This window comes from Bradyrhizobium sp. UFLA01-814, assembly GCF_046718885.1.
GTDB lineage: Bacteria > Pseudomonadota > Alphaproteobacteria > Rhizobiales > Xanthobacteraceae > Bradyrhizobium > Bradyrhizobium elkanii.
In genome coordinates, this window is the sequence record NZ_JAQOSR010000056.1 from 1 (window position 1) to 46,286 (window position 46,286).

Here is a 46,286-nt window from a genome sequence, read left to right on the forward strand (position 1 = left end):
GCCTTTCCTTCAATATGTGCTTGGCGTAGATCCGTCCCTCGCTCTGATAGCTGGGCTGCCAGCCCATGGTCCACGGGAAGTTCTGCGGATCGTTCCACTTGGTGGCACCGGTCTGAATGAACAGCTGCGGTACCTTCTTCACGTTCATGTATTTCTGAATCGCACCGTTGGATGCCGTGCCGAGAGAGGCGAAGATCAGCAGGACCTCGTCGCCTTCGACCAGCTTGCGCGCCTGCTCGACCGTCTTCGGCGGACTGTAACTGTCGTCGTAGGAGATGAAGTTAATCTTGCGGCCGTTGATGCCGCCCTCGGCGTTGATCTTGCGGAAATAGGCCGCTTGGGCCCGGCCGCTGGTGCCGTAGGCGGATGCCGGCCCGCTATAGGGCATGATGTTGCCGATCTTGATTTCAGTATCGGTTGCGCCGGTGTCGTATTTCTTCTGGGCAAATGCGCTGCCAGCACAGACAGCGAGAATGGTGATGGCGGTCGAAAGCGCCGCCATTCGTCGAGCGACGAAAGACATCTCGTTTCTCCCCATGCGGAAAAATGAATGCGTGTTTTATCGGAGGCCGCTTTTCGGGTCCTTGCCGGCAGTGAACACCCGAGCCCAGGCGTTGTCGATCCCGGAAACACAACCTTGTATGCGGTTTGCATCACGTCATCAGGTTCGTCAGCGTTGCTGACCGTAGTCTTCCGGGCTTCCTGCGGTCAGGCCGCGCGCATCGATCGCTGCGCGCGATAGGCCTGCGGCGATGTCAGCGTGAGCTTGCGGAAGGCTTTTCGAAAGCTGCTCTCGTCCTCATAGCCGGTGGCGCGAGCGATCGCCTTGATCGGCTGCGCCGTGGTCTCCAGCAGCGTGCGGGCGTGCTCGACGCGGCGGCGCATGATGAAGGCCTGCGGCGGCTCGTGGGTCAGTTCGCGGAAGCGGCGGTTCAGCGTGCGCTCGCTGAGGCCGAGCGCGTGTGCGAGGCCGCGCACCGTGATCGGGGTCTTGCCGGTGCGGCGCACCAGCATGTCCGCCTTGATCAGCAGCGGATCCTGGCCGAGCATGTAGCCGAGCGGCATGAAGATCGCCTGGGTGCGCTGCGCGGTGTCGATCACCGCATAGTCGGCGCAAATTTTTGCGACCTCCGCGCCTTCGACAAGCTCGATCAGCCGCAGCAGGAGATCGACCCACGACATCGGGCCGGCTGCGCAGACCAGGCGATCGGCCTGCGTGATCACGGCATCGCCGGCGAGATCGACCTTGGGATGGCGGCGGCGAAGCTCGCTCTGCAGCCACCAGGTGATGGTGGCGCGGCGGCCGTCGAGCAGGCCGGCATTGGCGAGCAGCAGCACGCCGCTGCAGAACGCGCCGATCAAGCGGCCGCTGGCATGCTGCCGGCGCAGCCAGGCGCCGGCACGGTCATATTGCGATTGCAGGCGCTCGGCGGTGAGATGATCGACCAGGCTGCCCGGCACGATGATCGCGTCGCACGCCGTCCGCCCGCCCACCGCACCATCGACGGCGAGCAACTTGCCGCCGCCGGCGCGCACCGCCTTGCCGTCGAGCGAAAGCGTCTGCCAGCTGAAGCGCGCCTTGCCGCCGCGCAGCTGCATCACGTGGTTGGCGAGGGTGAGGATGTCGGCGATGCCGGCGACCGCCGATTGCATGCAGCCTTCCAGCGCGAGGATCGCAAGCTTCATGGGACCTCCGGAATTTGCCGTCATGCTAGCCGATCAGCGCAATCGGGTGGTGGCAGATATTGCCCGATCTCTGTCCGATCGGCCACTGCCTGATTGTGCCGTGCCGGTCCATCTTCGCTGCGTTGTCACACCCTCAGCAATGGAGAGAGACCATGCCTTACGTCACCATTTCCACCGTCCGCGGCATCTTCGATGTCGCGCAGAAGCAGGCGCTGCTGGAGCGCGTCACCGATCTCATGGTCGAGATCGAGGGGCAGGGCAACCCGGACTTCCGCCGCAACGTCTGGGTTAAGATCGAGGAGGGCGATCCGGCGAGCTGGTCGCTCGGCGGGATGATCCCGACGCCCGACATGATCGCGGGCAAATTCGGCGCGCTCGACGCCGGCGGACGGCGGCTCGCCAAGGCGAAGGTGTAACCGCCCTTCGTAGGATGGGTAGAGCGAAGCGAAACCCATAGCGCCGGCGCAAGCCTCGAGATGTTGGGTTTCGCTTCGCTCTAGCCATCCTACGGATCGCGCGCGACGGCGACACCACGCAAAACAAAAGGCGCTTCCGGTGGAAGCGCCTTTCGCATTTCGTCGGTGCCGTAAAACTTACAGCGAGTAGTACATCTCGAATTCGACCGGGTGCGGGGTCATTTCGAAACGCGCGACCTCGGTCATCTTCAGCTCGATATAGGCGTCGATGAAGTCGTCGTCGAACACGCCGCCGTTCTTGAGGAATGCGCGATCCTTGTCGAGGCTCTCGAGCGCCTCGCGGAGCGAGCCGCAGACGGTCGGGATCTGCTTCAGCTCTTCCTTCGGCAGATCGTAGAGGTCCTTGTCCATCGCCGGACCCGGATCGATCTTGTTCTTGATGCCGTCGAGGCCGGCCATCAGCATCGCGGCGAAGCCGAGATAGGGGTTGGCCATCGGGTCGGGGAAACGCACCTCGACGCGCTTGGCCTTCGGGTTCGCCGTGTAGGGGATGCGGCAGGCCGCCGAGCGGTTCCGCGCGGAATAGGCGAGCAGCACGGGGGCTTCATAGCCCGGGACCAGACGTTTGTAGGAGTTGGTCGACGGGTTGGTGAAGGCGTTGATCGCCTTGGCGTGCTTGATGACGCCGCCGATGTAGTGCAGGCAGGTCTCCGACAGGTCGGCGTATTTGTTGCCGGCGAAGGTCGGCTTGCCGTCCTTCCAGATCGACTGATGCACATGCATGCCAGAGCCGTTGTCGCCGTAGACCGGCTTCGGCATGAAGGTGGCGGTCTTGCCGTAGATGTGGGCGACCTGGTGGATGCAGTACTTGTAGATCTGCATATGGTCGGCCATCAGCGTCAGGGTGTCGAACTTCATGCCGAGCTCGTGCTGGGCCGAGGCCACCTCGTGGTGGTGCTTCTCGACCTTGACGCCCATCTTGGCCATTGCGCCGAGCATCTCCGAGCGCATGTCCTGCACCGAGTCCTGCGGCGGCACCGGGAAGTAGCCGGCCTTGGTGCGGATGCGGTGGCCGAGGTTGCCGCCCTCATATTCGGTCGCCGAGTTGATCGGCAGCTCGGAGGAGTCGAGGCGGAAGCCGGTGTTGTAGGGCTCGGCCGAATAGCGCACGTCGTCGAACACGAAGAACTCGGCCTCGGGACCGACGAACACGGTGTCGCCCACGCCCATCGACTTCACCATCGCCTCGGCCTTCTTGGCGATGCCGCGGGGATCGCGGTTGTAGGGCTCGCCGGTGGTCGGCTCGAGCACGTCGCAGGTGATGACCATAGTGGTCTCGGCGAAGAACGGGTCGATCGTCGCGGTGACCGGGTCGGGCATCAGGCACATGTCGGATTCATTGATCGCCTTCCAGCCGGCGATCGACGAACCGTCGAACATCGTTCCCTCGGCGAAGATGTCATCGTCGATCATGCTGACGTCGAAGGTGACGTGCTGCCACTTGCCGCGCGGATCGGTGAAGCGCAGGTCGACGTATTTGACGTCGTTGTCCTTGATCGATTTCAGGACGTCTTTGGCGGTCTTCATGAATACCCCTTATGGATGTGCGGGTCGGTTTCCAGCGGAGAGCGACGTTATTCCCGCTTTTGGCGAGTTCGTGTGACTGCACAAACGAAATCAGGCTGCCGAAGCAGCCTTTTTTCTCTTTTGCCGTCAGAAATTCCGGATAGCACCGCCCTTAAATAGCGTCCAGCCCGGATTCGCCGGTCCGGATGCGGATGGCTTCCTCGATGTTGGAGACGAAGATCTTGCCGTCGCCGATCCGGCCGGTCTGCGCCGCGCGGCGGATCGCGTCGATCGCCTTCTCGACCAGGTCGTCGCCGATCACGATCTCGATCTTCACCTTGGGCAGGAAGTCGACGATGTATTCCGCACCGCGATAGAGTTCGGCATGGCCCTTCTGGCGGCCAAATCCCTTGGCCTCGGTGACGGTGATGCCTTGCAGTCCGACTTCCTGGAGCGCTTCTTTCACCTCGTCGAGCTTGAAGGGCTTGATGATGGCTTCAATCTTCTTCACTGAGCGCCTCCCGGGCATTGCAGATTGCAGGGTCGAATTCGATGCGCGTGGGGCGCAGTCTGGTTGGTCTTAAGGCTTCCGGCCGGTGGCCGGAAACACGCGCAATGGTCGCATGGAGCGGCCTTGCGCGCGGCTTCCTCAAAAGCAGGGTCTATGCCAAGTTGTTAAGGTCCCCGATTTCGGAATGTTATCAGCCTTTTAACAGGCAATCGGCTGATATCGAACCACATGGGCTATGATATCCAAGCCTAACAAATAGGCAAATAGATCAATCCGTATGCAGTCGGCCAGTAGAAACCCCGCGAACGTCACAGGAATTGCCTCTCGAAAAGGCGAAGCGATTGAGGATTCGGCATGGACGTTCTGACCACCACCGAGATGGAACGCGCCGACCGGCTGACCATCGCAGCCGGAACGCCGGGCTTCGCGCTGATGATGAGCGCTGGCCAGGCCGTCGCGGAAGCCGCGATGGACCTGGTCGAGGAGGGGCCGATCGTGGTGGTCACCGGCCGCGGCAACAATGGCGGCGACGGCTTCGTTGCGGCCGCAGAGCTTGCCGCGCGCGGCCGCGAGGTCTCGGTGATCCTGCTCTGCGAGCGCGACAGCCTGCAGGGCGACGCGGCGCTGGCGGCGAAGGGTTGGAAATATCCGGTGCTGCCGTTCAACCCGCAGGCGCTCGGCAAGCCGGCGCTGATCATCGACGCGCTGTTCGGTGCCGGCCTCAACCGGCCGGTGAAGGGCGATCCGCTGGAGATGATCGCGGCCATCAATGCCAACGGTACGCCGGTGCTGGCGGTCGACCTGCCGAGCGGCATCAACGGCACATCGGGCGCCGTGATGGGCGCGGCCGTGCAGGCGACCGAGACCGTCACCTTCTTCCGCAAGAAGCCCGCGCATCTGTTGCTGCCGGGCCGGATGTATTGCGGCCGGGTGCGCGTTGCCGACATCGGCATCGCCGCGCAGGTGCTCGACGAGATCAAGCCGCTGACCGCGGAGAACTTGCCGGAGGCCTGGCGCTGGTCGTTTCCGGTGCCGCGGATCGACGGCCACAAATACGCGCGCGGGCATGCTGTCGTGGTCTCGGGCGATCTCGCCTCGACCGGGGCGGCACGGCTCGCGGCGCGCGCGGCCTTGCGCGCCGGCGCCGGCCTCGTGACGCTGGCCTCGCCGCGCGATGCGCTTGCCGTCAATGCCGCCGCGCTGACCGCGGTGATGGTGCGCGCGGTCGACAACCCGATCCAGTTCGCCGAGCTGCTCGACGACAAGCGCCTCAATGCCTGCGTGATCGGTCCCGGCGCCGGGGTCAGCGCGCGCACTCGTGACTTCGTCCATACCGTGCTGTCGGCGCAGCGGCATCTGGTGCTCGACGCCGACGCGCTGACCAGCTTTGCCGGCGCGCCGGACCGGCTGTTCGAGACGATCAAGGCACGCGACGGGCAGCAGGTGGTGCTGACGCCGCATGAGGGCGAGTTTCCGCGGCTGTTCAGCGATATCTCCAACAAGCATCCCGGCCGTTCCAAGCTCGAGCGCGTGCGCGCGGCGGCCGAGCGCTCCGGCGCGGTGGTCTTGCTGAAAGGCGCCGACACGGTGATCGCGTCTCCCGACGGCCGCGCCACCGTCGCCGCCAACGCGCCCCCGTGGCTCGCCACCGCCGGCGCCGGCGACGTGCTGTCAGGCATCATCGCGGGTTTCCTGGCGCAGGGTGTCGCGGCCTTCGAGGCGGCCAGCATCGCCGTCTGGATGCACGGCGAGAGCGCGAGCGAGGCGGGCCCCGGCCTGATCGCGGAAGATCTCACCGAAGTGCTGCCCGCCGTGTTCCGCCGCCTCTATGACGAATTCGGGATTGAGTATTAGGCGGCTCGCGCTGGCCGACATGGACGCCGCCGCGCGCGTGCATCGCACCGCGTTCGATCAGGCGCTGCCGTGGCTCGCCGGCCTGCACACGCCCGACGAAGATCGCTGGTTCTACCGCGAGCGGATGTTTGCGACCTGCACGCTATGGGGGGCGTTCGACGGCGCGGCGATGCGGGGCGTGATTGCGTTTCATGACGACTGGATCGAGCAGCTCTATGTGCTGCCGGACGCGCAGGGCCGCGGCATCGGCAGCGCGCTGCTCGAGATCGCAAGGCAAGACGCGGACCGGCTGCAGCTCTGGACGTTTCAACGCAACGCCCGCGCGCGCCGCTTCTACGAGACGCGCGGTTTTGTCGCGGTTGAGGAGACCGACGGCAGCGGCAACGAGGAGAGGGAGCCGGGCGTGCGCTATCGCTGGACGCGCGGGTCGGCGGGTGAGTGATATTGACCGGAATTGCTGACCGCGGCAGGCCCGGGGATAGGACCGGGCTCGCGGCAAGGCGAAATATCGTCTGGCTATCCGCCACCTTTTGAGCACTTAATGCCTGTATCGACCAGCGAATGTACCCTTGAGCCTTGAGGTTTTGTGGTACGGACCGGAGCAACATGACGAGTCCCTGCCGCGTCCTCATGATCTATCCGAAGTTCGTTCCGGATTCTTTCTGGAACTATACGGAGGCTTGCGAACTCGTCGGCGCGAAGTATCCGGCGGCGCCACTCGGACTGATCACCGTGGCCGCCATGCTGCCGAAGCACTGGGAGATTCGCCTCGTCAACCGTAACACCGAGCCTTCGACCGACGCGGACCTCGATTGGGCCGATCTCGTCATGATCGGCGGTATGCTCAACCAGCAGCCTGATTTTCTCCACCTGATCGATCTCGCCCACCGGCACGGCAAACCGGTATGCGTCGGCGGGCCCGACGTCTCCTCCAGCCCGCACCTCTACGCGGATGCGGACTTCCAGGTGATCGGCGAGGCCGAGCACATCATCGAGGAATTCATCGCCGCTTGGGAACGCGGTGAGCGCAAGGGCGTGTTCACCGCCGAGAAATTCAAGATCGACGTCACGCTAAGCCCGATGCCCCGCTACGATCTGATCAAGTTCGAGCATTATCTCTTCATTGGCGTGCAGTATTCGCGCGGCTGCCCGTTTACCTGCGAGTTCTGCGACATTATCGAGCTGTACGGGCGCGTGCCGCGTACCAAAACCCCCGATCAGATTCTCGCCGAGCTGCAAGCGCTCTACGATCATGGTTATCGAGGGCATGTCGATTTCGTCGACGACAATTTCATCGGCAACAAGAAAAACCTCCGAGTCTTGCTGCCGCGGCTCAAAGCCTGGCTGGAAGAGCGGGACTATCCGTTCGAATTCTCGACCGAAGCCTCGATCAATATCGCTGATGACAGCGAACTGTTGCAGGCAATGAAGGACGCCAACTTCTTCGGCATTTTCGTCGGCATTGAGAGTCCGGATCCTGAGACCCTCGTGCAGATGAAGAAAAAGCAGAACACCAGGCGCAACATCGCCGAGAGCGTTCACAAGATCTATGACTATGGCATGTTCGTCACCGCGGGTTTCATCGTCGGGTTCGATACCGAGAAAGTCTCGATGGCACAGGCGATGATCGACTTCATCGAGGAGGCGAGCATTCCAGTCTGCATGGTTGGACTGCTCTATGCGCTGCCTGGCACACAGCTGACGCGGCGGCTGGCCCAGGAAGGCCGACTGCACGAGGGCCATGATCTCATGAAGGTCGAGCAGGCGGGCGACCAATGCACGCTGGGCTGCAATTTCGACACCAAGCGTCCGCTTCGTGACATCCTCACGGATTACAAGGCTGTGCTCGGGCACGTGTACAGCCCGACGGAATATGCAGGACGGCTGTCGCGGCTTGCCGCCATGCTCGACCGGTCGGACCGGCGCCGCGACCTGCCGGATGGCGACATGCGCAAGAGACTTGGCGGCATCGAAGGCGTACACAAGATCATAAGTGCCCTGCCGGAGGTTCGCGAGCCGTTCTGGAAGGTCTTCGTCGAGGTCGCCAAGTCCAATCCAGGCGCGCTGCGCTACATCGTGATGCTGATGGCGCTGTACTTGCACTTCGGGCCGTTCTCGAAATACGTGATCGGTGTGATTGAACGCCGGATTGCCGAGTTGGACGGTACACCTCCAGTGAAGGCCAGGGCGCTTGTGCAATGAGTTCATCTAGTCTGCCGTTTGATGGACGGCAAAGTTCGCCACAGCTTCGGTTCTGATTGAATCAGGACCGAAGTTGTGGCTTCTGTTCGAGCGGCTGACGCCACTCAGGCAACGTCGGTGGAGAGCGAAACGCCCTCCACGCGTCGAATTCGGCCCGCAGCAGTTTGATTTTGTCCTCGACCAGCCGCACGGCACCGCTGCCGAGCAGCAGATGCGCTGGTGGATCAGCTTCAGCATCGCCTGCGCGGCCTTTTTTGGGATCGCCAACCTGCCGGCCACTCATTTCCATGCGGCGCTTGCGGATCGGATCGATGACAGCGTCATAGTCCGCGATCGACGTTATGTTTTTGCCCAAGGCGAACTGGGGATTGCCGGACCTTTCGCATGAGCGTGATCGGCATTGATCGGCTGAACTGAACAACTCGTTAGATATTTGCGTTTCCGCGATCGGTTCGACTGACCTATAGGATCGGCATCCTTGTCACTTGCGCGGAACAGTCAGATGATCGCACCGAGCAGCCAGCTCTCTACCGCCGCACGGACCGCCGGCGCGCTTCACCACGACGTCGACCCCGCGTCCTATCGCGCGGCGATGCGCCACCACGCCGGCGCGGTGACGATCCTGTCGGCGGGCGGACCGGGCGACAGAACCGGCATGACGGCGACGTCGGTCTGTTCGCTGTCGGACACACCGCCGCGGCTGATCGCGTGCGTCAACCGTTCGGCGAGCGCGCATGGCCTGATCCGGCGCACCGCCGCGTTCGGCGTCAACATGCTGCACGCCGACCAAGCCGAGCTGGCCAACGTGTTCGCCGGCCGCCGCGGCATCGAGCGGGACGATCGGTTTTCCGACGCCGACGGCTGGCTGTCGCTTGCGACCGGCGCGCCGATCCTTAAGGGTGCGCTGATCGGGCTCGACTGCGAGCTGATCGACGAGCATGCGCACGACACGCATTCGATCTTCGTCGGCGCGGTCCGCGCGATGCATCTACGTGAGGGGGAGACGCCGCTGATCTATTTTGGCGGCGCGTTCTGCGGGGTGGCCCGGCAGACCTAAGGGCGCGGCTTGAGGAATTTGTGAATCACTGATGTCAGCGCGCCGGCGGCCGGCGAGAACGATTGTCCGCGCAGCGAGACGATGCAGACCGTGCGCTCCAGCGTCGGATTGACGATCGGCAGCGCCTGCATCGTCTTCCTGATCGGCCGCGGCAAGGCGACCTTCGGCAGGATGCCGACGCCGAGGCCGGCGCCGGCCAGCGCGGCCAGCGTGTAGCTGTGCTCGACCTCGAACTTGATCTTCATCTGCAGATTGCGCGTGGCGAGCGCGCGCTCCAGCATCGAGCGCAGCGCCGCCGATTTTGAGTTGAGCAGGATCGGGTAGGCGGACAGCTCGGTCAGGTCGACCGCGCTGCGCTTGCGAAACGGAAACGCCTTGGTCGCCAGCGCATAGATCGGGTCGTTGAACAGCGGCGCAAACTGAAACTCGGTCGAGCCGTCCATCTCCGGCCCGATGCCGAAATCCGCCTCGCGGCGGCGCAGGCAGTCCAGCATGTCCTCGGCCGCAAGCTCGCGCAGATTGATGTTGATGCCGGGATAGCTCGCCTGGAAGGCATGCAGCGCCTGCGGCAGGATGGTCGCGGCAATGGTCGGAACGCAGGCCAGCGACAGCGTGCCGCGCTGGATGTCGATGACCTCGCGGATCTCGCGCAGGCCGTTCTCCCATTCGCCGAGCGCACGCCGCGCGTGCGTCAGCAATTGCAGTCCCTCGGCGGTCAACTCGACGCGCCGCGTGGTGCGATGAAACAGGGCGGCGCCGACCTGGTCCTCCAGCAGCTTGATCTGCATGCTGACCGCGGATTGCGAGCGATTGAGCTGCTCGGAGGCCTGGCGAAAGCTCTTGTTCTCGGCGACCGCGATGAACATGTGCAGCAGCTTGAAATTGATCTGCGACATCGTTTTGCCCTGCAGGGGATCGTCCCGAAGAACTGAACAGTTCTTAAGATAATCTCGTTGGAAAGATCAGTGCCGGACATCTAGCATGGTTGTGTTGGCCGCGGGAGACGATCCTGCGGCGCGATGCAGAAAAGATGCTTCATGTCCTTCACCGTCACCAAGCCGCGCACCCGCCGCGTCCAGCGTTCCGAACTCGCGGTTCCCGCGACCTCGACCCATTTCTTCGAACGCGCCGCGAGTAGCGCCGCCGATTTCATCTTCCTCGATCTGGAGGACGCGGTTGCGCCGCCGCGAAAACCCGAGGCGCGCGAGATCGCGATCGAGGCGCTGAACCGGATCGACTGGGGCAACAAGACGCTGGCGGTGCGGATCAACGGCCTCGACACTGAGTGGGCGCATCGCGACATCATCGAGATCGCCAGCCGCGTGCCGCGCCTCGACATCGTCATGGTGCCGAAGGTCGGCACCGCATTCGACGTCCGTTTCGTCGATGCGCTGCTGACGGGGCTCGAGCGAGAGTTCCCGCGCGCAAGGCCGCTGGGCATCGAGATCCTGATCGAGACCACGCTTGGCCTTGCCAATGTCGAGGACATCGTGCAGGCGTCGGAGCGTTTGGAGGCTGTGATCTTCGGCATCGGCGATTACTCGATCGACCTGCGCACCTGCGGCGAGATCATCGGCGCCTCCGATCCGCGCTATGCCGTGCTCACCGATGCGGACGAGGGCGGCGCGCGCCGCGTGCACTGGAACGACCAATGGCACTTCGCGCTCGCCCGGATTGCCAATGCCTGCCGCGCCCACGGCCTGCGTGCGATCGACGGCCCCTATGCCAATTTCGGCGATGCCGCGGGCTTTCGCGCCAGTGCGGCGCGGGCGGCCGCGCTCGGCTTCGAGGGCAAATGGGCGATCCATCCCTCGCAGCTCGAGACCGCCAACGAGGTGTTCTCGCCGACCGCGCGCGAGATCGGCTGGGCGCGCGAGATCACGGCCAAGATTCAATCCGCCAGCGCCGGCGGCGACGGCGCCTTCGGGCAGGACGGGGTGCTGATCGATCTTGCGGTGCTCAAGCGCGCGCAGGCGATCATCGACCGCCATGACGCAATTCAGGCGGCGGGCAGGGCAGGAGCGCGCGATGTCGCATGAACCACCGCTTGCCGGAATTCGCGTGCTCGATATCGCGACCTTCGTGGCGGCGCCGTTCTGCGGGACGGTGCTGTCGGACTTCGGCGCCGAGGTGATCAAGATCGAGCAGCCGCGCGTCGGCGATCCCCTGCGCCGGTTCGGAACGCCGAGCGACTGCGGCGACACCTATGTCTGGCTCAGCGAAGCCCGCAACAAGAAGTCGGTGACGCTCGACCTGCGCAGCGAGCGTGGCGCCGCGCTGTTTCGCGAGCTGGTCCGCCAATCCGACGTGGTGCTGGAGAACTTCCGGCCGGGCACGCTGGAGAAATGGGGGCTCGGCTTCGAGGCGCTGCGCGAGATCAACCCAAAACTCGTGATGCTGCGCATCAGCGCCTATGGGCAGGACGGCCCGCTGCGCGACAAGCCCGGCTTTGCCCGGATCGCGCACGGCTTCAGCGGCCTCGCCTATCTTGCCGGCGAGGCGGGACGGGCGCCGGTGATGCCGGGATCGACCTCGCTCGCCGATTATATTTCCGGGCTTTGGGGCGCGCTCGGCGTGCTGCTGGCGCTGCGCCATGCCGGAGCCACCGGACACGGGCAGGTGGTCGATATCGGGCTCTATGAATCGGTGTTTCGGCTGCTTGATGAAATGGCGACCGTGTTCGCCAAGACCGGCTTCGTCCGCGAACGCCTCGGCGCCGACACGGTCAATGTCGTGCCGCACAGCCATTACCAGACCGCCGACGGCAAATGGGTGGCGCTGGCCTGTTCGAGCGACAAGATGTTCGAACGCCTGGCGCAGGCGATGCGGCGGCCGGATCTCGCGACCGACCCGCGCTATGCGGCCATGGGCGGCCGCCTGGTGCGGCGCGAGGAGGTCAACGGGATGGTCGCCGACTGGATCGGCTCCATGCCGCTGGAGACGGCGCTTGCCGAGTGCGAGCGCTACGACGTGCCCTGCGGGCCGATCTACAGCATCAGTGACATCTTCGCCGACCCGCAGTACCGCGCCCGCGGCAACATCGCCGAGGTGCCCTCGCGCGCCGGGCCGATCGCGGTGCCGAGTGCAATCCCCAAGATGTCGCGCACGCCGCCCCAGTTCCGGCACGCCGGCGTCGCGCTTGGCGCGCACACCGACGAAGTCCTGACCTCACTTGCCGGCGCAACCGCGGCGGCGCTCGCCGCGCTGCGCAGCGACGGGGTGATCTGACATGAACCAATTCTCCCGCGGCCACTAAGGAACCACGCCATGACCAGGCAAATGAAATTGATCGGCTTCCTGCAGGCCCAGAATTGCTCGAACTATCCCGCCTCCTGGCGCCATCCGGACTCGAAGCCGAACTGGTTCTCGCGCGACTATTATCAGGAGATCGGGCGCACGCTGGAGCATGGCAAGTTTCATCTCGCCTTCTTCGACGACCGGCTCGCGATCCCCGATCGCTTCGGCGACGATTTTCGCGAGACCATCCGCCACGGCGTGCGCGCGGCGAAGCTCGATCCGGTCTCGGTCGCGCTCACGATGGGATTGGCGACCGAGCGGCTCGGCATCGGCGTGACCTATTCGACCACCTATTACGAGCCGTTCCACGTCGCGCGGGTGTTCGCAACGATGGACCTGCTGCTGAACGGCCGCGCGGCCTGGAACGTGGTGACCTCGCTGAACGACTCCGAGGCGGCGAATTTCGGTGCCTCGCAGCATCTCAGCCACGATCTGCGCTACGACCGCGCCGACGAGTTCATGGAGGTCGTGCTCGGCCACTGGAACAGCTGGGAGGACGGCGCCGTCAGCTTCGACCGCGAGAGCGGGCTGTTCGCCGACCCGGCCAAGGTGCACCGGCTTGACCATCACGGGCATTTCTTCCGCTCGCGCGGCCCGTTCACGGTGCCGCGCTCGCCGCAGGGCCATCCGGTGATCATCCAGGCCGGCCAGAGCGGCCGCGGCAAGACTTTCGCGGCGCGCTGGGGCGAACTGATCTTCGTGATCTATCCCAATCTCGACCTTGCGAAGAAGCAATATGCCGACCTCAAGGGAACGCTGGCCAAGACGGGCAGGGACATCAGCATCGCGCCGGCGGTCTATCCTGTCGTCGCCGAGACCCAGGCCGAGGCCGAGGATAAGTTCGCGGCGATCAGCCGGCTCGCCAAGCCGATCGACGCGCTGACGCTGTTGTCGGAGGTGCTGAACTACGATTTCGCGGCCAAGCCGATGGACGAACCGTTCACGTCGGACGAGCTGGCTTCGATCAGCGGATTGCAGGCAATCCGCGACCGCGTGGTGAATCTCAGCGGCAAGCCCAATCCGACGCCGCGGGACTTCGTGCAGTTCAGCGGGCGCGGGACACTCGCCGAACTGCCGACCTTCGTCGGCTCGCCCAAGGCGGTCGCCGATCAGATGGAGCGCTGGTTCTGCGAAGGCGGCTGCGACGGCTTTGTCGTCGCCGCCACCCATGTGCCCGGCACCTACCAGGACTTCGTGCGCCTCGTGGTGCCCGAGCTGCAACGCCGCGGCCTGTTCCAGCGCGAGTATCAGGGTGACACGTTGCGCGAGAATCTCGGCCTGCCGCGGCCGCAAGCCGCGCATGCAAGCGCAGACGAGGAGGCGCGCGTCTCGACCGGATAGCCCCGGCACAAAAATCGGCGCAGACAACGATCAGAACAAAATCAAAATCAGGGAGGCTGAAGTGACCAAGGGCGTTAACGCGGGGGGCCGGCTCGATAGATTGCCGATCGCCGGATTTCACTACCGGATATTCGCGCTGATCGGAGCCGGACTGTTCGTAGACGGCTTCGAGATCTTCCTCGCCGGCAGCATTCTCGGCGCACTGGTTCAATCCGGCTATTCGGACCTTGCCCAGAATGCGCGCTTCATCTCGGCGACCTTTGTCGGGATGCTGATCGGCGCCTGGCTGGCGGGCGTCGCCGGCGACCGCTTCGGCCGCAAGTTCGCTTACCAGGCCAATCTCCTGATCTTCGGCCTCAGCGCGCTGGCGGCAACGCTCGCGCCGTCGATGAACTGGCTGATCGGGGCCCGCTTCGTGATGGGCCTCGGGCTCGGCGCCGAGATCGTCGTCGGCTATGTCGTGCTCAGCGAATTCATCCCGCCGCAGCAGCGGGGCCGCTGGGGCGCGGCGCTCGCGACCTGCACCAATGGTGCGCTGTTCGTCGCGACGCTGGTCGGCTGGGTCGTCATTCCGCATCTCGGCTGGCGCTGGATGTTCGCGTTGTGCGGCATCGGCGCGATGATCGTCTGGTTCCTGCGGCGCTCGCTGCCGGAATCGCCGCGCTGGCTCGAGACGCAGGGCAAGAGCGCCGAGGCGGAGGCGGTGCTGGCGGCGATCGAGCAGGAGGTCGGCAAGGGCAAGACCCTGCCGACCCCGGCCTATCAGCCGGCCCCGGTGCAGCCGGATGTTCGCTTCACGCGCCTGTTCTCGCGCGCGTTGATCGCGCGGACCATCGTCGGCTGTCTGATCCTGATCGGGCTCAACACCGCGGTCTACGGCTTCATCGCCTGGATCCCGACCTTCTTCGTCAAGCAGGGCATCAACCTGTCGTCATCGCTCGGCTACACCATGCTGATGACGCTCGGCAGCCCGCTCGGCACGCTGTCGGGCATGTGGATCGGCGAGAAGATCGACCGCAAGCCGTCGCTGATCGTGCTGTCGCTCGCGGCGGCGGGGCTCGGGCTGATCTATCCGATGTTCATCAACCCGGTCGCCTTCGTCGTGATCGGCTTTCTCTTGGTCTTCACGGTGGCGGTGATGCTGGCGCTGGCCTGGGGGCTCTACATCCCCGAACTGTTCCCGACCGAACTCAGGATGCGCGGATCCGGCATCTGCAACACCGCCGGTCGCCTGATGTCGATCGTGACGCCGTTCATCGTGGTCGAGCTGTTCACAAGGTTCGGTGTCACCGGCGTCGTCTCTGTGGTGGCCGGGCTCCTTGTGGTGCAGGCGATCGCGGTCGCGGTGCTCGGCATCGAGACCCGCAAGCGTCCGCTGGAGGCGTTGCGGCCGGAGGCGATGGACGGCGAAGCGTCATCCGCGGAGATGCGCGGCAAGCTGCAACCAAGCCCCGGCGGGATCGCCGCCGGCGGCGAGTAGCGGAACGAAGCGCGCGATGTCCGCGTGATCAACGCATGCGGACATCCGGGCCTCGTCCGTCTTACGATACTTTTGGTGGACGCGTCGAAAGATGCGGGCTAAACGCGCGGGGTATTCCCTCGGCACCGTGAATCTCGCTCGTGAGTGGCAGGCAGAACAATTTCCTCGCTCAGGCGCTGCAACAAGGCGCCTTGGCGTTGCGGGCGCAGCAGTTTGCTCAGGCCGAGCAGATTGCGACGAACGTCCTGAAATCGAACCGCACGGACAGACACGCCGCGCTTCTTCTGGCGCATGCCCTGATGGGGCAGAACCGGGGCGGCGAGGCGATCGCCGCGCTCGAGCGGGTTGCGCGTCGCGCCGACGATGGAGAGGTCGAGACTTTGCTCGGCGCGCTGCTGTGCGGCGCGGGCCGCGTCACCGACGGCATCGCACAGCTTCGGCGCACGGCGGCACGCCGCCCGCCATATTTTCCGTCCTTTCAGGAACTCGCCGGGCAGCTTGCCAAGGCCGGTCAACACGACGAGGCGATCAGCACGATCGAGGCCGGTCTCGCGCTGGCCCCTGAGAGCGTCGACCTGAAGCTCGCTCTCGGGCGCCTGTTGCAGGAGACCAATGACGTCGCGCGGGCTGCAAGCGTCCTGACGGCGGCATGTGATGCTGCGCCGGGACGCCCCGACGTTCTCAACCAGCTCGGGCGGGTCCTGATCCTCGTTGGCGACTACGCCGCAGCCGCGGATGCGTTCCGCCGCGTGCTCGCGCAATACCCGGATGATCGCTCGACTCGCGCCCACCTCGCCACGTGCCTTTTCGAGCAGGGTGAGCGCGATGCTGCCGAGGCAGCGCTGCGCTCGGTGACGCGCGGTCAGCCCCAGCTGTTTGGACGCGCGGTATTCGTCATGGCCTCGGGATCTCACGGCCGCTTCTTCTTCTCCCAGAGCGCCGCTGCGAAGTTCCTCGGCGGGGCGTGAGATTGAGCGCGGCGGATGGCATTCCGCCGTGCCTTACGCCCTGAAGTTTCTCCGGTAGAGGTTCGGCTGCCGTCGGAGCTCGGTGCGGAGTTCGCCGACCCGCTTGGCGTCTTCCGCGGTGAACGGCGATGCCTGCGCGGTCCAGTCGTCTCGCTTGACCGGAATGCATTGCGCGATCGGAGTACCCTTGGGCAGGACGCCTCTGAAATTCCTGTCGTGCCAGTACGCCGGAAAGTGCACCCAATTGTCGGCATAGAGGTCGGAATTGACCAGGCCGCTGAGTGTGGTGAATGGCAGGTCGAAGCGGTTGACGGGATGGGTGAAGTAGATCGCGTAGCCTTCCGGGGCTTCGACGGTCCACAAATTGTGGAATTTGAGAAAGAAGCGGCCCTCTTCAAACAACGGGGTACCGGTGACCTGACTCGGGTCGTGGAAGCCGATCGGTGAGCGTGGGAATTCCGGCGTGCCTCCCGGCGGCAAATCCTGGTCCCAGGTGATTTCGCCGTCCTCGACCTTGAGGTCGCAAACCAGCGGCAGCAAGAACCCGCAGGTCATCGCATCCACGAACGGCGGGCAGCGCTTGATGGTGTCTTCGTCGTGCAGGTTGATCGAAGAGAAGGCCGTCGCCGGCATGGCCTTGAGCCAGTCGGGAACGCCCTGCGCCGCCGGTATGGGGGCCGGTATCAGTCCGTCGAGCTCCGTCGGGCAACGGAATTTGAGCGTCAGCTTGCTATTGGTCGACATTGGGCGCTCCGATGTCCGATCGACCTACATGAAAGCGTCGCAAAGGTGAAGCGTGCGCTCGGCAGCCAGGATCGCCGCTAGACGAGATACTTCGCGACCGCCGGCTCGTTCCATTCGATCCCGAACCCGGGGCCGCGGGCGGTCACTGCGCCGTCGACGATTTCGGCGGGCCTTGTGAGGATGGAGCCGGCGAAGTCGAGGAATTCGAGCCAGTGCGCGGTCGGTGTCACCGCGAGCAGATGCGCGCTGACCTCCGCGAACAGATGGCTCGACATCGGGATCGACGCGGCGTCGGCTTGTCCCGCGACTTGCATCCAGCCGGTGACGCCGCCGACCTTCATCACGTCGGGCATGATGAAGTCGGATGCGCCGGCCGCGATCGCCTCGGCGAAGCCGCGCGGAAACCACCAGTTCTCGCCGGCCTGGATCGGCGTCGGCGAGGTCTCGCGGACTTTTGCGTGGCCGGACAGGCTCTCCTGCGGCACCGGCTCCTCGATCCAGTGCAAATCGTAGGGCGCAAGGCGGGCGATGCGGCGGGTCGCTTCCGCCGGATCGAGCGACTGGTTGAAGTCGATCATCAACGCGATGTCGGGGCCGAGCAGGGCACGCACGCCCTTCACGACGCGCTCGTCATTGGCGGCGTCGCCATCGCCGCCCTTGATCTTGATGCCGCGAAAGCCCTGGTCGAGCGAACGGCGCAGCGCGCGCTCATCGGCGACGGGATCGACCACGCCGTAGCTGTCATAGGCCTTGATCGGCTTCGCCGAGCCGCCGAGCAGTTCGGCCAGCGGTCGGCCGGCGAGCTGGCCGAGCACATCCCAATAGGCCATGTCGAGTCCGGATACCGCCATGCCGACCAGGCCCTGCCAGCCGAGCAGGCGAAACTTGGCGTCCATCGCCTTCATGAGGTCGAACGGGGCGACCGGCTTGCCGATGAGCTCGCGGCCGATCTCCTCGATCAGATAGGCAAGAGGTTTAAGCGTGAGCTTGCTGTAGGCGAAGATGTAGGTGCGGCCGGTAACGCCTTGATCGGTCTCGACATCGATCAGAACCAGCGGGCCGGAATCGATCACGCCGAAGGCGTTCTTCACGGGGCGCTTGAGCGGCACCACGACGCTTCGCGCCCGAACTCCGCGGATCGCTGCAACTGTCTGGCTCATGGACGTTTCCTCTTGTTGTTATTGGACACTGTACCATCGGACCAGCCGCGGCGCGGCCCAGTCGGTCGCGACCTGCTCGACCAGATAGCGGCCGGGATATTCAGCGAGGAAGGCGATGCGCTGGGTCTGGCCCGGCTCAATCGCGAGCGTGTCGAGCCAGAACGGCTTCCAGCCGTCGTCGAGCCGGTCGAGCAGACGGAAGTGATGGCCGTGCAGATGAAAGACGCTGGCGATCGCGCCGCGGTTGGTCAGCGCCAGCACCACCGGCCGGCCGGCTTTGGCCTGAAAGGCCGGCGCGGCCGATGGCTTGAAGTCCGCCGGGCGGAACCATTCGGCGGGCGTACCGAGCGCCAGTTCGAATCTTGCGGCGCCCTTGAGATCGAGCTGGGCGGGCATGTCGTTGCCGGGCAGCGGCGGGGCCGGCGGGAACGGCGCCGGGCGGACCGGCGGGTCGTTCGAGACGGCCAGCCTGCCGACCGGGCGGGCCTGCTTGCCGTCGTGCAGCAGGATCGGAAAGCTGGTTCCGGCCGGTCCGGCCGCGTCGACGAAGACATCGGTGCGGCTGCCGGGAGCGAGGACCAGCGCACCGTTGCGGGCCGGAAACGGTTCGGCCGGCTGGCCGTCGATGGCCATCACCCGGACGTCGAGGTTCTCCAGCTTGATCGCCAATACGCTGCGTTGGCTGCCGTTGATAAAGCGAAGTCTGAGGCGGGCATTGGCCGGTGCCGAGATGTCGTATGAGGTTTTGCCGTTAATTGTATGAATCTGCGTCGAATCTTTAGGATCGTTGCCGGCCGGGATTGCGCTTCCGTCCGGCTGCAGGCGCCACTCCTCGATCAGCAAGACCTCGTCGCGATCGACTGCCACCGGCGAAGTGCCGGTCACGATCAGCGGCCGCGGCCGTGCCGGTGCCATGCCGCCATCGCCGAGCAGCGGCTCGCACAGGAAGGTGCCGGCATGCCGAAGCGGCAGCTGGAAGCTATCCTTGGCCCCGGAGGCAAGCAGCGCCCGGGAGGCCAGTGGCTCCGCGGCCGCGACGCCGTCGAGCCCGCGGCAATCCAGCGCGGCCGCGACCGGCAGTTCATTGCCAAAGGTCACGTCGAGGACCTCGCCGCGCTTGAAGCGGAGGTCGCCGCTGCCGAGTGACCAGACCGGCGTCTCCGGTCCGCCACGACCCGGTCCGTCGCCTGGGCGAAGCGAGATGCGGTCGGGTTTGGCCTGGAGCGCGACCGCGGTCCGGCCCTGCGCCAAGCCGGTGGCCGGCAGAGCGGGGCAAAGCGCCGCGGCGCCGAGGGCGGCGATCAGATTGCGCCGGCTGAGTGAAAATTCGGGAGTTGCGGGGGGACTTGCCATCCGGCCGATGCGGACCATTTTCAAGAGTACCTGTCCAGTCGCGATCGGTCGCAGGGCGGGCTCAACAGCGGCCATTTTTTTGCTGCGAACCGGTGGGCGCATGTTATAAGCCCGGCCGCCCGCGGCATCGCGGCCGGACTGGGATGCTTTTCGCGCGGGCGTGGCGGAACTGGTAGACGCGCTGGATTTAGGTTCCAGTGACGAAAGTTGTGGGGGTTCGAGTCCCTCCGCCCGCACCAAGCGCTTACAGCGTTTGCATGACGAATTCTTGGAGAACCTTTGGCCCCGATGGGGTGAGGGTTCGCCGAACCCACAGACGTTAGGCCGCAAGGCCCACCGTCGAACAGATTGAACACTGCCACGGCCGCTCGGGCCGCGGCAAAAGCGGAAGAAGATTGATACCATGCAGGTCACCGAGACCCTCAACGAGGGATTGAAGCACGAATTCACGATCAGCGTCCCGGCATCCGATCTCGATGCCAAGGCGGACGCCAAGCTGGTCGACCTCAAGGACAAGGTCCGTCTCAACGGCTTCCGTCCCGGCAAGGTGCCGGTGGCGCATCTGAAGAAGATCTACGGCCGCTCGGTGATGGCCGAGACCATCGACCAGACCATCAGCGACACCAACCGGCAGATCTTCGAAGATCGCGGCTTCCGCCTCGCCGGCGAGCCGAAGATCACAATGCCGACCGAGAAGGACCAGGTCGAGGAATTGCTGTCGGGCAAGACCGACCTGACCTACACCGTCGCGATCGAGGTCGTGCCGCCGATCCAGCTCGCCGATTTCAAGTCGTTCTCGGTCGAGAAGCCGGTGGTCGACGTCTCCGACGCCGACGTCGACGATGCCATCAAGCGGATCGCCGAAGGCAGCCGCCCGTACAATGCCAAGGCCGAGGGCGCTGCGGAGAAGGGCGACCGCGTCACCATCAGCTTCAAGGGCACCATCAACGGTGAGGCCTTCGAGGGCGGCACCGGCGAGGGCATCCAGGTCGTGATCGGCGCCGGCCAGTTCATCCCGGGCTTCGAGGAGCAGCTGATCGGCATCGGCACCAATGAGACCCGCACGCTGAAGGTCTCGTTCCCGAAGAACTATCTGAACGAGAAGCTCGCCGGCCAGCCGGCCGAGTTCGAGACCACGGCAACGCTGATCGAGGCGCCCGGTGAGACCACGATCGACGACGAGTTCGCCAAGACGCTGGGCCTCGAGTCGCTCGACAAGCTGAAGGAAGCCGCCCGCGAGCGCCTGACGGCCGAATTCGCCGGCGCCACCCGCCAGAAGGTCAAGCGCGCGCTGCTCGACCGGCTCGACGAGAGCCACAAATTCGAGGCCCCGCCGTCGCTTGTCGCCGAAGAGTTCAACCTGATGTGGAACTCGATCAAGGCCGAGATGGACTCGTCCGGCAAGACCTTCGCCGACGAGAACACCACCGAGGAAGCGGCAAAGGAGGAGTACCACAAGATCGCCGACCGCCGCGTCCGCCTCGGCCTCGTGCTGTCGGAGATCGGCGAGAAGAACAAGATCACGGTGACCGACGACGAGGTGTCGCGTGCCGTGATCGAGCGCGCGCGCCAGATGCCCGGCCGTGAGAAGGAGGTCTGGGACTACTACCGCAGCAACGCCCAGGCGCTGGCCCAGCTCCGCGCCCCGATCTACGAGGACAAGGTCGTCGACTTCGTCCTGGAGCTCGCCAATGTGACCGAGAAGAAGGTCACCAAGGAAGAGCTGTTCAAGGATGAAGACGCCGAGAAAACTGCCGCCTAATTCCGGCACCTCGCGTTAATGATGAACCGCGAAAGCGCGCCTCGCGACGGGTCCCGTCGCTAGGCGCACCGACGCGAATCAGCTTGAACTTCTGCGACCTGCCCAGGTGGCTAGTGCGGCGAGTTGACGGTCTTGTCGGCCGGAAATTGGCCCATATCTGGGTTAAGCCTTGAGGCAGTAGTCTTGAGCCAAGTAGTCTTGAGCCAAGTAGTCTTGAGCAAAGTTCTGCATCACCCCTAACCCTTGGGTTCTTTCATGCGCGATCCCGTTGAAACCTACATGAACCTCGTGCCGATGGTCGTCGAGCAGACCAATCGCGGCGAACGCGCCTACGACATTTTCTCGCGCCTTCTGAAAGAGCGCATCATCTTCGTCACGGGTCCCGTGGAAGACGGCATGTCGACGCTGATCGTCGCGCAGCTGCTGTTCCTCGAGGCCGAGAATCCGAAGAAGGAAATCTCGATGTACATCAACTCGCCGGGTGGCGTGGTGACGTCGGGCCTTGCGATCTACGACACGATGCAGTTCATCCGTCCGCCGGTATCGACGCTGTGCACGGGGCAGGCCGCGTCGATGGGCTCGCTGCTGCTGGCCGCCGGCGAGAAGGACATGCGCTTCACGCTGCCGAATTCCCGCATCATGGTGCACCAGCCCTCCGGCGGCTTCCAGGGCCAGGCCACCGACATCATGCTGCACGCGCAGGAGATCCTGAATCTCAAGAAGCGCCTCAACGAGATCTACGTGAAGCATACCGGCCAGACCTACAAGGCGATCGAGGACGCGCTCGAGCGCGACAAGTTCCTCACCGCCGAGGACGCCAAGGCGTTCGGCCTCGTCGACAAGGTCATCGACAAGCGTCCGGACGATCCGGCCGCCGCGAAGGCGGCCTGATCTGGGCAGGCATCTCGAGGCGTCGGTGTGATCTCCACATTGACGCCTCACATAACCGGCAAAAGCAGGGCGGTGGACCCGCGGGCGGGTGCATGCGCACAGGCGGAAAGTTCCGGTTTCGTGCTCATATACCGACGTGGTAATCCCGCAACGTTCCGTGGATTTCGACGCGTATTCCACGTGCGATCGTTGAAAATCACGGTATTGTCACGGTCTTGAGCCGGCCATCCGATTAGCGAATTCTTGATAGTCGGGTGCCAGCATGGTTGGCTGTGATGCATCGGCTATGATCGCGGAGATTCGAATAAACCGTGATCCACACGGTCAGTATTGCGTAGGGTCTTTTTTGGTACGGAATTTGCTCTATCTACCCAAGACCCCGGTTTTGTGCCGGATTGGGTCGATCTGGCAAACAAGATCGAACGGCGGACGGAGATAATGAATGAGTAAGGTCGGCACGAGCGACGCCAAGAACACGCTATATTGCTCGTTCTGCGGCAAGAGCCAGCATGAAGTTCGCAAGCTGATTGCCGGACCGACTGTCTTCATTTGCGACGAGTGTGTCGAACTGTGCATGGACATCATTCGCGAGGAGAACAAGTCCTCGCTGGTGAAGTCGCGCGACGGCATCCCGACGCCGAAGGAAATCTGCAAGGTCCTGGACGACTACGTGATCGGCCAGAGCCATGCGAAGAAGGTGCTGTCGGTCGCCGTCCACAACCACTACAAGCGGCTCAACCATCAGACCAAGCACAACGACGTCGAGCTGGCGAAGTCGAACATCCTGCTGATCGGTCCGACCGGTTCGGGCAAGACGCTGCTCGCGCAGACGCTGGCCCGCATCCTCGACGTGCCCTTCACCATGGCTGATGCGACGACGCTGACCGAAGCCGGCTATGTCGGCGAAGACGTCGAGAACATCATCCTGAAGCTGCTGCAGGCCGCCGATTACAACGTCGAGCGTGCGCAGCGCGGCATCGTCTATATCGACGAAATCGACAAGATCAGCCGCAAGTCGGACAATCCCTCGATCACCCGCGATGTGTCGGGCGAGGGCGTCCAGCAGGCGCTGCTGAAGATCATGGAAGGCACGGTGGCCTCGGTCCCGCCGCAGGGCGGCCGCAAGCATCCGCAGCAGGAATTCCTGCAGGTGGATACCACCAACATCCTGTTCATCTGCGGCGGTGCGTTCTCGGGTCTCGAGAAGATCATCTCCGCGCGGGGCCGCTCGACCTCGATCGGCTTCGCGGCGCAGGTGCTCGCGCCGGAGGACCGCCGCACCGGCGAGATCTTCCGTCACGTCGAGCCGGAAGACCTGCTGAAGTACGGCCTGATCCCGGAATTCGTCGGCCGTCTGCCCGTCGTTGCGACGCTGGAGGACCTCGACGAGGCCTCGCTGAAGAAGATCCTGACCGATCCGAAGAACGCGCTGGTGAAGCAGTACCAGCGGCTGTTCGAGATGGAGAACATCGAGCTGACCTTCGCCGACGAGGCGCTTGGCGCGGTCGCCCGCAAGGCGATCGAGCGCAAGACCGGCGCGCGCGGCCTGCGGTCGATCCTGGAGAGCATCCTGCTCGAAACCATGTTCGATCTCCCGGGCCTGGAAGGCGTCGAGGAAGTCGTGATCTCGCGCGAGGTCGTCGAGGGAACGGCGCGTCCGCTCTACATCTACGCGGATCGTTCCGACCGCGCCGTCGAGAGCAGCGCGAGCGCCTAAACGGCGCTCGTCTCGACCCGCCAAAAATGCACGGCTGCCGGACGCTCCGGCGGCCTCGGTGGCGCAGCAGCGGCGCCCTTGCGGCGTAGCAGCAAATGCCTGTTTAGCCTATATTTCCCGACACTTCTGAGACTTGACACCCCCCCGCCTGATAGCCACCTAATGCTATCGGTGAGGGATCTCATGCGTTGAGATTCGTCGCTTCACGATGCGGAATAAGCGGCTGCTGACGGCACTCTCATTCCGGATCACCAAGGCACCTTGTGGCGGTTGCGCAAGCAGGCGGACTGCGTGCAAGGGGGCACAACAAAAGGATTAGGCCATGACGACCTCAAAACCCCGGCCAACGATCGTCCACGGCGAAAGCCACTCCTATCCGGTGCTGCCGCTCCGCGACATCGTCGTCTTCCCGCACATGATCGTGCCGCTGTTCGTCGGCCGCGAGAAATCGATCCGCGCGCTCGAAGAGGTGATGAAGAACGACGCGCTGATCATGCTCGCGACGCAGAAGAACGCGTCCGATGACGATCCGGCACCCGATTCAATTTACGAGACCGGTACGCTCGCCAGCGTCCTGCAGCTCCTGAAACTGCCCGACGGCACCGTGAAGGTGCTGGTCGAGGGCCTCGAGCGCGCGCGCGTCGAGAAGTATTCCGACCGCAGCGAATATTACGAGGCGACCGCGGTCGCACTCGCCGACACGGACGCCAACTCGGTCGAAGCCGAGGCGCTGGCGCGGTCGGTCGTGTCCGACTTCGAAAGCTATGTGAAGCTGAACAAGAAGATCTCCGCCGAAGTCGTCGGCGTGGTTCAGGCGATCACCGATTTCGCCAAGCTCGGCGATACCGTTGCCTCGCATCTCGCGGTCAAGATTGCCGATCGGCAAGCGATCCTGGAGACGTTGTCCGTCACGCAGCGCCTGGAGAAGGTGCTGGGCCTGATGGAGAGCGAGATCTCGGTGTTGCAGGTCGAGAAGCGCATCCGCTCGCGCGTCAAGCGCCAGATGGAGAAGACCCAGCGCGAGTATTACCTGAACGAGCAGATGAAGGCGATCCAGAAGGAGCTCGGCGACGACGAAGGTCGCGACGAGCTGGCCGATCTGGAGGAGAAGATCTCCAAGACCAAGCTGTCCAAGGAAGCGCGCGAGAAGGCCCAGCACGAGCTGAAGAAGCTGCGCCAGATGTCGCCGATGTCCGCGGAAGCGACCGTCGTGCGCAACTATCTGGATTGGCTGCTGTCGATCCCGTGGGGCAAGAAGTCCAAGGTCAAGAAGGACCTCGAGGCCGCGCAGGCGGTGCTGGACTCCGATCACTACGGGCTCGAGAAGGTCAAGGACCGTATCGTCGAGTATCTCGCGGTGCAGTCGCGCGCCAACAAGCTGACCGGACCGATCCTGTGCCTGGTCGGGCCTCCCGGCGTCGGTAAGACCTCGCTTGGCAAGTCGATCGCGAAGGCGACGGGGCGCGAATTCGTGCGCGTGTCGCTCGGCGGCGTGCGTGACGAGGCCGAGATCCGCGGTCACCGCCGCACCTATATCGGCTCGATGCCCGGCAAGATCATCCAGTCGATGCGCAAGGCGAAGACCTCGAACCCGCTGTTCCTGCTGGACGAGATCGACAAGATGGGCGCCGATTTCCGCGGCGATCCGTCGTCGGCGCTGCTTGAGGTCCTGGACCCCGAGCAGAACTCGACCTTCAACGACCACTACCTGGAGGTCGACTACGACCTGTCCAACGTGATGTTCATCACGACCGCGAATACGCTGAATATTCCCGGCCCGCTGATGGACCGCATGGAGATCATCCGGATCGCCGGCTACACGGAGAACGAGAAGGTCGAGATCGCGCGCAAGCATCTGATCCCGAGCGCGCTCTCCAAGCACGGTCTGGACTCCAAGGAATGGTCGATCGACGACGCGGCCTTGCTCTTGATGATCCGCCGCTACACCCGCGAAGCGGGCGTGCGTAACCTGGAGCGTGAGCTCTCCACACTCGCCCGCAAGGCGGTGAAGGAGCTGATGATCTCCAAGAAGAAGTCGGTGAAGGTCACCGAGGCGAACATCGAAGAGTTCCTCGGCGTTCCGAAGTATCGCTTCGGCGAGATCGACGACGAGGATCAGGTCGGTATCGTCACCGGTCTGGCGTGGACCGATGTCGGCGGCGAGCTGTTGACCATTGAAGGCGTCATGATGCCCGGCAAGGGCAAGATGACCGTCACGGGCAATCTGCGCGACGTGATGAAGGAGTCGATTTCGGCGGCGGCGTCTTACGTCCGCTCGCGTGCGATCGTCTACGGCATCGAACCGCCGATGTTCGACCGCCGCGACATCCACGTTCACGTGCCGGAGGGCGCGACGCCGAAGGACGGTCCGTCCGCCGGTGTGGCGATGGCCACCGCGATCATCTCGGTTATGACCGGCATTCCGGTCCGCCACGATGTCGCGATGACCGGCGAGATCACGCTGCGTGGTCGCGTGCTGCCGATCGGCGGTCTGAAGGAGAAGCTTCTGGCTGCCGCCCGCGGGGGCATCAAGACGGTGCTGATCCCGGAGGACAACGCCAAGGATCTCACGGAGATTTCCGATGCGATCAAGGGCGGCATGGAGATCATTCCGGTCTCGCGGCTGGATGAGGTCGTTGCCAAGGCGCTGACCCGCGTGCCGGCGCCGATCGTCTGGGAAGAGGAGACCAGCAAGGTCGACGTCAAGCCCGACGCTTCGGACGAGGCCTCCGGCGGCCTGACGGCGCACTGAGCGAGCTCCAATCGAAGTTAAGAAAACGGCGCCTTCGGGCGCCGTTTTTGCTTTCGCTGTTCGCGATCAGGTCGGGAAGGCTGCGGCTCTGTCCGCGGCGGCAAAGTGCGCCATCTGATCGGCATGCGCTTTTGCGAAAGCCGGCCGGGCCGTGGCGCGCGCGACGTAGTCGCGACACGCGGGATATTCCGCCAGTCCGTCGAAGCGGTCGACCAGGCGCAGCACATCCGCCATGAGAACGTCGGCGACGGAGAACGGCCCGGCCAACCATTTGCGGCCCGTCAGCACCGGCTCCATGTGCCTGAGCCGGGATTGCAGGAAGCCGTCGAAGCGTGTCCATGCCGACGTGCCGCCGCTCTCGCCCGAGAATACCAGGAGCGACCAGGGCAGGCTCGCCATCTCGACCGAGTTGAGCGCGGCGAACAGCCATTTCAAAGCCTCGTTGCGCTGGCGCGGATCGGTCGGCAGCAGCGCGTCGCTGCGCTCGCCGAGATGCAGCAGGATCGCGCCGCTCTCGAAGATCGAGATGTCGCCGTCGGTCAGCCACGGCACTTGGCCGAACGGCTGGTGCGCGAAGTGCTCGGCGCTCCGATCGCGAAATGGCACGCTCGCAACGCGATACGGCAAGCGCGCCTCTTCCAATGCCCAGCGCACCCGGAGGTCGCGCACAAATCCCCGCGGCATCTCCGGAACCCAATCGAAGGTGGTCAGCGTCAGGTCGGCCATTGGGTATCTCCATTTGCTGGCTTCACAGGCAAAAGGACGAACGAATGGCGCGCGTTCCGACACCCCGACGGGCTTTTTCGTCGTTGCGGTACGGAACGATCGAGTTGCCGACGTGGGTACGCCGGCGCCGGAACTAGTCTTTCCTCTCGACGATGAAATTGCCGATCGCGCCGAGTGCCATCAGCACGCTGGTGCCGAGGAACACCGCGGGCATGCCGATATGGCCGCCGATGAAGCCGCCTGCGAGCGGGCCGATCACCTGGCCGGCATATTGCGCCGAGATCGAATAGCCGAGCATGCTGCCGGTGACCGCATCGGGCACGTTGTGCCGGATCACGCTCGCGATGCAGGGCAGCAGGCCGCCGAGCGCGAGCCCCATCAGGAAGCGGAGCAGGATCAACTGCCAGCCGCTGACCACGAAGGCCTGCGGGATCAACAGCAGCGCCGAGACAGCAAGGCAGATGGTGATGATCCGCCAGTGGCCGACCCGATCGGCCAGCTTGCCGAGATGCGAGGACGACAACAGGCTGCCGAAGGCCGCCGCCGACATCACGAGGCCGGCAACGAACGTCACCTGCGGTGTCTTGACGAGTTGCGCGACATAGACCGTGATGATCGGCTCGATCGACATGTTGGCGACCATCAGCAGCAGGCCCGTTCCCCACATCGCGACGACAGGGCGCTTGTCCGGGACCAGCGACCAGCCGCCACGCGCCTTGCCGCCTTTCGTGGTCTTCGGGCGTGCTTCCTCTCGGATCAGGAACGTCGTGCCGAGGAAGGTGAAGAAGATGACGCCGCCGATCAGGAAGAAGGTCGCGCGGATGCCGATCAGCCCCGGCAGCACGCCGCCGATCAAGGGGCCGACCAGGCTGCCGGCCATGATGCCGGCCGACAGCACGCCGATTGCCCAGCCGGACCGCGCCTTCGGCGTCTGCGCCGCGACCAGCACGGTCGAACCCGACGCGTAGCCGCCGAGTAGGCCGGTCAGCAGCCGCAGGCCGACCAGCTCGTAGACATTGTGCGCCATGCCGATCAGCGACATGGCGATCGCCATGCCGAGGCTGGCGCGGATCAGCATCAGCTTGCGGCCGTAGCGATCGGCGAGTCGTCCCCACAGGGGGGCCGTCAGCGCCGCGCTGAAAAAGGTTGCGCCATAGGCGACGCCCGACCATTGCACGATCGCGGCGTGATCGGTCACGCCGAGCTGCTCGACATAGAGCGGCAGGAACGGCAGCAGCAGCGTCATCCCCACGATTGTCGTGAAGGAGCCGAACACGCAGACGATCAAATTGCGTTTCCAGGGGCCCGCGTCGAGCAGGGCTTCGCGATCGACTTCGATGTTCATGTCAGCGCAGCCCGATCACGGCGAAGCCGCGCGCCCGCAGGCCGCGGCGATCCTCGTTGAGCGAACGCAGCAGGCGATCGCGGGTATCGGTGATGTGGTCGGCGGCCTCGCGCGCGGCGGCCTCCGGATCGTTGGCCTTGATGAAGCCGAGGATGCGCCGGTGCTCGCGCCAGGCCTGCTCGCGCGACGGCTCGGTCCACACTTCCAGCCAGCGCGCCCGCGACAGCCGGGTCATGGCGCCGGCGATCGCCTTGACGATGAAGGGATTGCCGGAGAGCCGCGCGATCTCGACATGGAAATCGGTGCCGACCCGGTGCCATTCTTCGCGCGGTGCGCCGGACTGGCAGGCGTCCAGCATTTCCTCGACGCCGGCGATATCGGCCGCGCTCGCCCGCGCGCAGGCGAGGCGCACCGCCGTGGTCTCCAGGGGAATCCGGAACTCGGCCAGCGCCTCCAGCTCACCGAGGTCGATCGGTGCGACGATCCAGTTGCGGCCGTCGCGACGCACCAGCTCTTCGCCTTCGAGCCGGACCAGCGCCGCACGGATCGGCGTGCGCGATCCCTCGAACCGGCTCTCCAGCCAGCGCTCGGTCAGCCGCTCGCCAGGGCCCAGGTCGAGGGACAGGATCATCTCCCGGAGCTGGTCATGGATCTGAAGCATCTGCGACATGGCGCCGTCCTTTGGCCGCCGCTTGGCGGGAGCGGAATCTCGGTCTGGCGAGTTTCGTATCCCGATTTGGTATCCCAAACAAGGCGAGTACGGGATACCAGCGTTGCTCCGCCAAAGGAGACGGCGGGCCGAGGCCGGAGCCCTGGACGATGGAACCGCGCCCACGGCGGCTGCTTTGTTGGACGGAATTGGAGCGCGCCACATGCGTATCGACGGGCAATGCCATTGCGGGGCTATCACCTATCAGGCCGAGATCGACCCCGAACGGGTCTCGATTTGCCATTGCACGGACTGCCAGGCGCTGACCGGCTCGCCCTATCGCGTCACGGTGATCTGTAGCGCCGAACAGGTCCGGCTCACCGCAGGTGTGCCGAAGCTCTACGGCAAACGGGGCGACAATGGCGGGATTCGCTTCCAGCACTTTTGCGGCGATTGCGGTTCGCCGCTGTTCACGAGCGGCGAGGACGGCGGGCCCGACGACTGGGGCATCCGCTGGGGCAGCATTCGCCAGCGCGGCCAGTTGACCCCGCGACGTCAGGTCTGGTGCCGCTCCGCCGCGCCATGGATCAATGATCTCAAGGAATTGCTGGCGCGCCCCAAGGATTGGAGCTGACGGATTGAGGCGTTTGCGACCTTGCGCCCTGAGGGCTGGCGAGGCTAAAGAGGCGCGCTGGCAAGGGCGGTTAGCTCAGCGGTAGAGCACTGGTTTTACACACCATTGGTCGGGAGTTCGATCCTCTCACCGCCCACCATTCGCGACCCTCAGGCGCAGCCTTTCGAGCGGCCCAGCCGACCGGATGAGCGGGCATGCTTCTCCCGATGATTGGGAGATTGCATCGGCGCTTGCCCGTTGAGGTAAAGGCGCTGGATCCAGCCCTACGGTTGCAGCATCCTGATGGTCGCGATCGGCCATTTCCCGATGTGGCCCTTGATCGAGATGCGCAACCCATGAGATTCGTCCAGAAACACGCCCTCGACGGTGCCCGCGGTTCCATCGGTGAGAACCGCGGCTCGTCCGACCAGCTCCGCCTCCGCTTGCACATGCTCGCGCAGGATGACGGTGGCGCGGTGTTTCACGAGCTGCAAAGCGGCCTCTGGGTTGATGAGCCCTACGGAGCAAGTCCATTGCACGGCTCTCGGTGAACGCGTGGAGAGGGCGCGATCCCGACCGTGGCGTGGATGGGGTGGCCGGGACCGCGCTTGCTCCGCGCTGGCGTGGCAAGTGTCGTTCGATGGCCGATCGAGCGAAAGGTGCCGAAAGTCACGCGCTCAGGTTTGATGCCGACGCTGCCACGATGCTATTCTGTCCGCCTAACCGGGAACTCGATGTATGCGCAAACTCGCCGCGATTTTTCTTCTCACCATGATTGCCGGACCCGCATTCGCGCAGTCGGATCACGTTCAGCGCTATCGCGAAGAGGTCGAGAAGTCGCCGGCCGATGTGGCCAACGAGGCGCGGCAGCAGCGTGCCTATCAGCGTGCGCTCAGCGGTGTGCCGGATCAGAAGCCGACCGATCCCTGGGGCATTGCGCGCAGCGACGGGCAGGGCGCGCCCAAGGCGAATGCCGCGAAGCCGAAGCCGGCCAAGCCCACGAGCGCAGCCGCCAAATAATCTCCGAGCGCGGATCGGGTCGATGAAATACTACGTCTGCAAATTGACAGGACCGCGCCCGACCTTTCCGCAGGACATGACGCCGCAGGAAGCCGCCATCATGCAGGCGCACGTCGCCTATTGCGGCGAACTGCTGCAAGCCGGCAAGGCGCTGGTGTTCGGGCCGGTCGCCGATCCCGCCGGCGTCTGGGGCCTCGGCGTGCTGCAACTGCCCGACGACGCCGATCCGCAGGAGATCATCGCCAACGATCCCGTCACCAAGGCTAATGCCGGATTCACCTATCAGGTGATGCCGATGCTGCGCGCCGCGACGGGCGAGAGCTGCTAGGGCATGATCCGGAAAAGTGCGAAGCGGTTTTCCCCAAACATGAGACGACAGAAGCTTCCTGAGAAGGTTTGGATCGCATGAACGCAAGCCACCCGCAAAACGCCGATCAGATCGCGTACTGGAACGGGCCGGGCGGTCAGCGCTGGGCCACACGGCAGGCCGCGCAGGACATCGTGCTGCAACCGGTGCTCGACCTCCTGATCGATCGCGCCGCGCCGAAAGCCGGCGAACGCGTCGTTGATGTCGGCTGTGGCAGCGGCGCCTCGAGCTTCGCGCTGGCGGCCAAGGTCGCGCCCGCTGGTCACGTGCTCGGCGTCGATGTCTCGGAGCCGATGCTGACGCGGGCGCGGCAGAGCGCGCCGCAGGGTTTGCCGGTCGAGTTCGCGCTGGCCGATGCGACCGTCTATCCCTTTGTCGGCGAGAGCTTTGATCTGTTGGCCTCGCGCTTTGGCGTGATGTTCTTTGCCGATCCCGTGGTGTCGTTCGCCAATCTGCACAAGGCGATGAAGCCGACGGGCCGTCTCGCCTTCGCCTGCTGGCAGGAGCCGCGCGAAAATCCGTTCTTCATGACGCCGCTTGCTGCCGTCTACAAGCACGTGCCGAAACTGCCGCCGCTCGGGCCCGAGGATCCCGGCCCTTTCGCGTTCGCCTCCGAGGCGAGGGTGAAGCGGATCCTGGGCGAAGCCGGCTTCTCCGGCATTGCCATGGAGCCGTGCCGGATTGAGCTCGATGTCGCGACCGGGCGCGGCATCGATGCCGCGATCCAGGGCGCGCTCGAGATCGGGCCTGCCAGCCGCGCGCTGGAAGGGCACACCGATGAGGTGCGCGCTGCGGCGATCGCCTCGATGCGCGAGGCGCTGGCGCCGTTCGTCAAGGGCGATGCGGTGCTGCTGCCCGGCGCGATCTGGATCGTGACGGCGCGGGCCTGATCAGGCCTTCTCTTCCCAGATCATCGCCAGGTGCACGATGGTCTGCACGGCTTTTTCCATGTCCTGCCGGCTGACCCATTCGAGCCGCGAATGGAACGCGTGCTCGCCGGCGAAGATGTTCGGGCAGGGCAGGCCCATGAAGGACAGCCGCGAGCCATCGGTGCCGCCGCGGATCGAGGTCTTCACCGGCGTGAGGCCGGCGCGCTCGATCGCCTCGATCGCATAGGCCACGATCTGCGGGTGGCGATCGATCACATCCTTCATGTTACGGTACTGCTGCTTGACCTCCATGCGGTAGGTCGAGCGCGGATAGGCCTTCATGACATCGTTCACGATGTCTTCCAGCAGCGCTTCCTTCTGCTTCAGGCCGGCCTCGGTGAAATCGCGCACGATGAAGTCGATCCGCGCGTTCTCCAGCGCGCCCGAGATCGCGACCGGATGCAGGAAGCCTTCCTTGCCCTCGGTGGTCTCGGGCGAGCAGGTGTCCTTGGGCAGGCGATCGACGATCGCGGCGGCGATCTTGATCGCGTGCTCCATTTTGCCCTTGGCGAATCCCGGATGGGTCGCGACGCCTTCGATGATGATGCTGGCGCCGTCGGCCGAGAAGGTCTCGTCCTCGATATGGCCGGCGGTCTCGCCGTCCATGGTGTAGCCGAAATCGGCCCCCAGCTTCTTGATGTCGACCTTGTCGACGCCGCGGCCGATTTCCTCGTCCGGCGTGAACAGGATCTTGATGGTGCCGTGCTTGACCTGCGGATTGGTGACCAGGAAATCCGCGGCATCCATGATCTCGGCAAGGCCCGCCTTGTTGTCGGCGCCGAGCAGGGTGGTGCCGTCGGTGGTGATGATGTCGTTGCCGATCTGGTCGGCCAGCGCTTCGTGCTCGGCGGGGCGGATCACCTGCGAGGCATCGGCGGGAAGCACGATGTCGCCGCCACGATAGTTCTTCACGACCTGCGGCTTGACGTTCTTGCCGGTGCAGTCGGGGGAGGTGTCCATGTGCGAGCAGAAGCAGATCACCGGCACCGTCTTGTCGGTGTTGGCCGGGATCGTCGCATAGACGTATCCGTGCGGATCAAGATGCGCGTCGGATACTCCCATCGCCTGCAGCTCGGCGACCAGCAGGCGCCCGAGATTCTTCTGCTTCTCGGTGGAGGGGCAGGTCGGTGAATCCGGATCGGACTGGGTATCGATCACGACATAGCGCAGGAAGCGCTCGGTGACGGTGTGCTTGAAGTCGAGAGCCGGAGCCAGCATGAAAACCGCGCAAAAACAGGGAAAAGGAACAATGCGCTTTGGCGAAGTTGGTTCGCGCGAGCAAACCGCGTCAAGGCGAGTTTCGAAGGACAATAACAGAAAAGCGCCACTCCGGGGCCGCGTCACGAGCCGGAATGGCGCTTTGCCTTAACGGAGAGAGAAGGCGCTAGACGGCTTCCTTCAGCTCCTTGGCGGCGCGGAAGGCGACCTTCTTGCTTGCCTTGATGTGGATCTGTTCGCCGGTCGCCGGGTTGCGGCCCATGCGGGCGGCGCGCTTGCGGACCTGCAGGATGCCGAGGCCGACGATCCTGATGCGCTCGCCCTTCTTGAGGTGCTTGGTGATCCTTGTGACCATGTCGGTCAGGATCGCCTCGGCCTGCTTCTTGGACAGCTCCTGCTCTTCGGCGATGGCCGCCGCCAAATGCTTCAGCGTGATCGTCGCCGGTGTCGCTGCTTTCTTCGCCATGTCTGGCCCTCCTCGTTGCTGAATGGCTGGATTGCTGCTTTCACGCGAATGGCGCGCCGTTCGCGTCGGGAAAGTGCGTCCGGACAAGTCCTGAAAACCGCCGGTTCCGGGAACGGGCAGCGCCGGGCCGGCCACAGGAAACCCAGACGTATCAGGCCTTATTTGATTCGGGGCTTCGCTGACTACGCCGTTTCCCCTGAAAACAGGCGACAACTCGCGCCGGCGCCGCGAAAATGCCGACGCTGTGCAGGGATCCGCAACGTCCTTGACTAACCGGATGCGGGCCTTTATGCCCTCGGTCCTGCGCGGATCAATCCGATGATCGGCATCCGCGGGAGTAGCTCAGTTGGTTAGAGCGCCGCCCTGTCACGGCGGAGGCCGCGGGTTCGAGTCCCGTCTCTCGCGCCATTCATTTCAATGACTTAGCAGCGTGTTTGGCCCGGAACCATCGGACCCTCAGGGCCGGTGCCGTAACGAGTTGGTTGCTCTCCCTGTTCACTGCACTTGGCGACTGTCACGACAGCTCAGGACGCCGCGAGGCCGACGGCGCCGACCGGTTGAGCGGCCTGCTCGGGCCTGACGGATAATGCCGTCCGCTGTTCGGGCGTCAGCCACCACAGCAGGAACAGCAGCGCTATGCCGTTCGACAGCAGGCCTGTCGTGAGCGGCACGTTCATGATCGCCTGAACTGCGATGCCGGACGAAACCGCGATGAAGCGCGGCGACAGGTGCTTTGAGACCATCGATCCCACCGACAGGATCAGGCCGCAGACAAGCGCCGACAGCGGGGCGAGCGCAAGACCGACCGACGCGATGCCCTCGGTGGCGAGGAACGACGCGTTGAAATTGCCGTCCTGATAGATCGCTCCAAGGGTCGGGCCGAGTTCGCCGTACGGGCAGGCGGTCATGTATCGCACGACGGTGATCTGGCAGAACCGGGTGAGCTCGCGGTGCGCGAAGAAGTCGGCGTATTGATCGAGGGCGAGCGACGGGATCGCGACGAAGCGCAGATTGATGGCGCTGAACACGATGTAATTCTTGTCGGCGACGAGAATGACGAAAGCCAAAAGGCCGATGAGCATCGGGATCAGAAATGCGAGCACCGTGGCCAGCCGCGGCTCGAACCGGCCGTACAGCCAGAACAGAAACGGCAGCCAGATCGGCAGCAGCAGCACGGTCTTGTTGTTGACGACGGGATAGAAGCAAAGCGCAAGCAGCAGCACACCGGCCGCCGGAATCCATCGCCTGCGGGATGCGAAATGCGCGAACAGATAGGGCAGGACTGCGCCGATCATGATCCCGGTGAGATAGTTCATTAGCGCCGGCCGCACGACGGCGGTGCGGGCTGCGCCATAGGGATTGCCAAGATTGGCCCCGTAGGAGATGTCGCCGACCAGCACGGCGAAGCACGACGCCAACAGCAGAACCGCGATGCGCTTGACGGCCGTTTCGGACAAATCGGGCCGCCAAACCGGGATGTTCTGCAGCATCAGAGGGATCATCGCGGCGGCCAGCGCGGCGATCATGGCCCAGCGGGCGATGGCGTGCGGATAGTCGAATGCGCTGAAGAAGCTGAGCCAGACGAAGCCGAACACGGCTGACAGCAGCGAGAAGCCCACCAGATAACCGAAGCTGAACCGTGTCGCGACGAACGCCGGGACGAACGCGACCATGATGGCGGTGCCGAGGACGGCCTGCGCGGTGATGCCGGATCGCCAGACATGCATCGCCGGGAATGCGTGCCCGCAGGCGATCATCGAGACGACGCTGAGGACGAAGAACCCGGGGATCGTGACCCCGACAACCAGGTCATCGCGCGTCAATGTCATCGGTCCGTCCGAATCCGAAAGCTGCCGGGCAGCTAGCCGGTCGGCCCTGGACGAAGCAAGTAAAGCAATATCTCGGTCTGTGTTGTTATGTTTCTGCTTGGCGATTCGTCACCGCGACGCCTTATTGAATTCACAGAACGGCAACACGTTGTCTTGATCAGGCAAAGAATGCGGCGACCGCGTTGAGGTCGGATTGTCCCGGCGCATCGCCGCGCAGATTGGCGTCGATCACGCGGCGGCAGGCGTCAACCGTGTGGGTGTCGCCCAATTCGTTGGCGGCCTCGAGGATCGACCAGACCGTGTCCAAGGGAACGTCGCTCTGCACGGTTGCCTTCGGGTCTGACAGCATCGACGGGGCCGCGGTTAGAATTCGAACAGGTCGCGGCCGTGCCGCGCCAGGTTGTGCAGGTCCGCCACCGTGCCGCGCACCGCGTTGCAGCGGCGGCATTCGATGATGGTGTCGCCGGATGCGTGCGCCGGATCGGCGACCTTGATCGCCAGGCTGCCGCAATCCGTGCAGATGATCTTGAATCCGGTTGAAATTACTTGCTGCTGCAAATTCATTGTGGCCTGCGCCTCTGTTGACGCCGACCTTAACCGAACAACTTTTAAGACTGGGGTCGCGGAGCGGATTGCAATCGAGCGACCGCGTTAGGACGCGATTAAGACTTCGCTGCGGCCGCGCGGCCCTGCAGATGCAGCGTCGGCCTGCCGAGCCCGGCCGCGGCGGCGCGCACGGCATCGCGGGCATTGACGGTGATGATGCCGGCAGCGTGGGCCCAGACCGCGAGGTCGGAGGCGCTGTCGCCGGCGTAGATGAAGCCCCCGGGAAATGTCTTCCGCAACAGGTCGGCCTTGTTCGCGCCCTTGAGATTATGTTCGCCGTCGGAGGCGAGCACCTGGTCGATCCAGGGCAGACGCGACGCCAGCTTCTGTGCGAGCAGCGCGTCGGCCGCGGTTGCCAGCACGATGCGGCGGCCGGCCGCGTTCTCGCGCTCGGCCAATGCGACGACGTCCTGGTGCAGTTCGATCCGGCTCCAGTCGATGTGCTGGCGCTGTGCGAGCCGGCGTTTCAGCGCCGCGCGGCCGCGCGTCAGCCAAACGGCGCAAGACACGGCGATCAGCGGATTGCGGCGCAGGATCGAGAAGAAGCTCAGATAGAGCAGGTCGCCCGTGATCAGCGTGCCGTCGAGGTCGAGCACCAGCGGCAGCGATGCCGGGAGGCCGAGCAACGGGGGCGCCCCGTCGGTGCGGGAAGCATCCTGCGGCTTCGCAATGTCGTCGCCGTCGAGGCGAGGCTCAGTCATTTGCGGCGCTCAGCCGGGTTGCGACCTTGCACACGTCGATCGCGCGCGCCCCGGTCTCGATGGTCCTGCAATCGCCGTAGCCGAACTTGCTCGCAAAGGCCACACACTCCTGGTCCGAGCTCGAGGACCAACAAAAAAGGCCGCCCGAGGGCGACCGTTTTGTCTGCCGAAGCCTGAACGCGTCTTAGCGGACCGTCGAGGTGCCCGAGGAGGTGATCGCCACCGGTTTGCCGGCCTTGACGACCTGCGTGGACTGGGCGGTCTGGGTGAAATCCGCGTTGTTCCGGGCCGAGATGCCGAGCGCCGCAATCCCGATCGCCGCAACAAGGGCAACCACCACAATCTTGAGATGGGTCGCGCGGTCAGCTGAATGGATCGAGTGGTTCATGGTCGCCTCCGGGCCTCTGTGCGCCGTCTATGGCAGGTACTGGTAGGCCCCATCTGTTTCCGGATCGTTTCGTGAGTTCCGGGAAATGGTTTCGTGCCACGGGCGGATTGGTTTCACCGTGCCTTGCGTCACACTGGCGGCCGGCTAAAACTGGCCGCGAGCGTGGACATGCGCTTGGGAGAAAAACAATAATGATAACAATGAGAATGACCCGACGCCGGGTGCTGGGAACCGGTTCTGCTGCAGTTGCCGCCACGATGTTTGGTAAGCCGGCCCTTGCCGCCGCCGAGTTCGATCTCAAGCTCGGCGTCAACACTCCGGAAACCCATCCGCTAACAATGCGCCTGACTGAGGCCGCCAAGGCGGTCGGCGCGCAGTCGTCCGGCCGGGTCCACATCACGGTGTTCGCCAACAGCCAGCTCGGCGGCGATCCGGAGATGCTGTCGCAGGTCCGGGCCGGCGGGATCGAGCTGTTGGCGGCGCCCAGCATGACGCTGTCGACGCTGGTGCCGCTGTCGGGGCTGCCCAGCATCGGTTTCGCCTTCCAGTCCTACGACCAGGTCTGGGCGGCGATGGACGGCGGCGTCGGCGACCTCGTGCGCGAGGCGATCACGAAGACCGGCGTCGTGCCGCTGAAGAAGGTCTGGGACAACGGCTTCCGCCAGATCACCTCGTCGTCGAGCCGGCAGCTCAACAGCGTCGACGATCTCAAGGGTTTCAAGATCCGCGTGCCGGTGACGGCATTGCTGACGTCGCTGTTCTCAGGGCTCGGCGCATTGCCGTCGAGCATCTCCTACAGCGAGCTCTATTCGGCGCTGCAGACCCACATCGTCGAAGGGCAGGAGAATCCGCTGGCGCAGGTCTCCACCGGAAAGCTCTACGAGGTGCAGAAATTCTGCGCGCTCTCGAACCATTGCTGGAGCGGCTACTGGATCCTCGGCAACCGCCGCACGATGGCGGGCCTGCCGCCCGATCTGCTCGAGCTCATCAATGCCGCGTTCGACGCCGCGGCGGTGAAGGAGCGCGCCGATCTGGTCGAAATGGACCGCTCGCTGCAGGCCGAGCTGACCGAGAAGGGCATGACGTTCAACAAGCCCGATCCCGTGCAGTTCAGGGCCGCATTGGTGAAGGCCGGCTTCTACACGCAGTGGCAGAAGACCTACGGCGCGGACGCCTGGGCGGCGCTGGAGAAGTATACCGGGAAGCTGACGTGAGCGCCGCCTGACATCACGCGCAGGCTCGGCTGAGACGGGTGCTAGCTCGCGCGCGCGATGTCGGCGCGGATCGCGCGCCGCCCACACGAACAGCAGGGCACCGAGCGTCGTCGTGAGCGCGGCCGACAGCAGCGAGTAGCGAACCGCATCGACGCCGTAGGTGCCCTTCAGCGCGTCGTTGATCATGCCGACGGCGAGGGGGCCGACGCCCTGGCCGAAGCAAGTCGCGGTCAGCAGCACGATCGCCGAGGCCAGCGCGCGCATGCTGGGTTTTGCCACCGTCTGCGCGATCGCGAAGATCGGGCCGAGATGGAGGCCGACCATGAACGAGGTCAGCGCCAGCGTCGCGACCATCAGCGTGAAGCTTTGCGTGAGCATGCACAGCGCGAACACCGGGCCGGCGAGGCCGGACATGATCGCGGGCGCCCACAGCTTCCAGCGGTCGTCGCGACGGCCGATCTGCGCCACCACGAGGCCACCGACCAGCGTGCCCGCCATGCCGGCGAGACCCTTGAAGGTGCCGGCATAGGTGCCGATCTCGGCGCTGGAGAGGTGATGGATGCGCGCCAGGAACGGCGGGATCCACACCGCGGTGGCGTAGTTGGTGTAGGTCGTCAGACAAAAGCCGATCAGCACGATGACGAAGCTCGGCTGCGATACCAGGAAGCGGAATGTCGGCCCGATCGGCTCGGCCTTGAAGGTCTCGGCCATTGCGCCGCGCTTCGGTTCGGCGATCGTCAGCCACAGCACGGCGGCGAGCGCGATGCCGGGCAGGCCCGCGGTGAAGAACGCCATCCGCCAGCCATAGTGCTGGTTGACATAGCCGCCGATGAAATAGCCGAGGAAGACGCCGAGATAGGTGCCGATCGCGTAGATGCCGAGCGCGCGCGGTCGTTCGTTCTTGTCGAAGAGATCGGCGATCATCGATTGCGAGGCCGGCGTTCCCGCTGACTCCCCGATACCGACGCCGACCCGGGCCAATGCCAGCGTCGTGACGCTGGAGGCGAGGCCGCAGAGATAGGTCATCGCGCTCCAGAACGCGAAGGCGATCGCGACGATGTTGCGGCGGTTGAGACGATCGGCCATCCGCGCGATCGGAATGCCGAGCAGCGAATAGAACAGCACGAAACCGAACCCGGCGAGCAGGCCCATCGTGGTGTCGCTGAGCGTGAACTCCTTCTTGATCGGTTCGATCAGCACGTTGAAGATGGTGCGGTCGAGGAAGTTGAGGGCGTAGATGATCGTGAGCAAGGCGAGGACGTAGTAGCGGCGCGCCGAGGGCGCGGCCGCAGCTTGGGTTGGCGCGGCCGCTTGCGGTGCGACATCGACCATGACTTCCTCCCCCGGATCTTCTTTATTGTTGTTGCTTGCGCGCGGGCCTTACGCCTCGCGGATGTAATTCCCTGCCTCGAATTCGACCGGCCTCGTGTCGGCGTCGAACGACACCCCGATCGGGTCGCGGCCGGCGGCCATGGCCTCGAGCTGGTCAGAGAGCATCCGGCGGATCATCAGGATGCCGCGGTCGCTCTGGCCGAAATGCTCTTCCGAATGGATCGTCACCGCTCCTTGGCCGACCTGGGCCTCATAGTCGCCGGGGAATTGCTGGTGCTCGGCCTCGGTCATGTCCCACCAGAACTTGCCGTTGAACTTCGAGCGCATTCGCCCGATATCGCCCGCGTTCTTGACCCGGCCGGCGACGTAGATGCGAAACGAGGTGTCGTCGATCGGCAGGGTCCAGCCGATCGATTCGACGCGCGCGAACTGAGCGACGCGCGGATTGGGCACGACGCGGAGTGTGGGGAGGGCGGCCTCGGTGACGCGGTAGAACACCTTGCCGTCGTGCTGCCTGCGGATCGAACGCACCGCGACGCCGCGCGGCGACATCTCGAACTTCACCTCGGGCATCGAGGCCATCATGTTGGTGAACTGCGGCCCTGAGAACGAGCCGTGCAGCACCGGCACATGATAGGGGTCGGCGACGTTCTCGAAATGCTGCAGCCAGTTGCAGGGGATCACGGCAGGGCCGCCGCCGCCGATCGAGGAATCATCGGCCTCGACGAACTCGCCGTCGTCCATGTTCTCCAGGCACTCGTAGCGCGGCAGCATCGGCCGTTTCTCGGCCGGCCCCAGATAGGCGAAGATCAGGCCGTAGCGTTCCTGCACCGGATACCAGGGCTGGCGCACCTTGTCCTTGAACAGGCCGCCGTCGGGCTCGCAGGGTTGTTCGAGGCAGCGGCCCTCGGTGTCGAACTTCCAGCCGTGATAGCAGCAGCGGAGGCCGTCTTCCTCGACCTTGCCGTAATAGAGTGTGGTGCCGCGGTGGCAGCAGCGCGCATGCAGCAGGCCGACCCGGCCATGCCGGTCGCGGAACAGGATCAGGTCTTCGCCAAGCGCGCGGACTTTTCTGGGGATATCGGTGGCGTCACCGGTGAGGCCGACCGGGTGCCAATACCGGCGCAGCAGCTCGCCCATCGGCGTGCCGCGGCCGACCGAGGTGAGCTCGGTCCGGGTGCTGGACGGCTTCATCGCATAGGCCGTGCCGAGATCGCGGTCCCGCTGGGTGATCGTCATGTTGTCCTCCCCGCCGCTGGTCTGGCGCCGGCGGCTGTTCTATCGTTGACCAAGTCAACGATAGATCGATGACATTGTCAACGATCTCGTTGAGCTTGGCAGCGCGCGGCTTTGTTGGCAGAGGTTGGTGATGACCGAGAAGCTCAGGACTGAGAGGGCCTTGCCGCCGGAGGCCGTTGTCGATTCCGAACTGGCGCCGATCACCGCGATGATGTCGTCGCGGCTGATGGTGCTGGCGAACTTGCTCAGGCGCGGCGCGATGCTGCGCTACAAGCGCCTGACCGGCCTGTCGTCGGTCGAGTTCGGCCTGGTCGCCTCGCTCGGCCGGCGGCCGCCGATGAGTGTGGTGCGGCTCGCCGAGGCCGTCGGCATGGACAAGGGGCAGATCAGCCGGGCGCTCGCCGAACTCGTGGCGCGCAAGCTGGTGGCGAAGGCGGCCAATCCGCGCGACAACCGGGAGACTTTGGTCTCTCTTACCAAGGCCGGCTTGGCCGCCCATGATGCCATCGTGGCCGGCGCGCAGGAGCGAAACCGGCGTCTGCTGGAACAGCTTGCGCCGGGGGATCTCGAGCTGCTGCTCGGACACATCGATCGGCTCACCCTGACCGCCGCCGAGATGCTCGCTGCCGAACGGGGGCTGGGCTGATATGGGAAGAGCGCAGGGCACGGGATGGCCGTCGCGGCGTTGCCCATGGAGGCAAGCGCATCCGCCTGATGAGGCCAAGAGCCCGCGGGAAGGACGGTAAAAGCGTCAAAATAGCTTGTCTTGCGCCCCCTGTTGCGCTGCGCTAAAGCCTCAAGAACAATTCCAATCAACGAATCTGCGGCACGTCCGAAACCGCAGCAAGAAGGCCTCGCCGATGACCGGCATCCTGCAGAATTATCTCCCACTTGTGGTCTTTATCGGAGTTGCGAGCCTGATCGGTCTGGCGCTCCTGATCGCGCCGTTCCTGGTCGCGTTCCAATCGCCGGACCCGGAAAAGCTGTCCGCCTATGAATGCGGATTCAACGCTTTTGACGACGCCCGCATGAAGTTCGACGTCCGCTTCTATCTGGTGGCGATCCTCTTCATCATCTTCGACCTCGAAGTGGCGTTCCTGTTCCCCTGGGCCGTGGCGTTCGGAAAGCTCGGCGCCACCGGGTTCTGGTCGATGATGGTGTTCCTGGCCGTGCTGACGGTCGGGTTTGCGTATGAATGGAAGAAAGGCGCGCTCGAATGGGATTGAGCCCCACCGCCGCAACCTCCCAGCCGGCGATTGCCAAATCTGAGATCGCCATGGCTCCGAAGGGGATTCTTGATCCGTCGACCGGCAAGCCGGTCGGCGCCAATGATCCGTTTTTCCTCGAGGTCAATCACGAGCTGTCCGACAAGGGCTTCTTCGTCGCCGCGGCCGATGACCTCATCACCTGGGCGCGCACCGGCTCCCTGATGTGGATGACCTTCGGTCTCGCCTGCTGTGCGGTCGAGATGATGCAGGTCTCGATGCCGCGCTATGACGTCGAACGCTTCGGCTTCGCACCGCGCGCCTCGCCGCGGCAGTCCGACGTGATGATCGTTGCGGGCACCCTGACCAACAAGATGGCGCCCGCGCTGCGCAAGGTCTACGACCAGATGCCGGAGCCGCGCTACGTCATCTCGATGGGCTCCTGCGCCAATGGCGGCGGCTACTATCACTACTCCTATTCGGTGGTGCGTGGCTGCGATCGCATCGTGCCGATCGACATCTACGTGCCGGGCTGTCCGCCCACGGCGGAAGCGTTGCTCTACGGCGTGCTGCTGCTGCAGAAGAAGATCCGCCGTATCGGCACCATTGAACGCTAAGGTTTCAGGTATGGACGACGGCAAGCTCGACGCCCTTGGGCAGACGATCGTGAGCGCGCTTCCGGGCGCGGCCACGGCGCACTCGGTCGCGTTCAATCAACTCACTATCGACGTCGAGATTGGCAGAATCGTGGAGGTCGCACGTTTTCTGCGTGACGATCCCGGCTGCCGCTTCGTCAACGTCACCGACGTGACCGCAGTCGACTATCCGAGCCGCGAGAAGCGCTTCGACGTTGTCTACCATCTGCTGTCGCCGACGCTGAACGCGCGCATCCGTTTGCGCGGCCAGGCCGACGAGACCACGCAGGTGCCGTCGATCATCGGCGTCTTCCCCGGCGCCGACTGGTTCGAGCGCGAGACCTACGACCTGTATGGCGTGATCTTCACCGGTCATCCGGACATGCGCCGCCTGCTGACGGATTACGGCTTCGACGGCCATCCGCTGCGCAAGGATTTCCCGCTCACCGGCTTCGTCGAGGTCCGCTACGACGACCAGGAGAAGCGAGTGCTGTATGAGCCGGTCCGGCTCAACCAGGAATTCCGCAAGTTCGATTTCCTGTCTCCGTGGGAGGGGGCTGACTACCCCTTGCCGGGTGACGAAAAGGCGAAGGCGGAACCGAAGGCCTGATCATGAACGAACAGAATCTTCGCAATTTCACCATCAACTTTGGACCGCAGCATCCGGCGGCGCACGGCGTGCTGCGCCTCGTGCTGGAGCTCGATGGCGAAGTCGTCGAGCGCGTCGATCCGCATATCGGCCTGCTTCACCGCGGCACCGAGAAGCTGATCGAACACAAGACCTATCTGCAGGCAATTCCGTATTTCGACCGGCTCGACTACGTCGCGCCGATGAACCAGGAGCATGCGTTCTGCCTCGCGGCCGAAAAGCTGCTCGGCATCACGGTGCCGCGCCGCGGCCAGCTGATCCGCGTGCTCTATTGCGAGATTGGCCGCATTCTCTCGCACCTGCTCAACGTCACCACGCAGGCGATGGACGTCGGCGCGCTGACCCCGCCGCTGTGGGGCTTCGAAGAGCGCGAGAAGCTGATGGTGTTCTATGAGCGCGCCTCGGGCTCGCGCATGCACGCGGCGTTCTTCCGCGTCGGCGGCGTGCATCAGGACCTGCCGCCGAAGCTGATCGACGACATCGAGACGTGGTGCGATCCGTTCCTCAAGGTGGTCGACGACCTCGATCGGCTGCTCACCGGCAACCGCATCTTCAAGCAGCGCAACGTCGATATCGGCGTGGTGCCGCTGAAGGAAGCCTGGGAGTGGGGCTTCTCCGGCGTGATGGTGCGCGGCTCGGGCGCGGCCTGGGACCTGCGCAAGTCGCAGCCCTATGAGTGCTACGCCGAGATGGATTTCGATATTCCGATCGGCAAGAACGGCGACTGCTACGACCGCTATCTGATCCGCATGGAAGAGATGCGCCAGTCGGTGCGCATCATGAAGCAGTGCATCCAGAAGCTTAAAGCACCCGACGGGCAGGGCCCGGTCGTGGTCGAGGACAACAAGATCGCGCCGCCGCGCCGTGGTGAGATGAAGCGCTCGATGGAAGCGCTGATCCATCATTTCAAGCTGTACACCGAAGGCGTGCACGTGCCGGCCGGCGAAGTCTACGCCGCGGTCGAGGCGCCGAAGGGCGAGTTCGGCGTCTACCTCGTCGCCGACGGCACCAACAAGCCCTACAAGTGCAAGATCCGCGCGCCGGGCTTCGCCCATCTGCAGGCGATGGATCACATCTGCAGGGGCCATCTGCTGGCCGACGTTTCCGCCATCCTGGGCTCGCTGGACATCGTGTTCGGCGAGGTCGACCGGTGACGATGTTCGCATCCGCACCGCGCGCAATGAGAGTTTGATCGATGTCCGTCCGCCGCCTTGCCCCGAAGGAATTGCAGCCCGCGAGCTTCACGTTCACGGACGAGAATCTCGCCTGGGCCAAGAAGCAGATCGAGAAATATCCGCCGGGCCGGCAGGCTTCGGCTTCGATCGCGATCCTGTGGCGCGTGCAGGAGCAGCACGACGGCTGGGTCTCGGAAGCGGCGATCCGCGCCGTCGCCGACCTGCTCGAGATGCCGCATATCCGCATGCTGGAGATCGCGACCTTCTACACCATGTTCCAGCTCTCGCCGGTCGGCAAGAAGGCCCATGTGCAGGTGTGCGGCACCACGCCGTGCCGGCTGCGCGGCGCCGCCGACCTGATCGAGGTCTGCCAACATCGCATCCATCACGATCCCTTCCAGCTGTCGAAGGACGGCAACTTCTCCTGGGAAGAGGTCGAGTGCTTAGGGGCCTGCGTGAACGCGCCGATGGTGCTGATCTGGAAGGACACCTATGAGGACCTGACCAAGGAAAGCTTCGGCAAGGTGCTCGACGGCTTTGCCGCCGGCAATCCGCCGAAGCCGGGTCCGCAGATCGACCGTCAGTTCTCGGCGCCCGCGGGCGGGCCGACGACGTTGAAGGAAACCACCTGATGACGGGCTTTCAGGTGCTGGCAAACGGGCAGGAAAACAAGGCAGGGAGGGGCGCTGCGATGAAGGCCTGGCGCACGATCGCCCTGCATACCGTTGTCGCGGCGGGCTTCATGTTCCTGCTGCAACGCTACGGCCTGAGCGCCACGCTGGAATCCAGCCTGTTGTGGGCCATCGTGTTCGGCGGCTGCGCCGCCGGGCTCGCTTATTCGCAAGCCAATCGGTGATGTTCGGAAAGTTTTGAGCATGCTCGACGACAAGGACCGCATCTTCAAGAACCTCTACGGCCTGCATGATTGGGGCCTCGAGGGCGCGCGCCGCAGAGGCGCCTGGGATGGCACTAAAGGGATCATCGACAAGGGACGCGACTGGATCATCAACGAGATGAAGGCGTCGGGCCTGCGCGGCCGCGGCGGCGCCGGCTTCCCGACCGGCATGAAGTGGTCCTTTATGCCGAAGGAATCCAAGGACGGCCGTCCGAGCTACCTCGTCGTCAACGCCGACGAGTCGGAGCCGGGCACCTGCAAGGACCGCGAGATCATGCGGCATGACCCGCACCTTTTGGTCGAGGGCTGCTTGCTCGCGAGCTTCGCG

47 protein-coding genes, 3 tRNA genes and 2 pseudogenes are annotated in these 46,286 nt (G+C 64.6%); 31 read left to right on the plus strand and 21 right to left on the minus strand.

Translation table 11 applies throughout. From position 1 onward, the window contains the following. Positions 1-502, minus strand: a 502-nt coding sequence (locus PMN64_RS18610; RefSeq protein ID WP_411781710.1) for an ABC transporter substrate-binding protein, incomplete at its 3' end; no start/stop codon positions are given. 206 nt (positions 503-708) lie between these two features. After that, positions 709-1,686, minus strand: coding sequence for a GlxA family transcriptional regulator (locus PMN64_RS18615; RefSeq protein WP_411781689.1), 978 nt, complete (start codon positions 1,684-1,686; stop codon positions 709-711). 152 nt (positions 1,687-1,838) lie between these two features. Between PMN64_RS18615 and PMN64_RS18620 the strand changes: the two genes are divergently transcribed. Next, positions 1,839-2,102, plus strand: a complete 264-nt coding sequence (locus PMN64_RS18620) for a tautomerase family protein (protein ID WP_028340167.1) — start codon at positions 1,839-1,841, stop codon at positions 2,100-2,102. A 177-nt stretch (positions 2,103-2,279) separates the two neighbouring features. Here PMN64_RS18620 and glnA read toward each other — a convergent pair whose 3' ends face one another. Both glnA and PMN64_RS18630 read right to left on the minus strand, forming a co-directional pair. Beyond that, on the minus strand, positions 2,280-3,689 hold the full coding sequence (gene glnA, locus PMN64_RS18625) for a type I glutamate--ammonia ligase (protein ID WP_028333940.1): 1,410 nt from the start codon (positions 3,687-3,689) through the stop codon (positions 2,280-2,282). 151 nt (positions 3,690-3,840) lie between these two features. Continuing rightward, positions 3,841-4,179 (minus strand): P-II family nitrogen regulator, encoded by a 339-nt coding sequence (locus PMN64_RS18630; protein ID WP_011441447.1) that lies wholly within the window; start codon positions 4,177-4,179, stop codon positions 3,841-3,843. A gap of 354 nt (positions 4,180-4,533) precedes the next feature. Here PMN64_RS18630 and PMN64_RS18635 point away from each other — a divergent pair, with 354 nt between their 5' ends. From PMN64_RS18635 to PMN64_RS18655, 5 genes are all read left to right on the plus strand, one after another. Next, positions 4,534-6,033: an NAD(P)H-hydrate dehydratase gene (locus tag PMN64_RS18635; RefSeq protein ID WP_411781690.1), complete on the plus strand. Its 1,500-nt coding sequence runs from the start codon at positions 4,534-4,536 to the stop codon at positions 6,031-6,033. Between the two features lie 19 nt (positions 6,034-6,052). Next, positions 6,053-6,475: a GNAT family N-acetyltransferase gene (locus tag PMN64_RS18640; protein ID WP_411781711.1), complete on the plus strand. Its 423-nt coding sequence runs from the start codon at positions 6,053-6,055 to the stop codon at positions 6,473-6,475. A gap of 164 nt (positions 6,476-6,639) precedes the next feature. Further along, a complete protein-coding gene (locus PMN64_RS18645; protein WP_411781691.1) occupies positions 6,640-8,235 on the plus strand; it encodes a B12-binding domain-containing radical SAM protein in 1,596 nt (531 codons plus the stop codon). Positions 8,236-8,308: 73 nt separating this feature from the next. Further along, on the plus strand, positions 8,309-8,623 hold the full coding sequence (locus PMN64_RS18650) for a hypothetical protein (protein WP_411781692.1): 315 nt from the start codon (positions 8,309-8,311) through the stop codon (positions 8,621-8,623). A 114-nt stretch (positions 8,624-8,737) separates the two neighbouring features. Continuing rightward, complete coding sequence (locus PMN64_RS18655) at positions 8,738-9,292, plus strand: flavin reductase family protein (protein WP_028340162.1); 555 nt, start codon at positions 8,738-8,740, stop codon at positions 9,290-9,292. Here PMN64_RS18655 and PMN64_RS18660 read toward each other — a convergent pair. Beyond that, positions 9,289-10,188, minus strand: a complete 900-nt coding sequence (locus PMN64_RS18660) for a LysR family transcriptional regulator (RefSeq protein ID WP_028340161.1) — start codon at positions 10,186-10,188, stop codon at positions 9,289-9,291. The two genes, PMN64_RS18655 and PMN64_RS18660, sit on opposite strands and share 4 nt — an antisense overlap. 141 nt (positions 10,189-10,329) lie before the next feature. On the opposite strand from PMN64_RS18660, the gene PMN64_RS18665 reads away from it, so the two are divergent. From PMN64_RS18665 to PMN64_RS18685, 5 genes are all read left to right on the plus strand, one after another. Next, positions 10,330-11,331: an HpcH/HpaI aldolase/citrate lyase family protein gene (locus PMN64_RS18665; protein ID WP_411781693.1), complete on the plus strand. Its 1,002-nt coding sequence runs from the start codon at positions 10,330-10,332 to the stop codon at positions 11,329-11,331. Next, complete coding sequence (locus PMN64_RS18670) at positions 11,321-12,520, plus strand: CaiB/BaiF CoA transferase family protein (RefSeq protein ID WP_411781694.1); 1,200 nt, start codon at positions 11,321-11,323, stop codon at positions 12,518-12,520. The genes PMN64_RS18665 and PMN64_RS18670 overlap by 11 nt, the downstream gene beginning before the upstream one ends. Before the next feature lie 39 nt (positions 12,521-12,559). Next, positions 12,560-13,930, plus strand: coding sequence for an LLM class flavin-dependent oxidoreductase (locus PMN64_RS18675; protein ID WP_411781695.1), 1,371 nt, complete (start codon positions 12,560-12,562; stop codon positions 13,928-13,930). A 61-nt stretch (positions 13,931-13,991) separates the two neighbouring features. Next, positions 13,992-15,410 (plus strand): MFS transporter, encoded by a 1,419-nt coding sequence (locus tag PMN64_RS18680; RefSeq protein WP_411781696.1) that lies wholly within the window; start codon positions 13,992-13,994, stop codon positions 15,408-15,410. Between the two features lie 140 nt (positions 15,411-15,550). Further along, positions 15,551-16,378, plus strand: coding sequence for a tetratricopeptide repeat protein (locus tag PMN64_RS18685; RefSeq protein ID WP_411781697.1), 828 nt, complete (start codon positions 15,551-15,553; stop codon positions 16,376-16,378). 33 nt (positions 16,379-16,411) lie between these two features. On the opposite strand, the gene PMN64_RS18690 is transcribed toward PMN64_RS18685, so the two are convergent. The 3 genes from PMN64_RS18690 to PMN64_RS18700 all read right to left on the minus strand — a co-directional run bounded on the left by PMN64_RS18690 (position 16,412) and on the right by PMN64_RS18700 (position 19,635). Continuing rightward, positions 16,412-17,122, minus strand: coding sequence for a hypothetical protein (locus PMN64_RS18690; RefSeq protein WP_411781698.1), 711 nt, complete (start codon positions 17,120-17,122; stop codon positions 16,412-16,414). 77 nt (positions 17,123-17,199) lie between these two features. Then, positions 17,200-18,282, minus strand: a complete 1,083-nt coding sequence (locus PMN64_RS18695) for an enolase C-terminal domain-like protein (RefSeq protein WP_411781699.1) — start codon at positions 18,280-18,282, stop codon at positions 17,200-17,202. 18 nt (positions 18,283-18,300) lie between these two features. Further along, positions 18,301-19,635, minus strand: coding sequence for a multicopper oxidase family protein (locus tag PMN64_RS18700; protein ID WP_411781700.1), 1,335 nt, complete (start codon positions 19,633-19,635; stop codon positions 18,301-18,303). Positions 19,636-19,789: 154 nt separating this feature from the next. On the opposite strand from PMN64_RS18700, the gene PMN64_RS18705 reads away from it, so the two are divergent. The 5 genes from PMN64_RS18705 to lon all read left to right on the plus strand — a co-directional run bounded on the left by PMN64_RS18705 (position 19,790) and on the right by lon (position 26,757). Next, positions 19,790-19,874 (plus strand) — tRNA-Leu (locus PMN64_RS18705). Positions 19,875-20,038: 164 nt separating this feature from the next. After that, positions 20,039-21,397 (plus strand): trigger factor, encoded by a 1,359-nt coding sequence (gene tig / locus PMN64_RS18710; protein ID WP_038385054.1) that lies wholly within the window; start codon positions 20,039-20,041, stop codon positions 21,395-21,397. A gap of 255 nt (positions 21,398-21,652) precedes the next feature. Next, a complete protein-coding gene (locus PMN64_RS18715) occupies positions 21,653-22,288 on the plus strand; it encodes an ATP-dependent Clp protease proteolytic subunit (protein WP_016847729.1) in 636 nt (211 codons plus the stop codon). Between the two features lie 442 nt (positions 22,289-22,730). Next, on the plus strand, positions 22,731-24,005 hold the full coding sequence (gene clpX, locus PMN64_RS18720) for an ATP-dependent Clp protease ATP-binding subunit ClpX (protein WP_024583449.1): 1,275 nt from the start codon (positions 22,731-22,733) through the stop codon (positions 24,003-24,005). A gap of 322 nt (positions 24,006-24,327) precedes the next feature. Continuing rightward, a complete protein-coding gene (gene lon, locus PMN64_RS18725; RefSeq protein WP_038385055.1) occupies positions 24,328-26,757 on the plus strand; it encodes an endopeptidase La in 2,430 nt (809 codons plus the stop codon). A gap of 66 nt (positions 26,758-26,823) precedes the next feature. Here the strand turns inward: lon and PMN64_RS18730 are convergent, their stop codons facing one another. From PMN64_RS18730 to PMN64_RS18740, 3 genes are all read right to left on the minus strand, one after another. After that, complete coding sequence (locus PMN64_RS18730; RefSeq protein WP_028340151.1) at positions 26,824-27,483, minus strand: glutathione S-transferase family protein; 660 nt, start codon at positions 27,481-27,483, stop codon at positions 26,824-26,826. A gap of 133 nt (positions 27,484-27,616) precedes the next feature. Further along, positions 27,617-28,828, minus strand: a complete 1,212-nt coding sequence (locus tag PMN64_RS18735) for an MFS transporter (RefSeq protein ID WP_304495561.1) — start codon at positions 28,826-28,828, stop codon at positions 27,617-27,619. A gap of 1 nt (position 28,829) precedes the next feature. Continuing rightward, the gene (locus PMN64_RS18740) at positions 28,830-29,498 is read right to left on the minus strand and encodes a GntR family transcriptional regulator (protein ID WP_028340149.1); all 669 of its coding nucleotides are present in this window, start codon (positions 29,496-29,498) and stop codon (positions 28,830-28,832) included. A 202-nt stretch (positions 29,499-29,700) separates the two neighbouring features. On the opposite strand from PMN64_RS18740, the gene PMN64_RS18745 reads away from it, so the two are divergent. Then, on the plus strand, positions 29,701-30,111 hold the full coding sequence (locus PMN64_RS18745) for a GFA family protein (RefSeq protein WP_304495560.1): 411 nt from the start codon (positions 29,701-29,703) through the stop codon (positions 30,109-30,111). Between the two features lie 64 nt (positions 30,112-30,175). Then, a tRNA-Val gene (locus PMN64_RS18750) sits at positions 30,176-30,250 on the plus strand. A 124-nt stretch (positions 30,251-30,374) separates the two neighbouring features. Here the strand turns inward: PMN64_RS18750 and PMN64_RS18755 are convergent. Continuing rightward, on the minus strand, positions 30,375-30,584 hold the full coding sequence (locus PMN64_RS18755) for a hypothetical protein (RefSeq protein WP_016847733.1): 210 nt from the start codon (positions 30,582-30,584) through the stop codon (positions 30,375-30,377). Positions 30,585-30,828: 244 nt separating this feature from the next. Between PMN64_RS18755 and PMN64_RS18760 the strand changes: the two genes are divergently transcribed. From PMN64_RS18760 to PMN64_RS18770, 3 genes are all read left to right on the plus strand, one after another. Next, a complete protein-coding gene (locus PMN64_RS18760) occupies positions 30,829-31,110 on the plus strand; it encodes a hypothetical protein (RefSeq protein WP_028340146.1) in 282 nt (93 codons plus the stop codon). Positions 31,111-31,132: 22 nt separating this feature from the next. Next, entirely contained in the window at positions 31,133-31,438 is a 306-nt protein-coding gene (locus PMN64_RS18765; protein ID WP_304495559.1) for a YciI family protein, read from the plus strand. Between the two features lie 77 nt (positions 31,439-31,515). Further along, positions 31,516-32,367 carry a class I SAM-dependent methyltransferase gene (locus tag PMN64_RS18770; RefSeq protein ID WP_304495558.1) on the plus strand — a complete coding sequence of 284 codons (852 nt, stop codon included), beginning with the start codon at positions 31,516-31,518 and terminating at the stop codon, positions 32,365-32,367. Here PMN64_RS18770 and pepT read toward each other — a convergent pair whose 3' ends face one another. Then, positions 32,368-33,624, minus strand: coding sequence for a peptidase T (gene pepT, locus PMN64_RS18775; RefSeq protein ID WP_411781701.1), 1,257 nt, complete (start codon positions 33,622-33,624; stop codon positions 32,368-32,370). A gap of 166 nt (positions 33,625-33,790) precedes the next feature. Beyond that, positions 33,791-34,114: an HU family DNA-binding protein gene (locus PMN64_RS18780; protein WP_259171327.1), complete on the minus strand. Its 324-nt coding sequence runs from the start codon at positions 34,112-34,114 to the stop codon at positions 33,791-33,793. Positions 34,115-34,421: 307 nt separating this feature from the next. Between PMN64_RS18780 and PMN64_RS18785 the strand changes: the two genes are divergently transcribed. Next, positions 34,422-34,498, plus strand: a tRNA-Asp gene (locus tag PMN64_RS18785). A 116-nt stretch (positions 34,499-34,614) separates the two neighbouring features. Here PMN64_RS18785 and PMN64_RS18790 read toward each other — a convergent pair. From PMN64_RS18790 to PMN64_RS18810, 5 genes are all read right to left on the minus strand, one after another. Then, positions 34,615-35,919, minus strand: a complete 1,305-nt coding sequence (locus PMN64_RS18790) for a hypothetical protein (RefSeq protein ID WP_411781702.1) — start codon at positions 35,917-35,919, stop codon at positions 34,615-34,617. Between the two features lie 157 nt (positions 35,920-36,076). After that, positions 36,077-36,268, minus strand: coding sequence for a hypothetical protein (locus PMN64_RS18795; RefSeq protein ID WP_028340141.1), 192 nt, complete (start codon positions 36,266-36,268; stop codon positions 36,077-36,079). Positions 36,269-36,282: 14 nt separating this feature from the next. Continuing rightward, positions 36,283-36,483 carry a hypothetical protein gene (locus tag PMN64_RS18800; RefSeq protein ID WP_209945024.1) on the minus strand — a complete coding sequence of 67 codons (201 nt, stop codon included), beginning with the start codon at positions 36,481-36,483 and terminating at the stop codon, positions 36,283-36,285. A gap of 98 nt (positions 36,484-36,581) precedes the next feature. Beyond that, positions 36,582-37,226: a haloacid dehalogenase-like hydrolase gene (locus tag PMN64_RS18805; protein ID WP_411781703.1), complete on the minus strand. Its 645-nt coding sequence runs from the start codon at positions 37,224-37,226 to the stop codon at positions 36,582-36,584. A gap of 184 nt (positions 37,227-37,410) precedes the next feature. Then, positions 37,411-37,614 (minus strand): hypothetical protein, encoded by a 204-nt coding sequence (locus PMN64_RS18810; RefSeq protein WP_411781704.1) that lies wholly within the window; start codon positions 37,612-37,614, stop codon positions 37,411-37,413. 200 nt (positions 37,615-37,814) lie between these two features. On the opposite strand from PMN64_RS18810, the gene PMN64_RS18815 reads away from it, so the two are divergent. Beyond that, entirely contained in the window at positions 37,815-38,828 is a 1,014-nt protein-coding gene (locus PMN64_RS18815) for a TRAP transporter substrate-binding protein (protein WP_411781705.1), read from the plus strand. 258 nt (positions 38,829-39,086) lie between these two features. On the opposite strand, the pseudogene PMN64_RS18820 reads toward PMN64_RS18815, so the two are convergent. Beyond that, positions 39,087-40,160, minus strand: a pseudogene (locus tag PMN64_RS18820) (spinster family MFS transporter); the annotation flags it as partial. A gap of 48 nt (positions 40,161-40,208) precedes the next feature. Then, on the minus strand, positions 40,209-41,399 hold the full coding sequence (locus PMN64_RS18825; protein WP_411781706.1) for a Rieske 2Fe-2S domain-containing protein: 1,191 nt from the start codon (positions 41,397-41,399) through the stop codon (positions 40,209-40,211). Positions 41,400-41,529: 130 nt separating this feature from the next. Here PMN64_RS18825 and PMN64_RS18830 point away from each other — a divergent pair, with 130 nt between their 5' ends. The 8 genes and pseudogenes from PMN64_RS18830 to PMN64_RS18865 form a co-directional block, all read left to right on the plus strand. Continuing rightward, the gene (locus tag PMN64_RS18830) at positions 41,530-42,045 is read left to right on the plus strand and encodes a MarR family winged helix-turn-helix transcriptional regulator (protein ID WP_050384956.1); all 516 of its coding nucleotides are present in this window, start codon (positions 41,530-41,532) and stop codon (positions 42,043-42,045) included. A 214-nt stretch (positions 42,046-42,259) separates the two neighbouring features. Further along, the gene (locus PMN64_RS18835; protein WP_018271860.1) at positions 42,260-42,625 is read left to right on the plus strand and encodes an NADH-quinone oxidoreductase subunit A; all 366 of its coding nucleotides are present in this window, start codon (positions 42,260-42,262) and stop codon (positions 42,623-42,625) included. 50 nt (positions 42,626-42,675) lie between these two features. Further along, a complete protein-coding gene (locus PMN64_RS18840) occupies positions 42,676-43,221 on the plus strand; it encodes a NuoB/complex I 20 kDa subunit family protein (protein WP_018271859.1) in 546 nt (181 codons plus the stop codon). A 10-nt stretch (positions 43,222-43,231) separates the two neighbouring features. Further along, positions 43,232-43,849 carry an NADH-quinone oxidoreductase subunit C gene (locus PMN64_RS18845; protein WP_411781707.1) on the plus strand — a complete coding sequence of 206 codons (618 nt, stop codon included), beginning with the start codon at positions 43,232-43,234 and terminating at the stop codon, positions 43,847-43,849. Positions 43,850-43,851: 2 nt separating this feature from the next. Continuing rightward, positions 43,852-45,042: an NADH-quinone oxidoreductase subunit D gene (locus tag PMN64_RS18850; protein ID WP_028340132.1), complete on the plus strand. Its 1,191-nt coding sequence runs from the start codon at positions 43,852-43,854 to the stop codon at positions 45,040-45,042. A gap of 41 nt (positions 45,043-45,083) precedes the next feature. Continuing rightward, positions 45,084-45,695 carry an NADH-quinone oxidoreductase subunit NuoE gene (nuoE, locus tag PMN64_RS18855; protein WP_411781708.1) on the plus strand — a complete coding sequence of 204 codons (612 nt, stop codon included), beginning with the start codon at positions 45,084-45,086 and terminating at the stop codon, positions 45,693-45,695. Beyond that, positions 45,695-45,919 (plus strand): hypothetical protein, encoded by a 225-nt coding sequence (locus PMN64_RS18860; RefSeq protein ID WP_411781709.1) that lies wholly within the window; start codon positions 45,695-45,697, stop codon positions 45,917-45,919. Before nuoE ends, PMN64_RS18860 begins: the two co-directional genes overlap by 1 nt. A gap of 19 nt (positions 45,920-45,938) precedes the next feature. Continuing rightward, a pseudogene (locus PMN64_RS18865) lies at positions 45,939-46,286 on the plus strand (NADH-quinone oxidoreductase subunit F); the annotation flags it as partial.

What these genes read in the sequence shown, in the direction of transcription:
- PMN64_RS18615 (WP_411781689.1), bottom strand. Translation starts at nt 1,686, where the DNA reads ATGAAGCTTGCGATCCTCGCGCTGGAAGGCTGCATGCAATCGGCGGTC.
- PMN64_RS18620 (WP_028340167.1), top strand. Translation starts at nt 1,839, where the DNA reads ATGCCTTACGTCACCATTTCCACCGTCCGCGGCATCTTCGATGTCGCG.
- glnA (WP_028333940.1), bottom strand. Translation starts at nt 3,689, where the DNA reads ATGAAGACCGCCAAAGACGTCCTGAAATCGATCAAGGACAACGACGTC.
- PMN64_RS18635 (WP_411781690.1), top strand. Translation starts at nt 4,534, where the DNA reads ATGGACGTTCTGACCACCACCGAGATGGAACGCGCCGACCGGCTGACC.
- PMN64_RS18640 (WP_411781711.1), top strand. Translation starts at nt 6,053, where the DNA reads ATGGACGCCGCCGCGCGCGTGCATCGCACCGCGTTCGATCAGGCGCTG.
- PMN64_RS18645 (WP_411781691.1), top strand. Translation starts at nt 6,640, where the DNA reads ATGACGAGTCCCTGCCGCGTCCTCATGATCTATCCGAAGTTCGTTCCG.
- PMN64_RS18655 (WP_028340162.1), top strand. Translation starts at nt 8,738, where the DNA reads ATGATCGCACCGAGCAGCCAGCTCTCTACCGCCGCACGGACCGCCGGC.
- PMN64_RS18660 (WP_028340161.1), bottom strand. Translation starts at nt 10,188, where the DNA reads ATGTCGCAGATCAATTTCAAGCTGCTGCACATGTTCATCGCGGTCGCC.
- PMN64_RS18665 (WP_411781693.1), top strand. Translation starts at nt 10,330, where the DNA reads ATGTCCTTCACCGTCACCAAGCCGCGCACCCGCCGCGTCCAGCGTTCC.
- PMN64_RS18670 (WP_411781694.1), top strand. Translation starts at nt 11,321, where the DNA reads ATGTCGCATGAACCACCGCTTGCCGGAATTCGCGTGCTCGATATCGCG.
- PMN64_RS18675 (WP_411781695.1), top strand. Translation starts at nt 12,560, where the DNA reads ATGACCAGGCAAATGAAATTGATCGGCTTCCTGCAGGCCCAGAATTGC.
- PMN64_RS18690 (WP_411781698.1), bottom strand. Translation starts at nt 17,122, where the DNA reads ATGTCGACCAATAGCAAGCTGACGCTCAAATTCCGTTGCCCGACGGAG.
- PMN64_RS18695 (WP_411781699.1), bottom strand. Translation starts at nt 18,282, where the DNA reads ATGAGCCAGACAGTTGCAGCGATCCGCGGAGTTCGGGCGCGAAGCGTC.
- PMN64_RS18700 (WP_411781700.1), bottom strand. Translation starts at nt 19,635, where the DNA reads ATGGCAAGTCCCCCCGCAACTCCCGAATTTTCACTCAGCCGGCGCAAT.
- tig (WP_038385054.1), top strand. Translation starts at nt 20,039, where the DNA reads ATGCAGGTCACCGAGACCCTCAACGAGGGATTGAAGCACGAATTCACG.
- PMN64_RS18715 (WP_016847729.1), top strand. Translation starts at nt 21,653, where the DNA reads ATGCGCGATCCCGTTGAAACCTACATGAACCTCGTGCCGATGGTCGTC.
- clpX (WP_024583449.1), top strand. Translation starts at nt 22,731, where the DNA reads ATGAGTAAGGTCGGCACGAGCGACGCCAAGAACACGCTATATTGCTCG.
- lon (WP_038385055.1), top strand. Translation starts at nt 24,328, where the DNA reads ATGACGACCTCAAAACCCCGGCCAACGATCGTCCACGGCGAAAGCCAC.
- PMN64_RS18730 (WP_028340151.1), bottom strand. Translation starts at nt 27,483, where the DNA reads ATGGCCGACCTGACGCTGACCACCTTCGATTGGGTTCCGGAGATGCCG.
- PMN64_RS18735 (WP_304495561.1), bottom strand. Translation starts at nt 28,828, where the DNA reads ATGAACATCGAAGTCGATCGCGAAGCCCTGCTCGACGCGGGCCCCTGG.
- PMN64_RS18740 (WP_028340149.1), bottom strand. Translation starts at nt 29,498, where the DNA reads ATGTCGCAGATGCTTCAGATCCATGACCAGCTCCGGGAGATGATCCTG.
- PMN64_RS18745 (WP_304495560.1), top strand. Translation starts at nt 29,701, where the DNA reads ATGCGTATCGACGGGCAATGCCATTGCGGGGCTATCACCTATCAGGCC.
- PMN64_RS18760 (WP_028340146.1), top strand. Translation starts at nt 30,829, where the DNA reads ATGCGCAAACTCGCCGCGATTTTTCTTCTCACCATGATTGCCGGACCC.
- PMN64_RS18765 (WP_304495559.1), top strand. Translation starts at nt 31,133, where the DNA reads ATGAAATACTACGTCTGCAAATTGACAGGACCGCGCCCGACCTTTCCG.
- PMN64_RS18770 (WP_304495558.1), top strand. Translation starts at nt 31,516, where the DNA reads ATGAACGCAAGCCACCCGCAAAACGCCGATCAGATCGCGTACTGGAAC.
- pepT (WP_411781701.1), bottom strand. Translation starts at nt 33,624, where the DNA reads ATGCTGGCTCCGGCTCTCGACTTCAAGCACACCGTCACCGAGCGCTTC.
- PMN64_RS18790 (WP_411781702.1), bottom strand. Translation starts at nt 35,919, where the DNA reads ATGACATTGACGCGCGATGACCTGGTTGTCGGGGTCACGATCCCCGGG.
- PMN64_RS18795 (WP_028340141.1), bottom strand. Translation starts at nt 36,268, where the DNA reads ATGCTGTCAGACCCGAAGGCAACCGTGCAGAGCGACGTTCCCTTGGAC.
- PMN64_RS18800 (WP_209945024.1), bottom strand. Translation starts at nt 36,483, where the DNA reads ATGAATTTGCAGCAGCAAGTAATTTCAACCGGATTCAAGATCATCTGC.
- PMN64_RS18805 (WP_411781703.1), bottom strand. Translation starts at nt 37,226, where the DNA reads ATGACTGAGCCTCGCCTCGACGGCGACGACATTGCGAAGCCGCAGGAT.
- PMN64_RS18810 (WP_411781704.1), bottom strand. Translation starts at nt 37,614, where the DNA reads ATGAACCACTCGATCCATTCAGCTGACCGCGCGACCCATCTCAAGATT.
- PMN64_RS18815 (WP_411781705.1), top strand. Translation starts at nt 37,815, where the DNA reads ATGAGAATGACCCGACGCCGGGTGCTGGGAACCGGTTCTGCTGCAGTT.
- PMN64_RS18825 (WP_411781706.1), bottom strand. Translation starts at nt 41,399, where the DNA reads ATGACGATCACCCAGCGGGACCGCGATCTCGGCACGGCCTATGCGATG.
- PMN64_RS18830 (WP_050384956.1), top strand. Translation starts at nt 41,530, where the DNA reads ATGACCGAGAAGCTCAGGACTGAGAGGGCCTTGCCGCCGGAGGCCGTT.
- PMN64_RS18835 (WP_018271860.1), top strand. Translation starts at nt 42,260, where the DNA reads ATGACCGGCATCCTGCAGAATTATCTCCCACTTGTGGTCTTTATCGGA.
- PMN64_RS18840 (WP_018271859.1), top strand. Translation starts at nt 42,676, where the DNA reads ATGGCTCCGAAGGGGATTCTTGATCCGTCGACCGGCAAGCCGGTCGGC.
- PMN64_RS18845 (WP_411781707.1), top strand. Translation starts at nt 43,232, where the DNA reads ATGGACGACGGCAAGCTCGACGCCCTTGGGCAGACGATCGTGAGCGCG.
- PMN64_RS18850 (WP_028340132.1), top strand. Translation starts at nt 43,852, where the DNA reads ATGAACGAACAGAATCTTCGCAATTTCACCATCAACTTTGGACCGCAG.
- nuoE (WP_411781708.1), top strand. Translation starts at nt 45,084, where the DNA reads ATGTCCGTCCGCCGCCTTGCCCCGAAGGAATTGCAGCCCGCGAGCTTC.
- PMN64_RS18860 (WP_411781709.1), top strand. Translation starts at nt 45,695, where the DNA reads ATGACGGGCTTTCAGGTGCTGGCAAACGGGCAGGAAAACAAGGCAGGG.